48 protein-coding genes (2 of these 48 cut by a window edge) are annotated in these 57,671 nt (G+C 53.1%); 16 read left to right on the top strand and 32 right to left on the bottom strand.

What is annotated here, in order from left to right; translation table 11 throughout:
* The 3 genes from HFD95_RS18240 to HFD95_RS18230 form a co-directional block, all read right to left on the bottom strand.
* A protein-coding gene (locus tag HFD95_RS18240; RefSeq protein WP_167430583.1) for a bifunctional diguanylate cyclase/phosphodiesterase crosses the window boundary here: on the bottom strand, nt 1-716 show its 5' portion. It extends 1,414 nt beyond the left edge of the window; only the first 716 of its 2,130 coding nucleotides appear in the window; it begins with the start codon at nt 714-716; its stop codon lies off the left edge, out of view.
* 405 nt (nt 717-1,121) lie between these two features.
* Entirely contained in the window at nt 1,122-1,361 is a 240-nt protein-coding gene (locus HFD95_RS18235; RefSeq protein ID WP_010256895.1) for a hypothetical protein, read from the bottom strand.
* Nucleotides 1,362-1,722: 361 nt separating this feature from the next.
* On the bottom strand, nt 1,723-3,156 hold the full coding sequence (locus HFD95_RS18230; RefSeq protein WP_158132444.1) for a methyl-accepting chemotaxis protein: 1,434 nt from the start codon (nt 3,154-3,156) through the stop codon (nt 1,723-1,725).
* A gap of 346 nt (nt 3,157-3,502) precedes the next feature.
* Here HFD95_RS18230 and HFD95_RS18225 point away from each other — a divergent pair, with 346 nt between their 5' ends.
* Nucleotides 3,503-5,284 carry a GGDEF and EAL domain-containing protein gene (locus tag HFD95_RS18225; protein WP_029519494.1) on the top strand — a complete coding sequence of 594 codons (1,782 nt, stop codon included), beginning with the start codon at nt 3,503-3,505 and terminating at the stop codon, nt 5,282-5,284.
* A gap of 24 nt (nt 5,285-5,308) precedes the next feature.
* Here HFD95_RS18225 and HFD95_RS18220 read toward each other — a convergent pair whose 3' ends face one another.
* Nucleotides 5,309-6,892 carry a diguanylate cyclase gene (locus tag HFD95_RS18220; RefSeq protein ID WP_010671966.1) on the bottom strand — a complete coding sequence of 528 codons (1,584 nt, stop codon included), beginning with the start codon at nt 6,890-6,892 and terminating at the stop codon, nt 5,309-5,311.
* Nucleotides 6,893-7,290: 398 nt separating this feature from the next.
* Nucleotides 7,291-7,464 (bottom strand): hypothetical protein, encoded by a 174-nt coding sequence (locus tag HFD95_RS18215; RefSeq protein WP_010256913.1) that lies wholly within the window; start codon nt 7,462-7,464, stop codon nt 7,291-7,293.
* Between the two features lie 518 nt (nt 7,465-7,982).
* Between HFD95_RS18215 and HFD95_RS18210 the strand changes: the two genes are divergently transcribed.
* Nucleotides 7,983-8,894 (top strand): GNAT family N-acetyltransferase, encoded by a 912-nt coding sequence (locus tag HFD95_RS18210; protein ID WP_167430582.1) that lies wholly within the window; start codon nt 7,983-7,985, stop codon nt 8,892-8,894.
* Nucleotide 8,895: 1 nt separating this feature from the next.
* On the opposite strand, the gene HFD95_RS18205 is transcribed toward HFD95_RS18210, so the two are convergent.
* Entirely contained in the window at nt 8,896-9,141 is a 246-nt protein-coding gene (locus tag HFD95_RS18205; protein WP_010256916.1) for a hypothetical protein, read from the bottom strand.
* Between the two features lie 382 nt (nt 9,142-9,523).
* Here HFD95_RS18205 and HFD95_RS18200 point away from each other — a divergent pair, with 382 nt between their 5' ends.
* On the top strand, nt 9,524-10,069 hold the full coding sequence (locus HFD95_RS18200; RefSeq protein ID WP_033774049.1) for a chorismate mutase: 546 nt from the start codon (nt 9,524-9,526) through the stop codon (nt 10,067-10,069).
* A gap of 22 nt (nt 10,070-10,091) precedes the next feature.
* Nucleotides 10,092-11,282 carry a cytochrome P450 gene (locus HFD95_RS18195; RefSeq protein WP_167430581.1) on the top strand — a complete coding sequence of 397 codons (1,191 nt, stop codon included), beginning with the start codon at nt 10,092-10,094 and terminating at the stop codon, nt 11,280-11,282.
* Between the two features lie 20 nt (nt 11,283-11,302).
* On the opposite strand, the gene HFD95_RS18190 is transcribed toward HFD95_RS18195, so the two are convergent.
* The 7 genes from HFD95_RS18190 to HFD95_RS18160 form a co-directional block, all read right to left on the bottom strand.
* Entirely contained in the window at nt 11,303-12,307 is a 1,005-nt protein-coding gene (locus tag HFD95_RS18190) for a substrate-binding domain-containing protein (protein WP_010671961.1), read from the bottom strand.
* Between the two features lie 29 nt (nt 12,308-12,336).
* A complete protein-coding gene (locus tag HFD95_RS18185; protein ID WP_167430580.1) occupies nt 12,337-13,752 on the bottom strand; it encodes a sucrose-6-phosphate hydrolase in 1,416 nt (471 codons plus the stop codon).
* Nucleotides 13,752-15,122, bottom strand: coding sequence for a sucrose-specific PTS transporter subunit IIBC (locus tag HFD95_RS18180; RefSeq protein WP_010256928.1), 1,371 nt, complete (start codon nt 15,120-15,122; stop codon nt 13,752-13,754). Before HFD95_RS18180 ends, HFD95_RS18185 begins: the two co-directional genes overlap by 1 nt.
* A gap of 67 nt (nt 15,123-15,189) precedes the next feature.
* The gene (locus HFD95_RS18175) at nt 15,190-16,725 is read right to left on the bottom strand and encodes a carbohydrate porin (protein ID WP_064689869.1); all 1,536 of its coding nucleotides are present in this window, start codon (nt 16,723-16,725) and stop codon (nt 15,190-15,192) included.
* 157 nt (nt 16,726-16,882) lie between these two features.
* Complete coding sequence (locus tag HFD95_RS18170; protein ID WP_167430579.1) at nt 16,883-17,809, bottom strand: aminoimidazole riboside kinase; 927 nt, start codon at nt 17,807-17,809, stop codon at nt 16,883-16,885.
* Nucleotides 17,810-18,028: 219 nt separating this feature from the next.
* Nucleotides 18,029-19,000, bottom strand: coding sequence for a ParB family protein (locus HFD95_RS18165; RefSeq protein WP_010256937.1), 972 nt, complete (start codon nt 18,998-19,000; stop codon nt 18,029-18,031).
* Nucleotides 18,997-20,199 (bottom strand): AAA family ATPase, encoded by a 1,203-nt coding sequence (locus tag HFD95_RS18160; protein WP_010256940.1) that lies wholly within the window; start codon nt 20,197-20,199, stop codon nt 18,997-18,999. The genes HFD95_RS18165 and HFD95_RS18160 overlap by 4 nt, the downstream gene beginning before the upstream one ends.
* A gap of 2,027 nt (nt 20,200-22,226) precedes the next feature.
* Here HFD95_RS18160 and HFD95_RS18155 point away from each other — a divergent pair.
* Nucleotides 22,227-23,300 carry a RepB family plasmid replication initiator protein gene (locus HFD95_RS18155; RefSeq protein ID WP_010256943.1) on the top strand — a complete coding sequence of 358 codons (1,074 nt, stop codon included), beginning with the start codon at nt 22,227-22,229 and terminating at the stop codon, nt 23,298-23,300.
* Between the two features lie 1,367 nt (nt 23,301-24,667).
* Here the strand turns inward: HFD95_RS18155 and HFD95_RS18150 are convergent.
* The 4 genes from HFD95_RS18150 to HFD95_RS18135 all read right to left on the bottom strand — a co-directional run bounded on the left by HFD95_RS18150 (nt 24,668) and on the right by HFD95_RS18135 (nt 29,046).
* Nucleotides 24,668-25,855 carry a diguanylate phosphodiesterase gene (locus HFD95_RS18150; RefSeq protein WP_064689871.1) on the bottom strand — a complete coding sequence of 396 codons (1,188 nt, stop codon included), beginning with the start codon at nt 25,853-25,855 and terminating at the stop codon, nt 24,668-24,670.
* Between the two features lie 251 nt (nt 25,856-26,106).
* Nucleotides 26,107-26,316, bottom strand: coding sequence for a YdgH/BhsA/McbA-like domain containing protein (locus HFD95_RS18145; RefSeq protein ID WP_010256949.1), 210 nt, complete (start codon nt 26,314-26,316; stop codon nt 26,107-26,109).
* A gap of 200 nt (nt 26,317-26,516) precedes the next feature.
* Nucleotides 26,517-28,301: a GGDEF and EAL domain-containing protein gene (locus tag HFD95_RS18140; RefSeq protein ID WP_010256951.1), complete on the bottom strand. Its 1,785-nt coding sequence runs from the start codon at nt 28,299-28,301 to the stop codon at nt 26,517-26,519.
* Between the two features lie 520 nt (nt 28,302-28,821).
* Nucleotides 28,822-29,046: a DUF3606 domain-containing protein gene (locus HFD95_RS18135; protein ID WP_010256955.1), complete on the bottom strand. Its 225-nt coding sequence runs from the start codon at nt 29,044-29,046 to the stop codon at nt 28,822-28,824.
* 368 nt (nt 29,047-29,414) lie between these two features.
* Between HFD95_RS18135 and HFD95_RS18130 the strand changes: the two genes are divergently transcribed.
* Both HFD95_RS18130 and HFD95_RS18125 read left to right on the top strand, forming a co-directional pair.
* Nucleotides 29,415-29,654: a hypothetical protein gene (locus HFD95_RS18130; RefSeq protein ID WP_022624236.1), complete on the top strand. Its 240-nt coding sequence runs from the start codon at nt 29,415-29,417 to the stop codon at nt 29,652-29,654.
* Nucleotides 29,655-29,829: 175 nt separating this feature from the next.
* Nucleotides 29,830-30,318, top strand: a complete 489-nt coding sequence (locus HFD95_RS18125; RefSeq protein ID WP_010671953.1) for an Hsp20 family protein — start codon at nt 29,830-29,832, stop codon at nt 30,316-30,318.
* A 73-nt stretch (nt 30,319-30,391) separates the two neighbouring features.
* On the opposite strand, the gene HFD95_RS18120 is transcribed toward HFD95_RS18125, so the two are convergent.
* The 3 genes from HFD95_RS18120 to HFD95_RS18110 form a co-directional block, all read right to left on the bottom strand.
* On the bottom strand, nt 30,392-31,156 hold the full coding sequence (locus tag HFD95_RS18120) for a MerR family transcriptional regulator (RefSeq protein ID WP_010256962.1): 765 nt from the start codon (nt 31,154-31,156) through the stop codon (nt 30,392-30,394).
* Nucleotides 31,157-31,351: 195 nt separating this feature from the next.
* A complete protein-coding gene (locus HFD95_RS18115; protein WP_010256969.1) occupies nt 31,352-31,561 on the bottom strand; it encodes a CsbD family protein in 210 nt (69 codons plus the stop codon).
* Between the two features lie 171 nt (nt 31,562-31,732).
* Entirely contained in the window at nt 31,733-32,950 is a 1,218-nt protein-coding gene (locus HFD95_RS18110; protein WP_022624239.1) for a diguanylate phosphodiesterase, read from the bottom strand.
* A 959-nt stretch (nt 32,951-33,909) separates the two neighbouring features.
* Between HFD95_RS18110 and HFD95_RS22180 the strand changes: the two genes are divergently transcribed.
* On the top strand, nt 33,910-34,143 hold the full coding sequence (locus HFD95_RS22180; protein WP_022624240.1) for a hypothetical protein: 234 nt from the start codon (nt 33,910-33,912) through the stop codon (nt 34,141-34,143).
* 75 nt (nt 34,144-34,218) lie between these two features.
* Here HFD95_RS22180 and HFD95_RS18105 read toward each other — a convergent pair whose 3' ends face one another.
* Nucleotides 34,219-34,548, bottom strand: coding sequence for a hypothetical protein (locus HFD95_RS18105; protein ID WP_010256979.1), 330 nt, complete (start codon nt 34,546-34,548; stop codon nt 34,219-34,221).
* Nucleotides 34,549-35,198: 650 nt separating this feature from the next.
* Between HFD95_RS18105 and HFD95_RS18100 the strand changes: the two genes are divergently transcribed.
* Nucleotides 35,199-36,857, top strand: coding sequence for a methyl-accepting chemotaxis protein (locus HFD95_RS18100; RefSeq protein ID WP_010256982.1), 1,659 nt, complete (start codon nt 35,199-35,201; stop codon nt 36,855-36,857).
* 602 nt (nt 36,858-37,459) lie between these two features.
* Nucleotides 37,460-39,385 (top strand): methyl-accepting chemotaxis protein, encoded by a 1,926-nt coding sequence (locus tag HFD95_RS18095; RefSeq protein WP_010256986.1) that lies wholly within the window; start codon nt 37,460-37,462, stop codon nt 39,383-39,385.
* Between the two features lie 55 nt (nt 39,386-39,440).
* On the opposite strand, the gene HFD95_RS18090 is transcribed toward HFD95_RS18095, so the two are convergent.
* The 3 genes from HFD95_RS18090 to HFD95_RS18080 form a co-directional block, all read right to left on the bottom strand.
* A complete protein-coding gene (locus HFD95_RS18090; protein WP_010256989.1) occupies nt 39,441-40,241 on the bottom strand; it encodes an MBL fold metallo-hydrolase in 801 nt (266 codons plus the stop codon).
* A gap of 77 nt (nt 40,242-40,318) precedes the next feature.
* The gene (locus HFD95_RS18085; protein WP_124890793.1) at nt 40,319-41,434 is read right to left on the bottom strand and encodes a metallophosphoesterase; all 1,116 of its coding nucleotides are present in this window, start codon (nt 41,432-41,434) and stop codon (nt 40,319-40,321) included.
* Between the two features lie 237 nt (nt 41,435-41,671).
* Nucleotides 41,672-43,999, bottom strand: coding sequence for an FdhF/YdeP family oxidoreductase (locus HFD95_RS18080; protein ID WP_033770142.1), 2,328 nt, complete (start codon nt 43,997-43,999; stop codon nt 41,672-41,674).
* A 267-nt stretch (nt 44,000-44,266) separates the two neighbouring features.
* On the opposite strand from HFD95_RS18080, the gene HFD95_RS18075 reads away from it, so the two are divergent.
* Nucleotides 44,267-44,797, top strand: coding sequence for a cyclophilin-like fold protein (locus HFD95_RS18075; RefSeq protein WP_243208640.1), 531 nt, complete (start codon nt 44,267-44,269; stop codon nt 44,795-44,797).
* 148 nt (nt 44,798-44,945) lie between these two features.
* Here the strand turns inward: HFD95_RS18075 and yajD are convergent, their stop codons facing one another.
* Both yajD and HFD95_RS18065 read right to left on the bottom strand, forming a co-directional pair.
* Nucleotides 44,946-45,293, bottom strand: a complete 348-nt coding sequence (gene yajD, locus HFD95_RS18070; protein ID WP_003850685.1) for an HNH nuclease YajD — start codon at nt 45,291-45,293, stop codon at nt 44,946-44,948.
* 120 nt (nt 45,294-45,413) lie between these two features.
* On the bottom strand, nt 45,414-45,695 hold the full coding sequence (locus tag HFD95_RS18065) for a helix-turn-helix transcriptional regulator (RefSeq protein ID WP_181955275.1): 282 nt from the start codon (nt 45,693-45,695) through the stop codon (nt 45,414-45,416).
* 254 nt (nt 45,696-45,949) lie between these two features.
* Between HFD95_RS18065 and HFD95_RS18060 the strand changes: the two genes are divergently transcribed.
* Nucleotides 45,950-49,054: an efflux RND transporter permease subunit gene (locus tag HFD95_RS18060; protein ID WP_167430578.1), complete on the top strand. Its 3,105-nt coding sequence runs from the start codon at nt 45,950-45,952 to the stop codon at nt 49,052-49,054.
* 59 nt (nt 49,055-49,113) lie between these two features.
* Here the strand turns inward: HFD95_RS18060 and HFD95_RS18055 are convergent, their stop codons facing one another.
* Entirely contained in the window at nt 49,114-50,139 is a 1,026-nt protein-coding gene (locus tag HFD95_RS18055) for an alpha/beta hydrolase (protein ID WP_033759924.1), read from the bottom strand.
* 68 nt (nt 50,140-50,207) lie between these two features.
* A complete protein-coding gene (locus HFD95_RS18050) occupies nt 50,208-51,332 on the bottom strand; it encodes an MFS transporter (RefSeq protein WP_243208642.1) in 1,125 nt (374 codons plus the stop codon).
* 202 nt (nt 51,333-51,534) lie between these two features.
* Between HFD95_RS18050 and HFD95_RS18045 the strand changes: the two genes are divergently transcribed.
* Complete coding sequence (locus HFD95_RS18045) at nt 51,535-52,431, top strand: LysR family transcriptional regulator (protein WP_010257019.1); 897 nt, start codon at nt 51,535-51,537, stop codon at nt 52,429-52,431.
* A 63-nt stretch (nt 52,432-52,494) separates the two neighbouring features.
* Here the strand turns inward: HFD95_RS18045 and HFD95_RS18040 are convergent, their stop codons facing one another.
* Nucleotides 52,495-52,671 (bottom strand): general stress protein, encoded by a 177-nt coding sequence (locus tag HFD95_RS18040; protein WP_010257023.1) that lies wholly within the window; start codon nt 52,669-52,671, stop codon nt 52,495-52,497.
* A gap of 200 nt (nt 52,672-52,871) precedes the next feature.
* On the opposite strand from HFD95_RS18040, the gene HFD95_RS18035 reads away from it, so the two are divergent.
* Entirely contained in the window at nt 52,872-53,168 is a 297-nt protein-coding gene (locus HFD95_RS18035; protein ID WP_167430576.1) for a hypothetical protein, read from the top strand.
* 44 nt (nt 53,169-53,212) lie between these two features.
* On the opposite strand, the gene HFD95_RS18030 is transcribed toward HFD95_RS18035, so the two are convergent.
* Complete coding sequence (locus HFD95_RS18030; RefSeq protein WP_010257030.1) at nt 53,213-53,500, bottom strand: type II toxin-antitoxin system RelE/ParE family toxin; 288 nt, start codon at nt 53,498-53,500, stop codon at nt 53,213-53,215.
* Nucleotides 53,500-53,739 carry a type II toxin-antitoxin system RelB/DinJ family antitoxin gene (locus HFD95_RS18025; RefSeq protein WP_010257033.1) on the bottom strand — a complete coding sequence of 80 codons (240 nt, stop codon included), beginning with the start codon at nt 53,737-53,739 and terminating at the stop codon, nt 53,500-53,502. The genes HFD95_RS18030 and HFD95_RS18025 overlap by 1 nt, the downstream gene beginning before the upstream one ends.
* Before the next feature lie 359 nt (nt 53,740-54,098).
* Between HFD95_RS18025 and HFD95_RS18020 the strand changes: the two genes are divergently transcribed.
* Entirely contained in the window at nt 54,099-56,072 is a 1,974-nt protein-coding gene (locus HFD95_RS18020; protein WP_167430575.1) for a methyl-accepting chemotaxis protein, read from the top strand.
* A gap of 104 nt (nt 56,073-56,176) precedes the next feature.
* Entirely contained in the window at nt 56,177-57,193 is a 1,017-nt protein-coding gene (locus tag HFD95_RS18015; RefSeq protein ID WP_010257039.1) for an NAD(P)-dependent alcohol dehydrogenase, read from the top strand.
* A gap of 49 nt (nt 57,194-57,242) precedes the next feature.
* Here the strand turns inward: HFD95_RS18015 and HFD95_RS18010 are convergent, their stop codons facing one another.
* On the bottom strand, nt 57,243-57,671 hold the 3' portion of the coding sequence (locus tag HFD95_RS18010) for a DUF2268 domain-containing putative Zn-dependent protease (protein ID WP_031292291.1). 240 nt of this gene lie beyond the right edge of the window; the window shows 429 of its 669 coding nt (coding positions 241-669); its start codon lies beyond the right edge, outside the window — the gene reads right to left on this strand; its stop codon occupies nt 57,243-57,245.

Below are 57,671 nucleotides of genomic sequence, written 5' to 3'. Positions count from 1 at the left end.
TCACGACCTTCACGCGTGACACCCCATATCTGCAAAGAGCGAGGGTGCGAGATAGCCGCTTCGTCAGAGGTAATCCGGACCAGTTCATTACGGTAGTCAGCCTGGCAGCGAGCAGGGATCAGCTCGCTGATATACTGGCCGCGCATCTCCTCTGCGCTGTAGCCGAACAGCGCGGTGGCGGCCGGGTTCCAGAAGGTTATGCCACGCCGAAGGTCGGTGCAGACAATGGCGTCAGGCGAAGTGGATGAGATCGCCTCGAGTCGCTGCTGGCTGGTGTAGCGCAATAACTCCAGACGATGCATCTCCATGCGATCCATCACCAGTGCAGCAATATCGTTCAGATGCTTTCGATCCTCTGCAGTTAACGGCTCACGAGGATGGCTGTCGGTCAGGCAGACCGTGCCAATATGATGCCCATCCGGGGTCGAAAGCGGGATCCCCGCGTAAAAGCGGATAAAGGGGTAGCCGTGAACCAGCGGACTGTCGCGGAAGCGCGGATCTTTCAGCGTATCGGGCACGCAGAGGATATCGCCCTGCGCCAGCGTATGGTGGCAGAAGGCGACGTTGCGTGCCGTACCTGAAATATTTAAACCGTACCGGGAGGCGAAGAACTGCCGCTTTTCGTCGATAAGCGAGACAAAAGCGACCGGCACCCGAAACAGCCGCGCGGCAAGCGTAGTGAGGCGATCCAGCGCATCGGTCGGCGGTGAATCCATCAGATGATACTGCTTAAGTGCGTCGAGGCGAGCCGCCTCGGCATCATGATAAACTGGACGTTTCAGCGTAACTCTCCTCTGGTGTTATCTGCTGTGGCTGGCCTGACACAGCATAAAGAGGACACGTTCAATCAGACAGAACGCGCAGAGTTCGCTGCCGATCCGTTGCCGGAAGAAAGGCCCGTCAGTAAACCCGGCAGCAACAGGTTGCCGCACTGAGTCCGATAAAGCTGACACCGCAGACAGCGAGGCATCAGTTAACACGTTATGCCTGCCAGAGAGAGTGCGGCGGACCGCCCAGGATTATCTGGCCAGAGCAGATCAGACAGGCGGTAATGCGCCTCGCTTAGCTCTCTATATCGGCCCGACATGACTTTACTTAAGAGAAAACAGAGGATGAACGCCTTACTTTTTCAGCTTTGGTACCAGTTGATAGTGCGGATGCTCTCCGGCGAGCAGCATCAGCAGTTCATACTCTCCCTGACTGAGCAGCGCAGGATTTTTCGATGCTTCTTTCGTCTGCCAGACACGCTGGCTAAGATCGAAACGCTCGGCTGCAATCTCCTGAGAGAGACCGGCCGCAAGGCGCAGCTCACGCACGTTGTGCTGGACGGCGACAGGCCGCTGTAAAATCTGATTTCCCATATAAACGCTCCGCATACGGTGCCCCGGCGAGATGGCCGGGCGGAAGTACACGCCTGCGGCCAAAACATAAATTTGAGTTAAGTTTTAACAGCCCGGCGTTTTACACTTATCAGGAAAGCGTAACGCACCAGTAAAAACAGAGAAAATAACCTGAATTATATTTAAATCGCTGCCCGGATAATTTTTGCACCGCTGAGAAGAGTAATTGCCATTCTGAATGGTGGCGTTGATCGAATGATGATCAACGTCAATCACAGTCACAAAAAATGACCGTTTCATCCCTCTTTTAAAAAGAGTGAATATTAATCGTTATTCCGTGCCGGACAGACATTATCTACAGTTCAGAAAAAATACGTTCAGGCTATGCCCGCGCAAACGTTGCCCAGCCGCCTTTTTCATCAGGCGTGACGCGTTTAGGCTCTACGGCAAGAGGGTGATGCGGCAGGGTAAAGCGCGTAATCACGCTGCCCAGCGTTTCAGTCTGTCCACTGAGACTGTCTGCTGTCGCCGAAACCTGCTGAACCAGCGTCGCATTCTGCTGCGTTACGCGGTCAAGTTCTGCAACGGCGACCGTGACCTGGGCAATCCCTTTACTCTGTTCATCCGAAGCCAGCGCAATCTGTCCGATCAGTTCATTCACGCCGCCGACGCCGTGCAGCACGGCCTCCATGGTGGTTCCTGCGCTCTCAGCCGCCCGCCGGCCATCGTCAACGCGTGCCACGGTATCGGCAATCAGCTCTTCGATCTCTTTAGAGGCAGCAGCACTTCGCTGTGCCAGTGAACGTACCTCACTGGCGACTACCGCGAAGCCGCGGCCCTGTTCACCCGCACGGGCAGCTTCTACAGCGGCGTTTAACGCCAGAATGTTGGTCTGAAACGCAATACCATTAATAGTGGTGGTGAACTGCCGGATTTTTTCTGATCCCTGAGCGATGCTGGTGATGGCTGCCGATACCAACTGAACCAGTTCCACGCCCTGCTGAGTCGTATCCGTGGTGCTGGCAGCCAGTTCACGTGCCTCGCGGGCATTCTGTGCATTGTGACGCACGGTGACGGTAATCTCCTCCATGCTGGCTGCGGTCTGCTCCAGTGCAGCAGCCTGAGTGGATGTCCGGTCGGAGAGATCGGCGTTACCCGCAGCAATGTCCCCCGCTTCACGATGAAGAATGGCTGCGTTGTCACGGATAGCGCTGACCGTCTGCAACAGACTGTGCTGCATCTCTTTGACCAGCGGCACCAGTTGCCCGACACAGTTGCGCCCCAGATCTTCCGGCTCGCGCGTCAGATCGCCATCGGCAATAATTTTTAAATGACCGCGAATTTTACCCACCGGACGCACCAGATGAACGACCAGATAGCGGTCGCAAAACAGCAGCAACGCCACTGCCGCCAGCAGTGCTGCCAGCAAGACGCCCTCAAGCCGATGCCGGTCAGCCTTCAAGGGTGCCTGATTCCCGGCCAGCTGCTGCGTCACCTTGTCCAGCTGCGCACGGGCAACCTTTGCGTATTCTGAGGGAGTTGTCGTGAGTGCCGCGCGGACGTTATCCCAGTCAGCATCGGCCGGGGTTGAGGCGACAAGCGCGTTTTTATCGGCTGGCGTACCGCTCTGCATGACAATAGCGCTGTGCGCCAGAAAGCTCAGTTGCTGCGTCAGAACGGCTGAACGATCGGTTTGACGAAAGATATCGCGCACGACCTGGCTGCTGTAGCCACCGGCCAGCACGACGATGCCCAGTGAGACGATCATCATCCACAGCACAACGCGGCGGATAGTGAAATGCCTGAGTGAATTCATGAGGTTTCCCCGATGTTGTCATTGGTGTAGTTAAAATTAAACAAAAATAAGTTATGTCATCTACTTTAGTGCGTTATTATATAGTGCACTATGTTTATACTCTGTATACTGGCAGGATATTTAAGAAATTAAAAGTTTTTAACGACAAAATAATAGAATCGTGATTACTAAAATATTTCGTTAAAGAAAAGTGATTTGCTATTCTGACCAGCAATGCCGTGCAGTGGGATAAAAAATAAATGGTCATGACTCTTTCTTTTTGCAGAATTTGCCTGTAGTCATGACATCATACCCTTCAATTTTTCTGTTTAATTTCGCGCCGTAACCAGCCGGTGCGGAGGAATCCATGCTTATGAGTCTCAGCGGCGGCGACGATTGCCGCACGCGAACCCTGCACGCGCTGCGCAGTAACGACGAAAGTCGTGACGATGTGTTGCGACAGTTCGTCCGGCTGGCCAGCCAGGCACTCGGTATACCCGGCAGCTTTATCTCCGTACTGGATGATGAGATGCAGCATGTTAAGGCTGCGCAAAATTTCACACTCACTCAATCCTCCCGGCAGGACTCGCTCTGCCGGCATGCAGTGGACAGTGACAGCACCGTGGTAGTACCCGATACGTTGCTGGATACCCGCTTTGCTGAGCATCCGCTGATTGTTGGCGCGCCTTTTATTCGCTTTTATGCCGGCGTACCGCTTAAAAGCAGCACAGGTCTGATACTGGGTACGCTGTGCGTGACTGACACCGCGCCTCATCCCTTTAATGCGGATCAGGTCGCCATGCTGAAGATGCTGGCGGCACTGGTGATGTCATTTCTTGAGGCCTGGTACTCGGCTGGCTTTGCCGACCCGGTAACCGGTCTGCCCAACCGCCAGCGTCTGATTCGCGACCTGCAGTTTCTTGCCGCCTCCGGTGACACCACGCCACGGCGGCTGGTGCTGATTGACTGTATCGATATGCCGCGCGCCTACGAGCTTGCGCGCTCAATGGGCATGGGACCAGTTGAAAGCCTGTTGAAAGATGTGGCGACACTGCTGCCGCTGCGCCTGAGGCCTGCGCCAGGAGAGATGCTCTACACCGTAGCCACCGGGCGCTTTGCCCTGCTGACACGTCAGGAGAGCAGACTCACTGCCAACTGGGTGGCAAACAAGCTGGCCGGGATCAGCGCGGATCTCGGCGATGGGCTGTCGGTTGCACTGATGACCCACACCGGTGAGGCGAGTTTCAATACCGGGGAGATGCCTGCCCAGGAGATCCTGCGGCGTGCGGTCAGCGCGCTGCACGAGGCCATCACACGCGACGTCGCCTCGATGCCTTTCAGCGAGGCCACTGATACGCGCCATACGCAGGACTTTACCCTGATGCATGACCTGGCCATCGCGATACGCCAGGATAAGGGATTATGGCTGGCGTATCAGCCTAAAATCTGTCTGCACAGCGGCAAGCCAATTGGCCTGGAGGCCCTGATCCGCTGGCAGCATCCGCAGCGCGGCGAACTGTCTCCTGCACAGTTTTTACCCTTTGCCGTGCAAACCGAGCTGCTCAGCGAACTGACCACCTGGGTGACAGAGCACGCCATCGCCCGGCTCTCCCGGCTGCGCAACAGCTATATTCAGTTGCCCATCACCATTAACGTCAGCAGCAGCGATTTTTCACGTGACGGTTTTGCCGACGAGCTGGAAGAGCAGATGATCAGGGCGAAGCTCCCGGTTTCGCTGCTGGGCATTGAGTGTCTGGAGACGGAACGGATTCTGGAGAGCGCGACCGCAATGCGGGGGCTTGAGATGCTGAAACTTCGTGGATTCGGTATTTCACTGGATGACTTTGGTACCGGCTACAGCAACATCAGTTATCTGCGGCGCATTCCGCTGGATGTGATCAAGCTGGACCGTTCACTGATCAGCGAAATTTCATCTGACACCGCATCGCGCGTCATCGCCCGCAGTATTATTGCGATGCTTAAAGATCTCGATTATATGGTGCTGGCTGAGGGCGTGGAGAATGCGGAAACCGTTACGGCGCTGACCGAGTTCGGCTGCGACCAGGCGCAGGGCTTTTTCTACTCCAGGCCGCTGCCGGAAGCGGCACTGGATGAGTGGCTCGGCTGGCGATTACGCAGTAAGTGCTGAGCCTGTCCCACACACCCCGGAATCTTACCCGGCCGAATCAGACGCGCTGAACTCCTCAGCTCCGGCAATGATGACGGTATTACGCCCGGCGGCTTTTGCTTCGTAAAGCGCTTCATCGGCACGCCGCAGCAGAGAGTCGCGATCGCTATCCTGATCGCTCCGTGAAGCCACCCCGGCTGAGATGGTCATCGTTCCGGCAAACGGGAAGGTGGTGGCGCTGACGGTCTCACGGATGCGTTCCGCGGTGCGGACGGCATCAGCCAGCGTGGTATGCGGCAGCAGCAGAATAAACTCCTCGCCGCCAAACCGGCTGACGATATCGCCGGTACGACAAGCCTGACGCAGCAACGCTGCCAGGCTCACTAGAACCGCATCGCCCGCGTCATGCCCGTACCAGTCGTTTATCTTCTTAAAATGGTCAATATCAATGGCGATGGCACACTGTTCATGCTCACTGTCTGACTGCGCCGCCAGCGCCGAAAATCCGCGTCGGTTGCAGAGCCCGGTCAGCGGATCGGTCATCGCTTCATCGTTTAGCGCGGCAAGATGACCCGCAACGGCGTGCCGATGAGCCTGCACGGCTTCTTTGAGCCGATCAGCCTCGTAATACCAGGTTTTAACCGTGGCGAGAGATTCCGCCTGGGCTTCGCTGCCGCCATCACGCACTCTGTCCGCCAGCTTTTCCAGTGGAGAGGCGATTCGACCGGCCATAAAGGCAATAATGGCCGCTGTTACGGCAATAATGCCCAGAACGAACCAGACGGCGCTTTCTGCCGTGCGCATCAGAATATGCCTGACCGTTTCAGAGGTGCCGGTAATAAAAACGTTCCAGCCGGTTTTATGCAGTGTGCCATAGCCGGTCAGATAGTGCTGCCCCTCACTCTCCAGCGTGAAATGCCCGCTTTCCGTCGTGGCGAGCCGTTTCTGCAGTGCCAGACTCAGCAGCATCTTTGTTCCGACGCGCGCCGCGTCATGACTGAAAATAATCAGCCCTTCATTGCTGACCACGCTGACCGTTGAACCATTGGAATAGAAATGCTGGCTCAGGATTTCGCTCAGCATGCTCTGTTTCTTGAGATAAATAGTCCCGCCAATGTAGCCCAGATAGCGGCCATCTTCGCTGAACAGAGGTTGTGATAAAAACACCACATAGTTACCGGCCGCGGAGGTAAAAGGAGCAGAGATAAAAGGCTTTTGAGTCGCTATGGCCTGCAGGCTGGCAACTGAGTGCAGCTTCACGCCAATAAGATTCAGACTATCGGGTGAGGTTGCTGCAATAATGGCATCATGATTTACCACCACCACCGAGTTGAAAAAACCCGACTGCATTCGCAGGCGATCGCTCTCTCCTTCCAGTCGTTTAATATCACTAAGCCCCTTGATCTGCGACGCACTCCAGGCCAGTTCACGTTGTGCTGTCGCCAGGTAACGATCGGTGGTATCAGCCAGCTTGCGGGCATAGGCAATGTTCCCCTCAAGCAGACTGTCTTCGATGTTGGCCTTCTGAAACAGCAGCAGCGCACTCAGCAGCAGACCGGAGGTCAGAATGACGCCCCCGATGGAAAGCAAAGTCAGCAGCGAGCGAAGGCGCATTTTTTCATGGGGCATTGCAGTCGGGATCCGGATTAAGTGTCATCTGAGTGTAACAGTAGACGTTTCACGTCAAGGGCCGAACAGAAGATGATTTACACAGGATCACGGCGCATTGCCGGGCGCAGCACACAACCGTCCAGCCCTGCATAAAGGATTGTTTAGCGTTTCGATAGCCCTGATAAGCAACAGCAGAAAATGATTAAGCGGTAATAATGATACTGAGCAGGCCGGTATCTGTGCAGATGACGCACTATTATTACCGCTGACCGTGATAACAACGCCATATGGTCGCTGAAAATAACGGGGCAGGCTCTGCCCCGTTTATCATTACGTTAAAAATATGCGTAGAACAGTTAAATAAAACCTGCATCAATAATAAGTAATTGTGCATCAGCCTTATCTTTTAAGCGAATTTAACGCCAGAACGATTTAATATAAGAGCGGCTGCTGAGCCTTTTAATAAAATGATGCGGACAGGTATAGCGGCGCCCTTCCCACTCCAGATTAAACCACTGAAATTCATCATTTTTAATTTTTTCCAGCAGGGTCATTGCCTGCATCGGCGTCTGAAAAGCATAAGCTTTCATCACGCCCTCCTGGGTGCATAAATCAATATGAACCATGTAACCCCCGGGTGTTAAAAAGATCGAACATTTTATAATTATTGAAAATCCTCTTTATCATAATCCATTTATCGGCTGCCGATTATCTGATTCCGTATTATTTACGTAAAAATTTCGCATCTATTTCACATTTAAATTTTTGGGCAACCCTGCCTTATTTCATCAATTAATTTGACCATGTATACGAAATCCAGCCAGACCCGAATAGATCGTAACCCATGTTTAATGCAGCTCAGAGGGTGGCGACGATAAGCGATCGCAGAAGATGACGTATACCTGCTCACATTGTCAGCATTGCACCGTCTGGCAGGTCCAGAGCCGTCATGCAGAGGGGATGTAATGGTGCTGGCTGAGAGGTTGAGATGGTCATAAACAGAGCACATCGTTTACACTCTCATCAGCCTCATCTGCAATCCGGTAACGGTACAAATGTATCGCGGAGCGAGGCAGGAGATCACTGACGGCGGGCAATAAGGAATCTTATGCTGGATTATATGGTGTCGCTCTACCGTACTGTTCCTGTCTCATCTGAACGTCTCAGCGACTGGCTTGCCAGCTGGCTGGCGCAGCAGCAGACACGATGCCACGATCACCATTTTTCTTCCGCCTTTCCATGGCGTGAAACCGGTCTGCCCCAGCACGCCTTTTTGCAGCGAGAACTGACGATAAACGGCCAGCGTTATCTCACCGGGCCGCGCTATCTGGGTGGCGATCCTGCACAGCCCTTTATTGAGGTTGTTGCGCGTGACGGCATCATCGATTACAGGGTCGCTAGTGCCATTATGCAGGCATGGCAGCCGCTAAAACCTCTGAAGCTGCGCATCCTGTTGCCTGCGACTTATCCTGACATCGGTATAACAGATCAACTGCTTTTCCTCAGCGACCTGGCTTCACTCTCTGTTCCTGTCGACGAAGATATTTCACTGGTGACAGCCCGCCGGAAGGATTATCTCGCCTGTATCACGGCGATTAACCGCGCCTATCGTGCCAGCTGGCACACGCTGCCGCATCTGCGCGATCAGTTACTGGCAACCAGCAGGCAGGAATTACGGGAGGATATCGCCGCGGGACATGTGTTTCTGATTATCTGGCAGGGCATAGTGGCAGGGCTGATGATTTGTGTCCCCCGGCGACTGACCTTTATTGAGGGGTTTCAGATTATGGATGAGGTGATTATGCCCGCTTATCAGGGCCGTGGACTCGCCGCGCGCGCTCAGCAGCGTTTGCTGCAGCAGCTTCATCATCATTATGGTGAGAAGGCACTGCTGACCGGTACCATTCTGCCCGGTAACACCCCTTCACTGCGCAGCGCGCAAAATGCCGGGCGACGCTGCGTGCTGAAATATCAGTTTTTTACCCCTGCCGATTTACGAGCCGGCCGACAGGCAATTTAAATCACCATAAAGCCAGCTCAATCAACTTATCCTGCACACTGTAAACGCGCTGCTTAAGGCTCAGGCTCTCGTCTGCGCTGATCCATTTTGCAGCAAACGCACCATTAATTTTTTCCAGTGCGATTTTGGTGCTGCTTTTCAGACCTTCGTGCCAGTTCGCGTCTGAACGTTTTGCCGCCTGTTTTTCCAGGCTCTCAACTAACGCCGCGACACTTTTACCACCGGTAGTAGCTTCGGATACAGACATACCTACCTCGTTTTGCTGCTAAAAAACGGCCACACTCGCGGAACATATTATACCTGAACCCTGATCGGCATGGCGCTTTCCTGTGCGCACTACCCGGCATGCCTCGTAAACTCATTCTGGCATCACAGAGATGACGTAAATGGCGCAACGCCACCTGCATCAGGGGGGAATCCATTCAGACGTCATATCCAATCAACCCGCCAGCATTGCAAATTAATGTGAATTTTTAATGACCATAAAGATAAAAAATAACTTTAAAATTAATGACCTGTTCTCATTTCACTGACCCGCCTTGTGATTCACATTTTGAAAACAAAATAATCACACTTAGTTATTTTTTCATGCCTAAATTAGTGCCAGTTTTCATTTATGGGGCAGGCAAATGACTCACTTTATGGCAATTTTTTTCTCTTCAATGTTTATGTGCAGTAACGTTTTCGCAGGTACAGTCTCATCCGTCTCTCTTGGGGCGCTTTCTACCTCGCTCAACGAACGGATGCAGGTGATGAAAGCGGTGGCGGGTTATAAAGCACTGCATCATTTACCTATTGAGGATCTGCCTCGGGAGCAGGTGGTGCTGGATCATATGCTGCAAAACGCACAACAGGCCGGGCTTGAACCCCACTCCGTGGAGCCGTTTGTTCACGCTTTGATGAACGCCAGCAAGGCGATCCAGTATCGCTATCGGGCTGACTGGCTCTCATCACCAGACAGCGCTGTTCCTGTCAGGGATCTGACCGAGACCAGACAGCAGATACAACAGCTGGATACCCAGCTCCTGACGGCGATCAGCCAGCGCCTGATGACTGGCGCCTTCTCGCAGGAGGACAAAGAATTTCTGATGTCACACCTCACGGCACCTCACCTCAGTGAAAGTGATAAAAACAGCCTGTTCGCTTCCCTCTCCCGCATTCAGCGCCAGCACTAATACTCTATCAGCGGAGTACGCTATGCAGCTTCATGAACTCATGGACCCCGACTACTCTGATAATCCGTTTCCCCTATATCGAAAACTGCATCAGCAGGGACCGCTTATCCCTGCCGGAGATAAGATTATCATCAGCGGCAGTCACGCGGTGGTGGACGCCCTGCTGAACGACCGGCGGGTCGGTAAAAATTATATGGAAAGTGTCAGAGTAAGATTTGGTAATGATGCAGCCGGACTGCCGCTGTTTCAGGGTATCAGCAGAATGTTTCTGGTGCTGAACCCACCCGATCATAACCGGTTAAGAGGACTGGTTATGAAGGTGTTCAGCGCCCGGGAGATTAAATCTCTTCGGGAGATGGCGCTGACGATAGCCAATGAACTGGTTGATGAACTGGAAGGGCGTCGTGCCTGCGATCTGGCTCAGGCATTCGCTTTTCCGCTACCGGTGCGCATTATCTGCCGGATGCTGGATGTCTCAGAATCTGATGCACCAGAACTGGGTCGCCTTACCTCTGCGCTGGTCAGGGTTTTCGATCCTCAAATCAGTCAGGCGGATTTGCTGAAAGCCGCTGAAGCTTTTGCCGTACTGGAAAGTTACTTCAGTGCCGTGATCGTATCCCGACGTGACAGCACCGCCAGCGATCTGGTGTCGCTTTTTCTGCGCAGCGGCAGTGACGGCGACCGGCTGGATCACGATGAGATCATCGCCAATGTGATACTGCTGTTTCTTGCCGGTCATGAAACTACGTCAAACATGCTGTGCAACACCATTCTGGCCCTGCATGCTCATCCGCAGGAACTTGCGAGCCTGAAACAGAATCATGCGCTGATACCCGATGCCATAGAGGAATGTCTGCGCTACGACAGTTCGGTCCAGATGCTTTACCGCACGACTCTGGAAGAGATTGAGGTGGCAGGAGAGCTCATCCCGCCCGGAACCCGCTTCTTCCTTAGCCTTGGTGCAGCCAATCACGACCCGCTGGTATTTACCTCTCCGGAACGGCTGAATATCCGGCGGCATGAGGGGCGCTGTCTGGCATTCGGTGGCGGTATACATCACTGTATGGGCTACCGGCTGGCACTGGCAGAAATGGAGGTGGCGCTGGAAGTATTACTGACGCGATTGCCAGAGATGCGGCCCGTGGCCGCTGGTGTTCGCCGCAACCACAGAGCTAATCTGCGCGGCGTCAGCGCCCTGCCGGTCGAATGGTAAAGCACTGCAACGCCCGGCGGTTAACCGCGCAGCCGCAGCGTGGCGGGCAGGATAAGCTGACTGTCAGCGGGATCCTCACCAGCGATCATCGTGGTCAGCATAGAAAAGCAGGCCTGCGCCAGTGCCGGGACATTCTGCTCAACCGTGTCGATCGGAATGGAGAGTGAATCATAGAGATAGTGATCGTCGAAACTGGCAATGCGGATGTCGCTGGTCAGCAGGTTATGCTCGCTCATGTAGCGCAGTACTCCCTCCAGCAGACCGCAGGCGGCGGTGAACATCGCTTTAGGTGGGCGTCCCAGCCGGCGACAGAGCGCGGCAAACATCTCATAGCCACTGCCGGGATGGTAGTTACCCTGAATTATCCACTCCGGCCGCAGCGTCACACCCGCCCGCATCAGTCCCTCTTTGAATCCCGCCAGACGATCCTGGGTCGGGGAGAGGTCAGACTGTCCGCCAAGAAAGTAGATCTCCTCCGGACAGGTGCGCGCCAGCTTTTCGACCAGCTCAGCGGTGGGCGTCACAGAGTCGGTGATGACCCAGGGCAGCCTGGTGTTATTCATGTGGCGGTCAAACAGCAGCACCGGCAGCTGTTCGCTGAGGCTGACATAGTCGCTGTCGCTCAGCATACTGGAGGCGACAATCAACCCGTCGACCTGACGCGCCACCAGGTTATTGACCACGGCCATCTCCTGACCGGCATTTTCATCGGTGCAGGAGATCAACAGTTGCAGACCGGCGGCGCGACAGAGATTTTCCAGCGCATGGGAAAAGGCCGCAAAGCCGTGGTTGGTGATCTCCGGCACCACCAGCCCCAGCGTATGACTGCGGGCGTCATGTAGCATACGGGCGTGTATGCTGGGCTGATAATGGTGTTCCCGGGCCAGTGTCAGAACCCGCTCACGCGTCTCCTTCGCCACCCGTAACTCTTCGCCACGGCCGTTGAGCACCAGGCTGGCAGTGGCTTTAGAAACCCCAGCCAGCCCGGCGATGTCACTGATGGTAACGCGTTTGGTTTTTCTCACGGCAAGGCATCGGTTAGTGAAACAAGGGCTTATTCTACCATGCAGCGACGTAACGACCAGTAGCGGGCCTGCAGTTCTGCGCGACCGCGCAGGGTTAGCATCGCCGGATGGTCCGGAAAATAACGGCTGCTCATCACCCCTTCCCCGTCGTTGATGAAGATCTCAACGCTGGAGTGGTCACACAGGATCTGCAACCGGCGTGCAGCCCCTGTCCAGTAACGATAGGTCCATTGACCCGATACCAGGCTGCGACGGGCAAGCCGCAGTTCATTCTGCTGCCACGTCAGGATCAGCGTATCGGCGAAATTGAGTTCTATATCGCCCAGGCTCTCCAGCTCAAGCTCAAGCTCCAGCCGCTGCGCGGCAATCGGCGGCGCGTCATCGGCGCGGCCCTGATAATGCAGCTCCCTCTCCCGCAGCGCCTGCAGTTCTGCAATCGGCTGCTGACAGAGCCGACCATTGCGGGAGCTCAGCTCGCGCAGACAGGTCATCTGATGGATCCAGTGATGCGCCACGGTTGGCTGGGCCATCTCTTCACCGTCTGGCGTTCCCATCCAGCCCACCAGCAGACGCCGGCCGTCAGCGGTCAGCGTGGTTTGTGGTGCATAGAATTCAAACCCGGCATCCATTTCGTTCAGCGGGCCATGCAGGTAGGCAGGCTGCTGATAATCCAGCGAGCCACTGAGCCAGGCGCAGGCGTGACTGTTCAGGTAGCGTTTCTCTTCAGGCACAACACCCTGCGGACAGCAGATCAGATACGTGCTGTCGCCGAGGGTGAACATATCCGGGCACTCCCACATGTAGCCAGCGGCGTCCAGCCCGCCCAGTTCGCTGCCTGCAATCTCGCCGAGATTCTGCCATTCGCGCAGATTATCAGAACGCAACAGCAGCACCCTGCCCTGCAGCTGGGTATTCTGCGCGGCCAGCACCATGTACCAGTAATCTTCATGACGCCACACTTTGGGATCGCGAACGTGGCCGGTGTAACCCTCCGGTACGGCGATAACCGGACCGAGTTTGTCAAAACCGCCCGCGCTGTTCTGCTGCGCCAGACACTGCCACGCGGTGCGCGAACCATCATCAAACTTCACATTGCCAGTGTAGATCAGCGTCAGTACACCGTTATCGTCTACCGCACTGCCCGAGTAACAACCGCTGCGGTCATACTCCTCGTCCGGCATCAGGGCGATGGGCTGATGCTGCCAGTGCAGCAGATCGGCTGAGCGCCAGTGTCCCCAGCATTTTTGCTGATGCGCGCACTCCAGGGCGTTCCACTGATAGAAGAGATGATATTCACCGTCGAAATGGATAAAGCCATTGGGATCGTTTAGCAGGCCGGTTACCGGTGCCAGATGCCAGCCAGGGTAGTGGCTGTCGCTGAGCGCCTTTGGCATACCCTGCATCACCGCCTGCAGAATGGCGGCAAGACGTGTTGATGAGGCCATTATTCAGAATCCGTTTTGTATTTAAGCAGGTAAGAGATCACAAACGCAGTGGTGAACGCGATTGCGATGCCGATGACATAGTTGAGCAGAGAGCCCGCCTGGACAATCGCCATGCCCGGCAGACCGGTCAGCCCGACCGCAGTCATATAAACATGGACCGACACCACCCAGGCACCACCCAGCGCGCCACCCACCAGACCCGCTATAAAGGGTTTCATAAAGCGCAGGTTAATACCAAAGATAGCCGCCTCGGTAATCCCCAGCAGCGCGGAAAACGCTGAAGGCAGCGAAATCGCTTTGATCTTCGCATCGCGGGTTTTAAACCATACGGCCAGACAGGCACCGCCCTGAGCCACGTTCGCCATCGCCCAGATAGGCAGCAGGAAGTTCACGCCGATGGAAGGATTGCCCAGCAGTCCGGCTTCGATAGCGTGAAAGCTGTGATGGACGCCGGTAATCACAATCACCGAATAGAGTCCACCAAACACCAGTCCTGCCAGCCAGCCGGCGTGCGCAATCAGCGTACTGAGAATAAAGGAGATGCCATCACCCAGCATACGACCCGCCGGACCGATAATCAGCAGCGCAATAAAGCCGGAGATAATCACCGTCAGGAACGGGGTCAGTATCAGATCCAGCGCATCCGGGATAACCCGACGCAGCTGCTTTTCCAGCATGCTCATAAACCAGACCGCTAGCAGCACCGGGAACACCGTGCCCTGATAGCCAATCATCGCCACTTCAATGCCGAAGAAGTTCATGGTGTGGAAACCGGCGGCGACGCCCCAGGCGTTGGTCAGCGCCGGATGAGTGAGAATGCCGCCCAGTGTCGCACCAAGAAACGGGTTACCACCAAACTCGCGGGCAGCCGTAAAGCCAATCAGGATCGGCAGGATAATAAAGGCCGCCGAGCTGCACATATCCAGCATGATATAGAGCGCATTTTCCGGATTGACCCAGCCGTAAGTTTTGACCATCCCCAGCAGGCCCATCAGCAGACCTGATGCCACAATCGCCGGAATGATCGGCACAAAGATGTTCGACAACAGGCGGGCGATGCGCTGGAAAGGGTTAAGCTTACGTGCGGCTATATCAGCGGCCTCAGATTTGCTCGATTCACTGATGCCCGCCTCGGCGATAAAGGCAGCGTAGACCTTGTTCACCACGCCGGTGCCGAAGATAACCTGAAGCTGGCCCGCATTGCGGAAGCAGCCTTTAACGCCCTCAATCCGGCCAATCGCGGTGGTATCCGCTTTTTCATCATCGGCCAGCACCAGCCGCAGCCGGGTGGCACAGTGAGCAGCGCTGGCGATGTTCTCTTTACCACCCAGCAGGGGCAGCAATGCCCGCGATATTTTTACATAGTCCATACACACCTCAATCTTGTTATGTTTTTATCCATCCTGATCTCTGGCCCCGGCATCCGGGGCCGCCCGGTCAGAACCAGGTTTCCATCTGTACGCCGAAGTTCCATTCGCCACCGGCATCGAATCCTTTACTGCCGAAAGCGTCGTCACTGGCATAGTTATCCAGCCGGTGATCCCAGTTCATCCAGGTTGCAAAGAGACGAATTTCCGGACGTTTGAGGAAGTCACCGACATCACCGGCTTTCAGGGTTGGCGCAACGGTGAGTTTGGTAAAGCTGCCGCTGACCGCATTACGGTTGTTGTAGCCTTCGGGACGCAGATCCATGTACTGATAAGAGCCTTCATACTGCATCTCAAAGTTCTGGGTGATTTCCTGAATCAGCCGCAGGTTGACTGTCGCCCAGTCATAGCTGTCACCTTTGACGTAACGATCGTCACTACGCTGAGCCAGTAAAGCAGGTGCAATGTGCCAGCCACCGCCCAGCGGGGTAATACCGTAACTCGCCAGACGCCAGGTGTCCGCTTCCGGCAACAGTGCGCCATCAGAACCAATCGACTTCACCTCTGCGCCCAGTCCATGACCATAAAGCAGTGCAGTTTTCGACGTGCCTTCTCTCAGCCCATAAAAGCTGTCGTTATGCAGGCCAAGCAGCGCATGTACGCCGGTTTCTGCCGCATCGCTTTTGACTCTGAGGCCGTCGATGTCACGGCGATCGTCGTTATCCTTGGCCCGCATACCGCTGACCATCAGCTGTACCGGCCCGACAAAGTTATTCAGCGACAGGATGTAGTTCTGCGCAGTGTTTTCATTGTTTTCAATGTCGCCAAAGGTACGACCATAAAGGGAAATGTTACTGCGCGCCTGATCGCTCCATTTCATGTCGTAAATACCGGCACCGGTACCGGCAAGGAACACCACATCGGAGTCGATCCAGTGAATATCAAAGTTATCGCGATCAAAACGCTTACCGGCCCAGACCGTGGCGTTATCGAATGCGCCGCTGAAGGTGGGAAGCTGCCCGAGCTCGACAAACGCCTGACGCAGGTTGAGATCGCTGCTGGCGGCTGTCCAGTCGTTGTAGGTGCGCTGTCCATCGGCCAGCATCGCTTTGAAACGGGTGGTGGCGCCGTTGTCCAGCGTCTGTTTATGTTCGAGGTTGAGCTCAACGTAGGTATCCGGTTCATTACCAAGGCGACCAACGTGACCGCCGGTTTCCCCGGCAGGGGTAACGGTCGGGCCACCCTGAGTTTTGGCGGCCGAGCTGTTCATCAGCAATCCTGAACGGGCATAACCGTGGAACTCGAAGCCACCTTCATCGGCTGATTTTTGTTCCAGTTTCGCGGTGCGCTGCGCGACCTCAGCGGTGGAGTTTTGGGTCTGTTGTTGCACGGCAGCCAGTTGCTGTGCCTGCTTCTCAGCCATCTGTGCCTGTTTCTCCGCGACCTGTGCGCGGGTTTCCGCTGCATTCGCTCGCTGCTCGGCTGCCTGCAGTCGCTGCTCCATGGCCGCAAGGCGTGCTTCAATGCTGCTCATACTGGAGTCAGCCCAGACTGATGTAGAAAGTAATATCGTTGAGAGGCTCACTGCTAACGTGCTTTTTTTCATTTTTTTATGTCCCTGAAGAGAGGCTATCACCACCGGATTTTTTGCTAAACCGGTTTAGGCGCAAATCATAGCCACGGGTAATTTCCCTGCGCAATGAAAATAGCTAAACCGGTTTAGTGATTGTGAGATAGCTCCCAAAACAGGGGCAATAAGATAATCAGCCTGACAGGTGGTCCAGCTGGTGGAGCCGCGGAAGTGCTGTCATGGCCCCTTTAGCCGTGGTTGCCAGTGCACCGCAGCGTTGTGCACTGGTAAGGCAGATGGCCAGCTGCGATTCATCGGCAGGAAGACCCGACTTAGCCAGCCCCCAGAGTAATCCGGCCACGAAGGCATCACCTGCGCCCGTGGTGTCGATGCTGGCCACGGGCGAAGTAGCATAGTGGTATAGCTGGCCCTGATAGCAGGCGATCACACCTTCCCTGCCCCGCGTGACCAGCAATAATTTTATGCTGAATCGCACTGCCAGCTGCGGCATGGTGATAGCCGGTTCCTGATCCGGACAGAGAAAATTGAGTTCCTCGTCGGACAGTTTAACCACGTCCGCATGGCTCAGCGCCTCGTTCACCACCGCATGCAGCAGTTCCGGATCGGGCCAGAGGTCATGACGCAGATTTAAATCGAAACTGACATGCCCGCCTGCTGCCCGGATCTGCTCCATGGCAGTCAGGGTCGCCGTGCGTGAAGGTTCGGCTGATAAGGCGATGGAACAGCAGTGCAGCCACTCCCCTTGCCGGAATACGGGCAGATCTTGCGCCTCAAGAAACAGGTCAGCACTCGGCCTCACCATAAAGGTAAAGGAACGTTCGCCATGGTCATCCAATCCGACCACCACGGTTGAAGTGCGGTGCTGCGTATCAGCGATCATGTAGCGGGTATCAACCTTCTCTTCAATGAGCGTCTGCCGCATAAACTCACCAAAGGGATCATCTCCTACCCGCCCGATAAAAGCGCTTTTTCCCTGCAGACGGGCAACTCCAACGGCGACATTGGCGGGCGCCCCACCCGGACACTGCATCAGGCGACCCGGCATTTCGGGAAGCAAATCAACCACGGCATCCCCGAGGCACCATACGCGTACAGACATAAAAAACTCCTCTGATTAAACCTGATAGCTAAACCGTTTTAGCTATAGCGATAAACCGTGCTGAGTTCAAGTATTACCCTGCGGAAATGATGCGTAATTAACAGAAGTCGTTATCAGGCGAAGAGATAAGATGCGGATTGCACTGTCGGGAGGCCGGTGGAGGAAAGAATTAAAAAACCGGCACAGAGGCCGGTTCTGGTATCAAAAACGTAAAGAGGATTATTTTAATGTGGAGAGTATCTGTCTGATTGACGCGTCGATCTGTTCAGCAATCTCTTTTGGCAGACGGCTGAATTCATACTGCACAGTGCGCTTCTCATCATTAGTTTTACGACGCGCATAGGTATTAGCTGTGGTAAAAGTAGCCAGCTTTTCCGTCACCGTCTTGCTGACGGGTGCAGGTTTTTTTAACTGACGACGGGCGCTTTTAAAGCCGTTAAGAATCGCGCTCTTCTTCTCATCCGCATTGGCGCTTAGCAGGGAATCATCAGCTTTAAGCGTTTGCTTAATATCGCTGACCAGCGCGGTGACATCAACCGCTTCCGCTTTCGCCTCTTCCCAGACATCGAGCAGTAGCTGGTAATCCTGAAGTGTCAGCTCTGATACGACCGGAAAGAGTTCAATAAATTCAGCGGGTACGGCTGCGGCCTGGAACGCACGTGAGACCTTTGCGTTTGAGATGCCTTCTGCTTTAGCAATCTCTGTTTTGCTCATGCCATTTTCGTTCATCAGCATAAAGCGCAGGCCTAATTCACGCAGGTTATGCTCTTTTGCTGTCTGAATGTCCGCAGCCAGCTGACGCGCATCACTAAGGCTCAGTTCATCAGCGGTGACCAGTACTTCCAGACTGGCACCGGTAAGAATGCATGCGGCGCGGCGGCGCGAACCATCCATGATTTCAATCCGGTCACCGTTGACACGACCAATAGCCGGAAAAAATTGCTGCAGCGTAATAGTACGGGTGATCTCCTGAAGCGATTCCGGCGTCAGCGTGCTCTGGTCACGTCCGTTGATTTTTGGGTCAACGCTGGTTCTGGTTTCAATATCATCATGCAGGATTAGCTGGCGCACAAAGGTGGCCTTCGCGCCCGACTTCAGCGTAAATGTGCGCGACTGGCTGCTGCTGTCGATCATGTTTGCGATAGCAGAATCACCAAACTTGCGCCCGATGCGCTGTATAGGTTTGCTCACAAGGTACTCCTGATATATTCAATGCGGTCAAACACAGCCCTTGAGAACTGCTCGGCTTCATATTTAGCTTTGCGCAGAGCGTCCGCACTGCCCGGATAAGAGGAGGGATTGGCACTGATCACCGTATCAAAGGATTCGCCGCAGCGTTCAAATCCATCCAGTCGCGGCAGGCTGCAGTCCAGCATCGATTTAGTAAACACTTCCCTGGCATAGCTTTGCGAAGTCAGGTGATCGTGTTTAGAAGTCATTTTGGACATAAAGCCGATATTGGCTTTAAGCCGTGGCTCAATGCCTTCGGACTCAATACGCTCCAGCATTTCAGGCAGACGCGTCAGATACTTCATGGTGGAGTGGAAATCGACCTGTGCCGGGGGCGTCGGCGTCAGCAGTACATCACTGGCCGCAATTGCATTCAGCATGAATGAATCAAGGTGAGGTCCGGTATCAAGGAAGATAAAATCGTAGTCACCCGCCAGACGATCAATCACGTTGCGGCGTAGTACTTCCGAAGGCGCAACGCCTGGCAGATGCTCAGCAACCAGCTCTTCCCAGTCGCTTGCAACAAAACCATCGTCGATAGAGGCTGGGATCACATCAACGCCTGGCATGACAGTAGGTTTAATGAATTGCTTACGAAGCTGGTCAGCATCCAGATCGTTCAGCATCGCCTGCGCTGCCGTCTCCAGAACTGAACCGACACTGTTGGTATGGCTCAGGAACATCGTGCTTGATGCCTGTGGATCCAGGTCGATAACCAGAATACGCAGGTCATTATGTAACATAGAAGGATGTGCACGCATACCGTGGGCCAGCGTGACTGTGCTCACTGTTTTTGAGACACCACCTTTAAGGCTGACAACGAATACGACAAAGGGGCCATCGTGCCGATCGCGATATTTCGGTACTTTACGATGCTGATAGATGTCGACCACATTCTGGATAGTCAGGGCATATTGTGAGGTGCTGCCGGTCTGTTTTTTCCCAAACTGATAACCTGCTGCTTCCATATCACCAATTGCGGCGACAACAGCATGCTTACTCAGCAATGGCATGTTGGCGACAGCATTCCGGGAGAAGGTCTGGTAAAAACCGGTCTGGTTAAATTCTTGACGCTGCTGCTCAATATGGTTACTCAGTCCATGTAACATGGAATTGGCACGTGTGGCCATTTCCAGCACTCCACCATAATCACGCTTCATAAGCCCCTCTGCGTTAATGTTTTTTGCATACTACACAAAAAGCACATACCTGCCAATTTTTTAGAAAAATGCCAAAAACCTGGATTTTTTCTCCGCGATGGTGAGATGCAAGCAGTATTACTTTTGTGAATCACTGGAAAGTGAATCGCTTTGCTTTTTTGTCTTACAGGCTGGTTGAGACAGAGAACTTAAAATGGCGACATTAAACGAATATTTTAAGGACTAATGATTCGGAGCGGTGCATTCCGATTCTGATAAATCATCTGCCAGTCTGCAGGTTGCTCGTTAAATTGTTTTCGTGTTTTCAATGGTGTTTTCAGCATGAAAATTCAATAAAAGTTATTATAAATCATTTAATTACGTGTGAAATGCCCTGGTGAAAAATTTCCAGGATTAATGTACTTTCACTCAACATTTATTGCTGACGTAGAGTTTTACTCAGAAGCTATTACAGTGCTTTTGAACCTGAAGGAGTAGGCATAATGGTAAAGTACGCAAGTAATCGTTACCGCTATCATTGCTAAATTAAGATCACTGCTTCCAAATCCATACCTTTTATGCCTTGTCATTATGTAGCGTTCATAATCTGCGTTGCTGCCTGTCAACATAATGTCAGGCGTTTTTCCGCATAGGGTTTTTATTGCAAGGCTTAATCCAGAAAAGATAGGGATTTAATTCCCTTCATCATTATGTGATGTCACGAATCAAAATCATGTAAGAGTTAAGACTGCCGATTTAAGAGCATGAGTAGGAGTAGAGAACAGGCTTAATGCGGCAAGGCTTAGAGCAATATTAATTGGGGCAAGTCACCATAATGTAGCTATGCCGGACAGTCAGAATTAACGCTCTGCTGTGCTTGATTCAGATCCGGATACTATCTTTTCATCTTCATGTCATTCTTACATTCCTGAAATTACTTCATTCACGCTAAGCCTATTTATTAGTTTAAGTTATTATGCCGAACGCATTTTTCTTACTGTCGTTCTTCCTGTTGTTCCTTCACTGGCACCTTATTAATTTCTTCCGGGAAAGTTATTTTAAGTGCCTTTTTAGTATGTCTGACAGATTCTGAGTACTGACAAAACAAAGATATTACGTTAAGTAAGAATCTTATGGTGTTTTCATCATGAAAATAAAAAATAATCCATTATTTATCAAATAGATAGGCGATTAACATCATGGTGAGTTTTCTGTATTTTCACTGACCGATTTTCTGAGGCCTGATTTAAACTTATAACCCTAAAGATTTAATGGTTATAGGTGTATGCAACATTCCAGTCTTACCTATGCTCAGCGTTAGATCGTTTTAGCAGTAAAAGACCTTCACAGATGTGCTTCTGATAAACCGCACATTCAGAACTGAAGGTGAAAATCACTTCTGACCGGGACTCTCAGCTAATTCTTTGTTTTGTGTGTTTTATCCCCGTTATTCACAGGCCAGATCCAATTGGTCGATCCTCAATAGATCAAATTGAGATCCTTAACAGATCCCTGCAGCGTCTGAAGCCTTGTAACACAAGGCCTGGAAGGGGGTCAGTAACCACTGTAGCGAGAAGAATAACCACTATAACGAGTATAACAACCACTATAGCGAGAAAAGCAACCGCGCTGGCGAGTACTCAACAACCACTATAGCGAGTAATTGGCCTGAATCGGTGTGCATAACCCTGATTATGCGTAGATGACGGCTTCTTCCAGGGTGCTTGCGATGAAAGAGGGAGATCCAGTAAAGGGGGAGGGCGGTGGCTCGACTCTTTTTCAGTTAGTTTTCTCAGGTTATCCACTGAATAGATCCAATAACAGATCCATTTAAGATCCTTATTAAGTTCCTTAAAGATCCCAGCACCGCCTCAGGCCACGGTATGACTACGTTAAAGCCGGGTCGCTAACCACTATAACGAGTAAAACAACCACTATATCGAGAGAAATAACCACTATGGTAAGTAGATTAACCGCTGTAGTGAGTGATAGTATCCACTGTATCGAGTAACAGCGGCTCTCGCCTGTTCACATCACGGATCTTCCTAATGCCAAGAAAAGAACCAGATATCCTGAACATAGCTGATGCGTTTAGCGAAACAGATAAACGTACAGGTGAAGTTGTTACTCTTACCCCCAACAGTAACAACACCGTCCAGCCGGTAGCATTGATGCGACTCGGTTTATTTGTTCCGACGTTAAAATCCACAGCGCGCAGTCAGAAAAACCAGATGAACGCCATGGATGTGACCCAGGATCTTAAACAGTTATCCCTGGTCAGGTCAGAAGGCTATGACAACATTAAGATTCTGGGTGCCCGCCTGGATATGGATAATGATTTCAAAACCTGGGTCGGGATCATTCGTGCATTCGCTACGCATGAGTGTCTGGGAGACACGGTAACGCTCTCTTTCGTTGAATTTGCCAAACTATGCGGCATACCCTCAGTGCGTCTCTCCTCGAAGCTCAGGAGCCGTCTGGATGCTTCGCTGACGCGTATTGCCTCTAACACCCTGACTTTTACCAGCAAGGGCGGAGAGAACTACACAACGCACCTGGTGCAGTCTGCGAAATACAGCATCAAGAAGGACACGGTAACGCTGCAGGCCGATCCCAAGATCTTTGAGCTGTATCAGTTCGACAGAAAGGTTCTGCTGCAGCTTAAAGCCATCAATGAGCTGGCACGCAAAGAGTCTGCTCAGGCGCTCTACACCTTCATTGAAAGCCTTCCGCCGAAGCCTGCGCCGATATCTATGGCGCGTCTGCGCGCAAGACTTAACCTGACATCGCGTGTGATTACCCAGAATGCCACCGTCAGAAAGGCCATGGAGCAGTTAAAAGAGATCGGCTATCTCGACTACACCGAAACCCGACGTGGCTCATCAGTCTACTTCTGGGTTCATTATCGTCATCCTAAGCTGCGCCCGGCCGAACTGCCGCTCAGTAAGTCAGGCCTGATCGATGATGAGATGGATGAGTTTGACGATCTTGATATCGATTCCGACGTAATTGACGTCAGCCTGCCTGAACCGGTGATTGAAGAGGATAGCAGTGAGCTGGTGATGGTCTCGCGTGAAGAAAAAGAGCTACTGAACAAAATCAGGAAGCAGAAGAAGCAATGACACGCTTTCTGCTAGCATGCATGCTACTCCGCTTTCAATCTCTTATCGGGAACGCCGGGCTGAAAGACAATAACCACTGTAGCGAGTAACGTTACTCACTATAGTGGTTACCAGCACGACAGCAACATACGTAACGCCTGTCTGAACAGGGCTAATCGCGCTATTCATTACTCTCCATCGGCAGGACCTGAATTGAGTCCGGTGCTGTGTTTACTCTCTATAGTGGTTAGTCTCTCCCGGAAGAGCGGCCTCAAAAGCGTAATAGCCAGAATGAGACCCAATGTTCACTCGCTATAGTGGTTACTTACCTGATCACAGCACAGAAAGTACGGCCGTCATGAAGTATTCACGCAGGCTGGGCAGGGGAATCGGTGTCATTACTCTACTCGCTATAGTGGTTATCTCCTCCGTTACCGCGCTTTTTCATCTCCCTTTTGTCCATCCAGGGTGGGTAAACTACTCGCTACAGTGGTTATCAGGTTGTTTTATCGCTAAAGCGTTCAGTTAATGATCGGATATTGGCGCTGATGAATGCGATATTCTCGCTACAGTGGTTGTTAATTGGGAGCAGAAATGGGGAGCATACTCGCTATAGTGGTTGTTATTGTCACTGGCCTATGCTCGATATAGTGGTTACCTTAAATATAGTAAGCACTCACTATCATTTATTGCACTGTCAGTAAAAGACTTCCTGTTAAATTGCCAAATGCCCACACTTAAAAATGGTTACTCGCCACAGCCGTTAAACGGTGTGCCGTGCTTCAGATTTTTGCAGTTTTAGAGCTTAGCTGCATTCATAAAAGCACCTTTGCGAGGCCCCACACAGGGCGGATTCTGCAATCAAGGGTCAAAATTCATTGTTGAGAGGGAGATCGGTTTTTTACTCGCTATAGTGGTTATGACTGAATGAAACCGTACCTGGAGTACCTGAAACAAAGGGTAATGCGCCTTCGCGCTGCAATTTAGAAGGACGGATGACGATTTACTTGCTCTGCTTACTCGCTACAGTGGTTTCCGAACCCTGAATATCGTTACTTTACTCGCTACAGTGGATAGGCGATGAAGTTTGATCCTAAAGAAGGATCCGCCACTGATTTGCTTACTGGAAGAGTTAAACAGGTAACTTTACTCGCTACAGTGGTTATCAAATAGAGCTGAGCCAGAATGAGTACAGAGATTAAGGTATGGCCGGAACCATCAGGAAGGCGCTGCCGTTATCCCTGTCACAAGAACGGGTCCGATGGGGGCGAGGGGGAGGGGAGGTGTTTAGCGGGGCCGCTGCGGCTATGATACTGCTCTGCAGGACATCGGTGAAGAAAGCGGCCTCGCGCTGACGTACCGCTTTATCACCGTTGGGACAGAGAGTGTTACATCGCCTCACGGTATTCCGGCCAGGCAACGGATTGTGCTTCATAGCGCCCTGCGGCTGCGAACAGCGTGCCCTGGAAGTTGATCACACCTGCAGCCTCCAGCCACATCCACTCTTCTGCCTGTACGATCCCTGCCGCGATGACGGTAATTTCCAGCGCGGAACAGCATTTAATAATCGCCTGAACCACCGCCTGCTTTGGCCCACTGCGATGAACATCGCGGGTGATACCGGCATCAATACGAATGCGGTCGGGCTGAATGTGAGTCAGCAAGGACAATCCCGCGGAGCCGTCACCAAAATTGTCGATCGACAGACTGATTCCGACCGCTTTTAGTGCGCGTACGGCTTCAGAGAACGCTTCCAGCTGCGAGATCACTGCGGTTTCGCTTACGCCAACTACAACCTGCTCAGGAACCAGTCCCGCCTGCTGAATAGCGGCCATAATATGATCGACCGCATTGGGTATCACCACCAGCGTCATAGGCAGCAGGCTGACGTACAGTGTCATACCGTCCGGGCAGACCAGGCCAGCATGGGCAAACGTCTTTTTCACGGTTTCCAGATCGTTAACATAAAGCTGATCGCCTGAGGTGTCGTCGGCGGGAGCAGGTCGCAGAGTGGTCGCCTCAATCGCTGTGACCTGACGAGCGAGGGGATCCACCACCGGGCGAAAGCTGACGCCTTCTGTCTCCGGACGGGAGTCCGGCACATCATTGTGCTCAGAAATAAACTCCCAGTAACCCGGCGGGAGGACCTCGTAATAGTTCTCTTTCTCACGAGACTCTACAAACGTGCGCAGGAATTGCAGTGCCCGATCATCATAGGTCAGACGATATTTTGACGTCCCTTTATCCAGCACGGCCTGCAGGAGCGATGAGCGATCGTGTTCACGCAGGTCAAAGAGTGCCATGCCCGCATTACCAAAGCGGCGGTAAGGCGCATAGTCGCGCATCAGCTCCACCACATTGTGGTGCCGTCGATCTGCACAAATCCTCTGATAGACTGCCTGAATGCCTGCTTCCGGACCCTCAAGCAATTGAAAAAAATGGGTACCGTTAAATAATAAGATGCCGGTCACGTCGTGAGTCGCATTTATTTTGCTGGCGTTGTCGACCATCGCGGGCAGGGTTCTGATGGAGAAGTCATCTGAAATATGGCTGCGGTATATTATGGTAGTCAGCATGTGCAGCTCCGTTTTATAAGATTGTTGCGCACACGCTAGCATTGTTCAAAAAATGTTTCATCTCTCCTTATTCACTGTCGCACAGACTGCACCACGGCAGGTGACAATAAGCGAAACGGCAAATTGTGGGGCACGGTTCCAACAATCGTAATGGGATCAGAGACGCTGAACCTGAGCAGACGAACTCATGCTTCCTGCATAATAAAAAAGGCCGCCGTAGTGGCAGCCTCATCGTATTGAAGGGGTAAATGTTATTTGATCAGTTCAGCAGAGACATAAGCACGATTATCAACGCGTGCGCCGGTAATTTTATAGGATGCGCCTGCATCTTTGGCCTGTGCCGCGACTTTCGCTTCAGCAGCATCCAGGGTAGACGCGGTAGCGGTAATAGTCTGGGCAAAACTACCGAATGAAATCAGAGAGAGTGCAGTAACAGCAACGAAAGTTTTGATGGATTTCATGGTCAATTCCTTAGCGTATTTCAGTCAGGGAGAGGCGTTTTGCCTCGATGGAATGAATGATAGGCGCGATCTCGCCAGACTGATATAGCTAAATTTTGCTGATATTGATCAAATATTTTGAGTTATTACCATGGGGGATATCAGAGATCGTTCAGATCGCTGAAAACGCAATCTGATATCAGATTGCGTCAGCTCCAGTTTTAATGACACTCGCCACGCAGCTTCCAGTGCAGCCAGTGATCCAATGCTTCTTCGTTCAACGGCTTCGAATAGAAATAGCCCTGAGCCTGATCGCAGCCATACTCGGTCAGGGATGTTACTGCATCCGGACACTCAACCCCTTCTGCCACCACGGTATAGTCCAGCTCTTTAAGCATGGCGATGATGCTGCGTGCAATGATGCGTGAAGCCGTGTCAGAGGAAAGCTCACTGATCAGGGAACGATCCAGCTTAATCACATCAAGCGGCATGCGACGCAGATAACTGATATTGCTGTAGCCGGAACCGAAATCATCGAGTGAAATAGTGAATCCTCGTGCTCTGAGCATCTCCAGCCCGCGCAGGGCGGTCGGGCTTTCAAGGATACGTTCGGTTTCCAGACATTCGATTCCCAGCAGAGAGGTCGGGAGCTTAGATTTGACCATCTTACTTTCCAGTGCTGAAGCGAACCCCTCGCGCGCAAAGTCACGTACGCTGACGTTTATCGTTAGCGGCAGCTGGATACAGTTATTCCTCAGCCGGCTAAGGCGCTCAACCGCCCGATCGATAATCCAGGCTGTCAGCACAGAGAGCAGATCGGTCTGCTCAGCCAGCGGGATAAAGGCGGCAGGTGAAAGTTCGCCCCGGCTGGGATGTTGCCAGCGGATAAGCGCTTCCAGACCCACGGGTTTACCACTTTGCAGGCAAATTTTCGGCTGATAGACCATATACAGCCCGGTGTTCTCGCGTAATGCCGTTTTAAGATCGGTCATCAGCAGGAAATCTTCTGAACGCTGCGTTTCAGCCTCAGCGTCAAAGCGCTGAGAGGGCAGGCCGCGGCCGACCGCTTCATGCAGCGCACTGACCGCACGGCCTAATATTTCAGATGCTGGCATGCTGCCAGCGACAAAGTCAGCCTCACCGGTATGGGGAGTCAGCGCGACTGACAGACCTTCATCCATGTCCGCACTGATACCTTCCAGACGACCGGCTACCCACGCGGCACTGAGTCGGCTATCCGCTCGGGTCAGGATAGCAAAGCGGCCGGTGGCCACCGTATAGATCATCTCCCCAACCGCCGGACGCAGGCGTAGCGGCAGCAGAGTGGCCATATCTTTCAGCAGGCTCTCAACCGGGCTCATTCCCATGGTGCGGGCCAGTTCATAAGCGCGCGACATATCGATGCAATCAATCAGAACCAGACGGCGTGGCGTGGTATCGCCGGCAACGGCAAGATATTGCAAATCACGTATCAGGCGCTGACGGTTAGGCAGCCCGGTCACCGGATCGGTAAAACCCGCCGAGTGCCAGGCTTCAAGAAAGGACATTACCAGCGTAGAGAGCAGCGTTAAGGTCGTCACCTGGTCACTGGGAAACGCATGCGGCTCGGTGTCGGTCACACATAGTGTGCCCAGAATAATGCCATCGCGTGTTTTCAGTGGCACACCGACATAAAAGCGGATAAAGGGTGAGCCAGTGATCAGGGGATGCGTGACAAAACGCGCATCGTAATAAGTATCAGGGACGATCACCGCACTGTCGCTATCAACCACGTGACGACAAAGTGAATCCGCACGCGTTGAGCGTTGCAGTTCAAAATTGTGTGATGCCCGAACGGTCTGGAACTCATCATCCAGCACCGATATAAAGCTGCCCGGGATACCCAGGGCCTGACTGGCTAACCGGACAAACTTCCGGAGAACTTCATCGCGGCTTTCATCAGGGTCGCGCAACGCCTGTAAGGCGCGGCTGCGGCGCTCATTGTCGCCGTTTAAATTGTTTAACATGTGTGTAGAACCCCCGCACCGGCTGATTACGGAGCGAAAAAAGAAAACTGTCCGGAGCGAAATGTGATTCGGGCGGCAGGAAATATGGCGTGATTTTTTATTTTCAACTGGATAATAAGGGACTATGCAGCGGGTGTCTCTTAATATTTTCTTTAACGCATTAAAGGGGTTGTTACGATTCGAAAATTTAATCGAAGATGCGCCTGATTATTTACATTTGTACATTTTATATAGCCAGGAGAGGGTTTTTACGGTTGTTAATGTTTATGTTCCATCAGGAGATGAATAAGCATTCAGGGTGGTTAATGTTATTTCTAAGTCAGTTTTACAATTAAACAGGTCTGCAGCCAGAGACGGATCGCTATCCGCTGGTTGATCAGGAAGATAACCTATTAAAAATACAGGTAAAAGCCTGTAAAGATGAAGACCGGCAGATATGACCTGTCAGTGTACTCCTGACTGCTATAGGTCAATCCACCGCAAGACTGCCAGTAACGTGTCGCTTCAGAAAGTAATCAATTTAACCTTTCATGCCGTGTGTGAATTGTGTCGGACGACGTGGCGGCGGGTTTTGCTCCAGCCAGTCACGAACCTGTTCGGTCCGCGGCCCTCGCTCGCGGATCGCGCGTGTCAGCCTTTCCTGTGTTGTCCTCAGTTCCTGGGTCCAGTAGGTGATTTGCCACTGTTCACGAATTTCCACCTGCGACAGATCGTCGGGCGAGCGACGCTGGATAGGATTTTTCATTCATTATCCTCCTCTTTTTCAATGATGCTGCCTGAACATGACCCTCAGGCTATACCTCTATCCTGATGAAGAAAGGGCGCTTGAGGTAGCGGATTAATCCCTGAATGGCCCTTAAGGCAAATAACAGGATAATTCCTGGCAGGAGGAATAAAGCACTCTATGGAAATAGAAAAGTCTCCGTCAGGGCGAAATATGCCGCTTCGCTTATAAAAAAGCATGCATGATTTTTAAACCTGAAATTTGACATTTATTTAAAATAGTCAATTATTCTGTGGTCTTTTCGTTATGGCCGCTCTCAGGTTGCTTCGCTTTTATTGATGGCGAAGCGCTGTGCCTTTGCGGTTTAATCATGTTGAAGGAGTCTTTGTTTGGTGAATCGTCCCCCCAGGCCGCCTGTGGTCGTCCAGAGTAATGTGCGTGAACTTCGTCTTGCCGCCGGGCTCTCACAGCAGAGCGCTGCTGAGCGTTTTGACCTTAGCCTGCGCGTCTGGCAAACCAAAGAAGCCGCAGGTAACCCGACACTATTAAGTCAGGGAGAATATGAGTTGCTGTTATTACTGGCTGGCTGTCATCCCCATTTTGCTCTTGCACCTCAGAGCAAAAAGTAACGGCTGTGTTAATACCCTGAAATTTATTTCTGTTGTAACCGGCTGTCTGATAACGGTAAAAAAATTATATTTACCGACTTGAAAACTGACTACTGATCCCTATTTATAGAGATGATCGGAAATATGAGCCCGATCAGATGAACTTTTGGATGAACCTGTTCAGGAGATTATCACCATGTCAGTACAACAATTTTCAGTGTTCCCTTCGCTGGCTGATTCAGTCTTTTCAGACCGCTTTAACCGCATCGATAAATTGTTCAGTCAGCTTACTGGCGACAGCCCGGTAACGTCGGTTCCCGCTTACGATCTGCAACGGGTAGAGGATAATCGCTATGCGTTGACCGTCAGTGTACCTGGCTGGAAAGAGCATGAACTGGAGATCGAGTTACGAGGCGGACGGCTTTCAGTGGCCGGTCACAGAGAGAAACCGTCACAGGAAGCGTCTGGCGAGGCCCGGGAAGAGAACACCAGCTGGATCCACCGCGGCATTTCCCGACACGATTTCCAGCTGAGCTTTTCCATTCCAGAGCACATGAAGGTCACCGGAGCCAGCCTGGCGGAAGGTCTGCTTAGCATTGATCTGATCCAGGAAATACCGGAGAGCGAGAAACCGCGCCGTATCCCGATTGCGATCGGCGGTCAGCGAACTCTTGAACATCAGTAACATGAACAGGGCGGAAACGGCACAGGCTGTTTCCGCCTTTTTATTCACTGGCAGGTAAGAAAGTCAAAAGAGTTCAGGCGCTGGCTGCCATAAGGCTGATTTGCGACGGTAAGCCGGTATTCGTTCCGGTCAGCATGATCGGTTCACCCGCCTCAAGACTGGAGTGAAATGCAGCCTTCATCGATGCACTGATACCATCACCACACCACATCAGATGATGCTCAAAGCGGCGTTGCGCCACGGCGGGGATACCTGACGCATCTGCTGCAACTTCAACCCGAAAGCCCTGTCCGTTAAGCCGTATCGCTTCCATCCAGATCTCGGTTTCATCTGTGACGCTGACTGCTTCAAGAAACAGCGGTACGGTGCTGCGTCGTTGTGAGGCCAGCGCCAGGCGCTCCCACTGACTGACTACCGCTGAATGAAAGCGCTGCTGGCGCCGCGCCGCACCTTCGCTGAGGTCAGTGCGCAGCCAGAGGTTGAGCGGCCGCAGGTAGCGATTAACATAATCATCACCACAATAGTCGGTATTCATCATCTGTAGTTCGCGATCAACATCTGCGTCCGTATTATGCGCCAGCAGGTGCAACATATCCTCTTCCCGGCAGGCCCAGCCGCCAGGCAGCGCAACGCTGGGCCAGTTAAATGCAGTATGGATATCAAAAAGCGTATGACCCCCTGAGGTCATTTCACGCACACAGAGCGCACGCGTAAGCTGATTATCTGAGTAACCAGCAGGGCCAGGCGGCGTTATCAGCCCGGCACGGCGCCAGCGGCGCAGAGTTTCAGGAAGAACACCGACGAGACCACATACGGTGTCGGTAGAGTGCTGAGGCATAATTGATATCCGGAAGGCATTGAGATCCCATGAACAGGGAAGATGACGCAGTATGCGCGTCAGGAATAAATAAAGAAACAATCATTTCCAAAATCTGCTGGTGTATCGGGTGCAGAGAGGGCAGTGGGTGAGGGGGATTAAACAGGGGTACAGAGCAGATGCCGGACGCAGAGACGCCCGGCGATTAAGCACACGTTACCAGTGGTACTTGTTGGAATCTTCCCACTCTTTCACTTCTTTTTCGGCACGATCTTTCTCGTAGCCGTAGCGTTCCTGAATTTTACCGACCAGCTGATCGCGCTTCCCTTCTACAACGGTCATATCGTCATCCGTAAGATCACCCCATTTTTCCTTAACTTTACCTTTGAACTGCTTCCAGTTACCGCCAATGCGATCTTCGTTCATGGTGACTCTCCCATTTCCGGTTGTTGTCCAGTGACCTGATGAATATCTGTATTGCCTGAAGGCTGTCAGATGAATCAAGCATGGCACAGCTTTTGCTTTTTGCAGCGAAGCGGTGTGAGCCGCATCAAATTATGGGCAAAAGGGAAGGAAAGGGGATTATCACGGCGGGGTCTATTCCGGGCGTCGTGCTGGCCAGCTTACTGCAGGCAGGGCATTGAGGGCTGGACGGGCAAACAGAAAGCCCTGGTAATAGCGTACCCCGGCACCTTCCAGCCAGAGCCACTCTTCAATTTTTTCAACCCCTTCCGCAATAACCGTAATTTCCAGTGCCTGACAGCATTTAATGATGGCCATCACAATCGCCTGACGCGGGCCACTGCGGTGGATATCGGTGATCAGCTTGCGATCGATTTTCACTTTGTCGGGCTGGAAATCTGCTAACAGCGACAGGCCAGCGAAACCGGCGCCAAAATCGTCGAGCGCCAGGCTGATCCCGGCCGCTTTCAGCTGCTGGACAGCAAACTGGAATGCGTCGAAGCGCGAGATGATCTCATCTTCGGTCACCTCAACCACCACCTGCTCTGGTCGCAATCCCTGCTGCCTGATCTGCTGGATAAGATGTTCAACAGCATTATCGATTACCACCAGCGACATGGGCAGCAGGTTGACGGAGAGCGTCTGCTCGCGCAACCCCAGATGTCTGGCCAGCTGGAAAGCGTAGGTTTTAGAGTGCAGATCGCCCTGATAGCGCTCGCTTTCTGGCAACTGCGAAAAGTAATCAGCGGGCGATGTGCCGTGCTGGCCACGTATCAAGGCTTCACAGGAGACAATCCGGCGATTTGCTGTATCCACAATAGGCTGTAGCGCAAATTCACAACGCTGACCCGGTGCCGGTTGCCAGGCTGGCTGAGATTCGGAGGTGACGGGTGTTGTCAGCGTCCACTGACTGGCAGGATCAATTTTGATAAACGTCTCTTTATCCCGCCCCTCGACGAAAGAACGCAGGAACTTCACCACCCGGTCATCTCTGATCCGTTCATCACTCAGGGTGACCCGCTTAAGCAGGGCATCCACTACGGTGTGTTTCTGATAATCACGTAAATCAAATAAGGCCATACCGGCATGACCGAAGCGACGCGCAGGGGCGTAATCCCGCATCAGCTCAATCAGGTTAAAATGCCGCTCATCCTGACTGATACGCTGGAAAACCGTGTGAACGTTGTCGACGCTACCCTCCAGCACCTGAAAAAAGTGCTGTCCGTCATAGAGCAGTATCCCGGTGACTTCAGCCTCAGCATTTTTGATACTGGCGCGCTCCACCAGCGCTTTCAATCTCTCTGGCGAGACAGAACCCGCAAGCTGGCTACGGTAAATAAGGGTGGAGAGCATAATCAGACTCACGTGGCAGAAAGTTACTGATTAAACATATCACAGAAATATTGCTGGTTAAGGGCACAACTACGACCATTATGCCGTTATATTTGCAGCATTAATTTAATCGTAGATTCAGGTAGTACTAAAGGATTCGACAATCAGGACATCAGATCGCAGTGCGGCAATAACCGGGCATAGAAATGAAGGGAAAAGAAAAACCCCCATAAAATCGGGGGCGAACAGCAGATATAGCGCATTATTATAACGTTACAGCATCCCTGGTGAGGCGCTGGTCAATCTGATATTGCCAGATTATTACGCACTTTTTATTCTCCTTACCACGTCATTCTGGCGAGGCTTTTAAGCGGGTAAAAAATCCGTTTATTTGCTATTTCGGAAAATTGTTTTGAGATTCAATCCACTGTTTCAGGCTTCAGGCGATGTCAGCACAACCAATGAATTATCAGGTTACAAATCAACCACTTTTCCAGACACTCCCTTAACGTCATCAGCACAGTAGTCAGCAACGCATGAACGTTGTCGGTCTGCAGAGACAATCAGATGTTGATATCTGCCTTATCTGAAAAAAGTGCCCCCTGTAAAAGGGGGCAAGGGTAGGAGTCAGATCGCTCTGTAAAAGAAGTGGATTTCATTACAGAGCCATTCAAAGATAGGGCAAAAACGATGTTTATGCCGCTACGGTTAACTCTTTTTTTAATTAGATATCAAACAATTAAAAAGCTAACAATATTCAATGGCTATTTAAATCAATACCTTAATCAGATATGAAAACGATTTCTAAGATTAGGATTAAAGTCCTGTTTCGGCTGCTGCTTCTGCTATAAATGGCCACAATTAAGCCATTGCTTAGCGATCTGAGACTGGTAAACAGAGCAGACTTGACCCTTAAAGCGAATAATTGTACTGTTTATATATACAGCATATTATCGATTGAGAGCCGGTGTGGGGTAGAGATGTCACAGGATGATGAGGTCTGGTCAGCATTCAGAGAAGCGATGAGGCGGGATGATACCGGTCAGTGCACAGTGAGTACCCGGGATTTTGTGGCTGAACTGGAACAACGCAAATCACCTCACACGCTTCGGGCCGCGAATACCTGGATCGAGATGCATATCACGACTTTCAGTGATATCTCAATTGAGCCTGGAGAATGTCGACTGTTCCGTGTGCCTGCGGCGCGTGATTAAAACGTGCCGCAGCGCAGACAGGATAAGAAAGGGTTTCAGCCTGACTGCTGTAACAGATACAGGCTGAAGCAGGCATCAGAGCCTGGATGTGTTCCGACGCATGTCAGACCGATCCTGGAATTTAGGATTCGCGGGGAAGCTCTTCTCGCACGCCATGCGCGCCAGATTCAATGCGACTTTGCGTTTTTTAAGCTTTAACTTCGGCAACCACTCTTTGAACTGTGCCGTTAGCGACGCTGCCTGCTGCTCGTTGGTGACACGACAGATAAATAGCTTGCTCTTGGTCTGACGACTGACATCAATGGCATAGATCTCTACACCTGCGCTGCACACTTCATATTCAACATCCGTAAACTGCATGTGTGGCCAAAGACCGGTTCTGGTTTCAAATGTGGCTAAATCCATGACGACTACCTTTTTTTATTTTAAGCGTTATTGCTACCCAACAGACTAAAGCCTGGTCGGGCCAGTGAGCATAGACCAGATTCAGCATTCCGCCAGCGATTTCACTGATTTAATCTGGCCCTGACACAAAAGGCTAAAATCTCCCACCGTCGCCTGTTATCTGACAGGTAGCCAGTCATCCTCTTATCAGAAAATCTGATGACAGACTGTCATGCTGGTTTTTCACCCCTTCAGCTCTTCAGCTCTTCAGCTTTACAAGCCCTGCCTTTGCTGCGTCTGCGACGGTATCCCACGAATTTAAATCGCCTTCTCCTTAACAATTATCATCAGCATCGCTGTTGAATTAGCGGGCTAATTATCAGATCCAAATGAATGGCTGCTTCCGCTTCATTGTGACCATCCGGCAGTGGAAATCTTCTGACAGGAGATGTGGCAAATTTATCTCAGATGATGAGATGTAAAAAGGTGTGTCAAAATAAAAATGAATAAATGGCAGAGTAGTGTTCTGGCTAGTTCACTCTGTACCATTCGCAAGGAAAAATAAAAAAATATATTCGCCATGCTTAATTAAAGCCCTGCAGACAAGAGCCGATAAGAACGATCCAACTTTAAATTATGTCCAGATTATTCTTTTTTTGCCGGGGGCAAGTATGACTATTACACAACGTCTGGTATTGATTTTCTCACTGCTTGCAATGTCACTGATTGCGCTGGTGATTATCTCTTTATCAGTAATTTCGGGCTTTCAATCCCGCTTTGAATATGTACAGATGAACGCAATACCCAGCATTCGCGATCTCAATAAATCGATCAGCGTGACCAATCAGTTGGGTATTGCGCTTTATCGCCACCACAGCACCAGCGATGCGGCAAAATTCCCTGCTGCGGAAGAGCGCATTGAGAATCTGCTTACGCAGATTAAGTCGCTCAATGATTACTACATGGCTAACGACATCTCGAACGATGAAGACAAAGCGATGACGGAACAGGCCTATAAAAATCTGGATGCGGTCCGCAGCGCATTGCCGGCATTTCTTGCCGCGTCACGCGCCCATAATGATGCGGTCACGCTGCCGTTATTGCAGAGTGAGGGCGGTATTGGTGCCGCATCCCGTAAGATGGAAGCGGATTTCACTCGTCAGATTCAGCTGAATATCGATATTGGCGAACAGCTCAGGGCGGAGAACAAGCGCGTTTATAGCCAGACCCTGTGGGCGATGTCTGGCGGATCGCTGCTGCTTATTCTGATACTGGCCGGTTTCTCCACTAAGGTGATTCTCGGCATCAAAAAGAGCCTCTCAGGCATGGTCAATACCATGACGCAGGTGAGTCATACCCTCGACCTGACTCATACCGCGGAGGTCCGCAGTAAGGATGAGATCGGCAAAACGGCGATGGCATTTAATCAGCTGCTGGCGCGCGTTTCCGGCACGCTGCTCTCCGTCAGTCACGCCGCGCAATCGGTGAGTACCGGATCAACGCAGATAGCGGCGGGCAACGAAGATCTCTCTGCACGCACGGAAGAACAGGCGGCTTCACTGGAGCAAACCTCAGCCAGCATGGCGACACTGAGCGAAACGGTGCGACAGAACTCAGAAGGTGCGCAACAGGCCAGCAGCCTGGCAAATAACGCGAATCACATGTCAATCCAGAATGGGACGGCGGTGAAGCAGATGCTCAGCACCATGGATGAAATCCGCGCCAGCTCTGCCAAAATCTCTGAAATTACCGGACTGATTGAAGGCATCGCGTTTCAGACCAATATTCTGGCGCTGAATGCGGCAGTCGAGGCAGCGCGTGCAGGCGAGCATGGTCGCGGCTTCGCCGTTGTTGCCTCTGAAGTGCGCAATCTGGCGCAGCGCTCCTCTTCTGCCGCCCGTGAAATTAAGGATCTTATCTCAACATCGGTTTCACAGGTCGAGCACGGTTTAGAGCAGGCCAGCGGCGTTGGATCTAACAGTGAAAATGTCCGTCAGGCGATTCAGCAGGTGGCCGATCTGGTCAATGAGATTGCGGCGGCTACCTCTGAGCAGAGTAAAGGCATTGAACAGGTTCATCAGGCCATTGGCCAGATGGATGAAGTGACGCAACAGAACGCCTCGCTGGTGGAAGAGGCCTCATCCGCCTCTAAGTCGCTGCAGGAGCAGGCAGAAACGCTGTCGGGGCTGGTGGCGACCTTTAAGCTGGAAAGCGATAACCGTGCAGTACAGTCGCAGCAGACCGCTGCAGTACGGCGTCCGGTATTACACACAAAGCAGCCTGAGCACCAGACCATCGACCTGACTAAGGCGAACTGGGAAAGTTTTTAATGGTTGAGCAGTAACTTAAGGGCCTCCACAATGTGGGGGCTTTTTTTTATCATTAATCAGAATAAATAAACGACTTTTTCTGAAATAAATATAAAATGAAATCGATTTCATTATAAAAGTGCAGGTAACTCTTTAGGGTTATAAGGTTTAAATTGGAATTTGCCGGGCGTAGATATTTGTTTTGATAGTCTGGTGATAATGAGTCAGATACAGGCAGGATGTCAGTTATCGGCTATTCATGATGTAACTTGAATTTATTTATCTTCAAAACAATAACGCTGAAGTCAGGCTCGTTGCTTAATGCTTTTTGCCAGGTGTTTTTATTTCAATTTTATGATTTGTAAGGTATTTTTTTAAGTTTGGCTTAGGCAGATATTGAAGTAAATATTGTCATTTTATTCACTGTAAAATAACGCAGCGCAATCTATACTCCCTTCCGTGTTATATGTACTTCTGATTTTTTTACGAAACTCCTTTCTTCATAGCGACATTGTGCTGCATGAGGCATCTCTGGCTATGTCAAAGAAACGGTAAAAATAATATTACGAAAGCTATTTCGTGCGCTACACACCTGCACGTCTCACACATCAGAGCGGAAAAGAATGAAAAAAATACTCGACCGGATTAATTTGCCAGCGAAATTCCTGTTACTCGGATCCTTTGCGCTGGTGCTGTTTATTTTACCCACCTTTCTGTTTATTCAGACGGGCAACCAGCTTATTGATACAAAGAATGTGGAACTGACCGGTATACCGGTCGAAAGAAAGGTGCTCAAGTTGCTGAACTTGCTGCAGCGGCACCGTGCGGAAAGCGCGATCGCTATCTCGCTGAACAAGCCAGATAACGCGCCACGTATGGCGTTGGTCAGTGAGGTTAATCGCTTATCTCAGACGATTGCTGACGAATTACGTCAGAATAATGAGCAGGCGCAGCCGCTGAAGCGGCTGGAGCGGGTTAATCAGGAGTGGAGCCAGCTGCAGAACGATATTAACGCGGGCAAACTGACCCTGGCAACCAGCCTGACGCGACATGCTCAGCTGATTCAGGTGCTACTCGATACGAACCAGGATGTACTTGATTTTTATCAGCTATCGCTGGATGCCGATCTGAATACCTACCAGCTGATTGTCAGTATCTTTAGTCGCCTGCCGCAACTGACTGAAACGCTGGGACAGATTCGTGCTAGCGGCACGTCGCTGATTGCGGGTGGGAATGTGTCGGATGCCGATCGCAGCCGCATGGCATTTCAGCTTGATTATGGCAAAACGGCGCTGAGACAGTTTAGCGGCAACATGGATAAAGTATTTTCCATTGAGCCAGATCTTAAAACCACCTTTGGCAATCTGGCACAGGATGCGAACCAGCAGGCGCTGAGTGCGCTGAATCTGGCTGATAGTGTCTTTGTCAGCGGTCACGCCAGCGTGACGCCGGTTGACTATGTACGGATCTTTACCCAGGCGATTAACCGTTACGGCGAGCTGGGTGAACAAACCAGCCATCGTCTGGAAGGAATGATGCAGACGCAGATCCAGGAACGCCGCTATGCGCAATATCTGTTACTGGCAGGTCTGTTTGCCGTCGCGCTGCTGGCCATTCTGCTGGCCGTGATGATCACCCGTTCTGTTACCCGGCCGGTTAAAGAAGCGGTCGAAGTTGCCAGCCGCGTCGCGGCGGGCGATCTGACGGCACAGCTGAACGTTTCCGGCAGCAATGAGATGGCTGAGCTGCTGAATGCACTGATGCGGATGCAGCAGCGTCTTGCTCAGCTGGTGTCGGATATCAAAGGTAACGCGGCTACCATCGCCAACTCCTCAGAAGAGATTGCCCGTGGCAATGGCGATCTGTCGTCGCGCACCGAGCAACAGGCGGCTTCACTGGCTGAAACGGCTGCCAGCATGGAGCAGCTGGCGGCAATCATTCAGCAGAACGCGGATAACACGCGCTTTGCCTCTGCCCGTGCAGAATCTGCCACGCAGGCTGCACTCTCCAGTGGTGCAGCAATGGATTCGGTGATGGAGACCATGCACAAAATTCGTGGCAGCTCAGGTAAAATTGAAGAGATTACCTCGGTGATCGACAGTATCGCCTTCCAGACCAACATTCTGGCACTGAATGCGGCCGTTGAAGCGGCACGCGCTGGTGAGCAGGGTAAAGGTTTTGCGGTCGTCGCGTCGGAAGTGCGGGCACTGGCACAACGTTCAGCCAGTGCAGCTAAAGAGATCAAGGGTCTGATTGAGCAGTCAGTCGGCCACGCGCAGGAAGGGATCGCCATGGCGCAGAACGCTGGCGATAAGGTGAAACAGAGCGTCAGCGCCATTGAACAGACCTCTCAGCTGATGCGCGACATCACTTCTTCATCCGAAGAGCAGAGCAGTGGCATCTCGCAGGTCAATATTGCGGTGAACCAGATGGATCAGGTGACGCAGCAGAACGCCGTGCTGGTAGAAGAGTCGGCCTCCTCAGCTGATGAACTCGCCGCGCGCGCAGGGCAGTTACGTACGATGGTTGCGGTGTTCCAGACCGCATAATGGTGTTAAACAGCCGCCTGTGGGCGGCTGTTCTCTTCTCAGCGTTTATTCCGCGCTACGCCTGATGATCCTGCAGACAGGCCAGATACTTCTCGCCCGACCGCATCACCTTCTCTTTTGCCTGCTGATGGATATCCTGCCCTTCAAACGCGCCATACAGTTGCCCGAATGTCACGCCGGAGAGCCTATGCAGTATGTCGCCTACCGTAGCGGCTGACAGCGGCAGCATATTCGGGTAGCTCCACATAAACGACACGCCATGCGCACCCGGCGTGACCTGGATAATATCACCCGCCAGAATCATCCCATCACCTTCGTCCCAGTGCAGCACGCTGCCGCCGGGAAAATGGCCGCCCAGCCGTAACAGCGTCACAGAGGGCATCAGCGTCAGCGACTCGCCCTGCCATAACTGGATATGCGGACTCTTCCGCACAATCCATTGGCGATCCCGGGCGTGCAGATGAATGGGCGCATTAAACGCTTCAGCCCACTCCTGCATGGTGGTGTAGTAGTGCGGATGTGAAATCGCGATAGCATCAATGCCGCCCAGCGCCGCGATCAACGTGTAGGTGGCATCATCAAGGTTGGCAATGCAGTCCCACAGTACGTTGCCATGCGGCGTGCGCAGCAGAAAAGCGCGCTGGTTAATGGCAAACTCAGGCACGGTTTTAAGACTTAACAGCGCATCGCTGTGAGCCGTCCACTTATTGGCGTGGCTGGCGCGCAGTTCATCAAACGCGAGCCAGCGCTGACCGGCGGCTGGAACGTACTGGCGTTCATCATCACAGATTTTACAGTGCTGATGAGTGGAATGAGCGGGATAAGCCGTTCCGCAGGCGGTACATAACATCGTCATGGTGATCTCCTTTGTCTCACTCAATCTTATGCACACCTGCGAAAACCGCACTTTCCTGAGGCCATTTCGTTACGCGATTACGGCTGGCGGCGAAGGGTAATCCGGGTGAGTTCTGAGGGACGACCCAGCCTCACCGCCATGCCTGGCCAGAGTGCCGTGCCGTTATTCACATAGAGCTGCATTCCGCCGACCTGATAAAGCCCGGAAACAAACCCGGCGTTGGGTTTAGCAAACAGCCTGTCCAGCCCGATAATCAGGCCGCCATGTGTATGTCCTGAGAGCTGCACATCCACGCCCTGCGCTGCGTTCTGGCGTGCATTGCGTGGCTGGTGATCCAGCAGGATTACCGGCGCGTTTTCAGGTGCCAGTTCCAGCGCGCGGGCCAGATCCGGGCCGACCGCGTTTCTGCCGGGTGCGGAGGCGTCCGGCAGGCCGGCAATCACCAGCTTTGCGGTTCCGCGCTGGATCACGGTATGGCTGTTGAGCAGAGGTTGCAGACCCAGAGAGGCCAGATGCGCCGTCCAGATTGCCTGATGGAAGAAATATTCGTGGTTGCCGGTGATAGCCCATACGCCGTCAGGCGCTGCCAGCCCGCGCAGCGGCGCAACGTCCTGCCGTCGATGCGCCAGGCTGCCATCGATCACATCGCCCGTGACCACAATCAGATCGGCTTTGAGAGACATTGCCCGTTCAACCATTGCGGCGGTCCAGCCCGCATTAAACAACCGGGTGATATGCAGGTCGGTCAGCTGCAGCAGCTGATAGCCATCGAATTCAGCGGGCAGGTTGGGCAGTGTAAGGGTCACCTCTTTGACCGGCGGCACGCGTATCGCCTGCTGAACGCCAAAGGCAGCCAGCCCCATCGCCAGCACAACGGCCAGATAGCGAACACCGGGAACCAGCTCCAGCGGATGACGCAACAGCAGGGCAATCAGCATGACCGCATCCATCAGCATCTGAAGCAGCGCCAGCAGCAGCACGGTGCTGTACGCCCAGTTAAACAGAATGATGATGATGCGGGGCATTTCAGCGGAGAAGATCCCGCCCGAGGTAAAACGGCTCACCAGAAGATATTGTGACGCCAGCAGCACCAGAGCGGAGAGCAGGATCTTTATAGCCAATGGCAGGGACAAAGGAATAATGACGCGCGCAATTACATACCAGCTGGGTAAGCTGAAAATCAGGTGAAACATGGCAGTTTTCCGGTAGGGCGCTGAACATCTGCGCAGGCAAAAAAGAGTCGATCGTTTATAGAGCCGTTTTCAGGACTGTAGTGTATATGATGTTACCGTCAGGCTTGCTTCACGTCGGGTGCTTTACAGGCGGTAAAGCAGGCAGAGAGGATCGATAAAACTTCAGGGCGCAACAATGAAAACAGCGTGACCGGAGCACCGGCCACGCTGGCAACATTCACGTATTGAGACGCCTGACTAGCGTAAAACGCCTGAGGTCGTCCGGGTCTCGTCAGTTACACGAGTCATGGATATCGGAATGCTTTTATAGGCGGGAATGCCGCTTTTGGTATCGTGGCTGTCAAGCGGAACCATCACATTGGCCTCCGGGTAGTAAGCGCCGACCGAACCTGGGGCCATATCAATAATCACGATGGTCAGGTTTTTCATCTGGCGCGAAGTGGGATTGCCATCCGGGTCCAGCGCCATCAGATCGACACGGTCACCGACCCGTAACTGTCGCTTCTCCGCCTCTTCTGCATTGATAAACAGCACATCGCGGCGGCCTGTCACGCCACGATAGCGGTCATTCAGCCCGTAAAGCGTGGTGTTGTACTGATCGTGACTGCGCAGGGTAGTGAGCACCAGATCATGGCACTTCAGTGACCGGGGATCTTCATTGATGCCCTGCATCACTTTAAACTGCGCACGGCCAGATGGCGTCAGCCATACGCGCTCTGAGGCGGCGTTATAGAGCCGGAATCCACCCGGATGCTTAATCCTCTCATTGAAGTTTTCAAACGCCGGGAACACCGCTTCAATGGCATCGCGGATGCGGCTGTAATCGGCTGCCATGGCCGACCAGTCAACCACGCTGTCCGGCAGCGTTGCCTTCGCCAGTGAGGCGACCAGCGCCGGTTCAGACTTCAGATGGGGTGAGGCGGGATCCAGCGAACCGCGTGAGGCATGCACCATCGACATCGAATCTTCCACGGTGACGCTCTGCGCGCCGGTTGCCTGAACATCGGTCTCTGTTCGGCCCAGCACCGGCAGCAGATAATTATGTTTACCCAGTAACAGGTGCGAGCGGTTCAGTTTGGTCGCCATATGTACCACCAGATCAAGATTGCGCATCGCCGGGAACGTGACCTGTGGATCGGAAATCGCTTCCGCCAGGTTGCCGCCCAGACACAGCAACGCTTTGGCTTTGCCGTCGCGCATCGCCTTTATTGCCTCAATGGCGCCGTGACCATGCTTCTGCGGCGGGCGGAAACCAAACACCCTCTCTATGCCATCCAGCAGCGACTGCGGCGGGATCTCTGTGATGCCCACTGTGCGATCGCCCTGCACATTGGAGTGACCGCGTAACGGACAGATACCTGCACCCGGCTTGCCGATATTGCCGCGCATCAGCAGCAGGTTAGCGATTTGCTGCACGTTCTGAGTGCCGTACTGGTGCTGAGTAATTCCCATGCCATAACAGATGATGGTACGTTCAGCGCTGGCGTAGAGCCGGGCGATATGCTGGATCTCCTCACGCGCCATGCCCGAGACTTTCAGGATATGCTCCCAGTCCGTGCTTTCCAGGTCGGCTTTCAGGGCGTCAAAGCCTTCAGTGTGCTCAGTAATAAACGCTTCATCAATGACGCCGGGTTCGCCTTTGCTCAGCGCCTCCTCGTGCATAGTGAGCAGGATCTTCATCACCCCTTTCAACATCGCTGCGTCACCGCCAACCCTGACCTTGTAGTAGGTCGATGCCAGCTCAGTGGAGCTCATTGACAGCATTTCAATCGGGCTCTGCGGCGAAGTAAAGCGCTCCAGGCCACGTTCACGCAGCGGGTTGATCGCCACAATAGTGGCACCGCGTTTCGACACTTCCCGTAGCGTGCCCAGCATGCGCGGATGGTTGGTACCTGGATTGTGACCGATACAAAGCACCAGGTCGCAGTGATCAAAATCTTCCAGCTCTACCGTCCCTTTGCCGACGCCAATTGACTCCGGCAGCCCGACACTGGTCGGTTCATGGCACATGTTTGAGCAGTCGGGGAAGTTATTGGTGCCATATTCGCGGGCGAAGAGTTGCCACAGAAACGCCGCTTCATTGGAGGCGCGTCCCGAGGTATAAAACTCTACGCTGTCCGGATCGTCGTAGCTGCGCAGATGTTCTCCAATCTCCCGGAATGCCGTCTCCCATTCGATGGGCTGATAGGTATCTGTAGCGGCATCGTACTTCATCGGATGGGTCAGGCGGCCTTCGCCCTCCAGATGCAGTGCGCTGCGCTCCCACAGTTCAGTCACGGTATGGGCGGCAAAAAATTCCGGTGTGGTGCGCTTGCTGGTCGCTTCCCAGGAGACGGCTTTTGCGCCGTTTTCGCAGAACTCAAAAGATGAGGCATGTTGCGGGTCGGGCCAGGCGCAGCCCGGACAGTCAAAGCCCTGCGGCTGGTTGACTTTAAACAGGGCGATCACATCCTGTTTCACAGACATCTGGCCGCGGATAGCATCGGCAACCGCCTTCAATGCGCCCCAGCCTCCGGCGGCACCCCCATAAGGAGCGATGCCATTTGTGCGATTTTGCTCTTTCATAATGCTCCACATTGTCTCTGTTGTTATTTATTAAGCCTGGTACAGAAATAGTTGCAACAACGTGGAAACCGGCTGTTATTCAGGGAAATTATTTCTCAAAATGTTTCGACAGTCCGAAACGTAAGCCGCAAATCAGTTCAGCACATCAGATGAAGCGCAGCGCATCCAGGCTGTTGCAGAATAAGCGGTGCGCGAGTTCCGCCGACAGGAGGATGATGCAGGGAAAGGGTGAAGGATAAATCTTTACCATCAGATAACGGCGGGTAAGTGAGCCAGTTTATTCAGGGCTGGACGGCGATCGCAGTAACGCACTCCATGTCTGAACAGATGCACCATAATCCGAAGAGCAACCTTATGAAAAGAGCCTTACTTTTTCTGGTCTTACTTTCCACCTATAGTCTGATACCCGCTAAAGCCAGTGGCCCGGTTCGGGCAGGAGAGCTGCGTCCCATGAAGATTATTATGACGATCAACCATCAGTCGTATGAGATTGCGCTGGCGGATAACGCCACCGCGAAAGCATTTGTACAGCAACTCCCGCTGACCATGACGATGGAGGAGCTGAACGGCAATGAGAAGTTTGCAGACCTGCCTGCTGCTCTTAATAACGATCCGCACAAACCCGGCACGATCCTGCAGGGCGATGTGATGCTGTATGGCAATAAGACGCTGGTTCTTTTTTACGAGACATTCCAGACCTCCTATAGCTACACGCCAATAGGAAAGGTGCTGTCGACAGATAGCCTCAAAAAGCGTGTCGGTGAGGGGGGGATTGACGTACGGTTCACCCGGCCATAACTGATATCAAAATCTGAAATAACCGGCTGGTAAAGGATTCATATCGCGCTGAGTCTGGCCAGGGTGACCTCTGGCATGACGGACTACGTTATGTTCTGGCCGCGGCCCGACATTGTGATTCTCTTCGGCCAGCCTGACAGTTCAGTCATTACTTCTTCTTATTCAGCATCGACTTCAGGTCAGCAAAGGGATTGTAGGTTGCCTCGCCGACATCTTTTTGTGCGTCCTCGCCAGCCACTACACGGGTGCCATACTGGTCAGCCTCGGTGTACTTTGAGTGCTCGTGGTCATGACAATAGAGACACAACAACTCCCAGTTACTGCCATCTTCCGGGTTGTTGGTATGATCGTGATCGATATGGTGAACCGTCAGTTCGCGCAGGTTTGAATAAACAAACTCGCGTGAGCAGCGTCCACACACCCACGGATAGATTTTAAGTGCTTTCTCACGGTAGCCGCTTTCCAGCCGCGTATAGTTTTTAGGGATCAAAGCCATTGCCGGGATAACCTGTTATGCAGAGAAAATTTCACGATAGTGATGCCAATATATCCCATAACGGAACAGAAGAAGAAATCATCGTGTTCCGCGGGACGGGAGGCTTTAAAATCCAGAGGATTAGCTGAAAAACAGCGTAGCCTCTTTTACGCCACATGCTCTCGCGTATTTAGAAAGATTCTCCACGCTGGCTGACATAATGTTTTTTTCCATGCGTGAGAGTGTCGAGGGGGCGATACCCATTCTGGCTGCGACATCAGCACTATTTAATCCTGCATCTCTGCGCCACTCGGCTAACAAGGCCTGTAGTCGCTCCTTGCGCGCTTCAGCTTCATAGGCTGCCTGAAAATCATCTCTTTGCATCAGTCTGGCTTTCATCTCAGCCAGGGGTTTATGCGCCATCGAGCATCTCCTGAAGTCTGCGACAAGAACGGCGATTTTACAGTGCTTACTGGAGCAGTCCAGAGACTCAAACTCGCGCCAGCACCAAACAGATTAATCGACAGGAGAGCGCCAGAATATCGCCGCACTCAGCCAGCCTTAAGAAAAGATAACGTCAGGATGTTCAGCCTGAGGTTACATCCTATAATCAACGCTGTTTGTTAGCCTGCAGGAATGCAGGTTTTGCACCCGCCCAAAAGGAAGAGATCCCGCTGATGTTTTCTCGTTTTTTTATTTATCGTCCCGTTTTCGCATGGGTTGTTGCCATTTTAATCATGCTGCTTGGCGCGCTCTCCATTACCCTGTTGCCGGTTGAACAATATCCCGATGTTGCGCCACCTTCGGTGAATATCAGCGCAACGTATACCGGTGCTTCTGCGGAGACGCTGGAGAACAGCGTCACGCAGGTGATCGAGCAGCAGCTTACCGGGCTGGATAATCTGCTCTATTTTACCTCCAGCAGCAGTTCACAGGGGAATGTGTCGGTTACCGTCACCTTCAGTCAGGGCACCGATCCGGACACGGCTCAGGTGCAGGTGCAGAACAAGGTGCAGCAGGCGCTTTCCCGTCTGCCCAGCGAAGTGCAGCAGCTTGGTGTTACCGTCACCAAATCGCAGTCAAACTTCCTGCTGGTGATGGGGTTGTATGACACCACGGGCAAAAGCAACAGCACGGATATCGGTGACTGGCTGGTCAGTAATATGCAGGAGCCGCTGGCCAGGACCGAAGGGGTCGGTGACATCCAGGTGTTCGGCGGTCAGTACGCGATGCGCATCTGGCTCGATCCCTTCAAACTAAACTCCTTTGCGTTGCAGCCCTCCGATGTGTCGGCGGCGATACGCTCGCAGAACATTCAGGTTTCAGCCGGTAAAATCGGCGGCCTGCCATCGCCTGATAATCAGCAGCTCACCGCCACGGTCAGAGCGCAGTCGCGACTGCAGACGCCAGAGCAGTTCCGAAACATCATCGTCAAAAGCGACAAAAGCGGTGCCATCGTGCGCGTGGGTGATGTGGCGCGGGTGGAGCTGGGCGGCGAATCCTATGACATGACCACCCGACTCAACGGGCATCCTGCGGCAGGGGTCGGAGTGATGCTGGCACCGGGCGCGAATGCGCTGGCCACCGCGACGCTGGTGAAAAACAAAGTTGAAGAGTATCGCCACTCAATGCCGGAAGGTTATGAGGTGGCCTATGCGCTCGACAGCACTGACTTCATCAAAATCTCCGTTGAGGATGTGGTGATCACCCTGATCGAAGCGATCGCGCTGGTAGTGGTGGTGATGTACCTGTTCCTGCAGAACATCCGTGCGACGCTGATCCCGGCGCTGGCGGTGCCGGTGGTACTGCTCGGCACCTTTGGCGTACTGGCGCTTTGCGGCTACACCATCAATACCCTGACGCTGTTTGCTATGGTGCTGGCCATCGGGCTGCTGGTGGATGATGCCATCGTGGTCGTCGAAAACGTCGAACGCATTATGCATGACGAAGGTCTGCCGGCGCGTGAGGCAACGGAAAAGTCGATGAAAGAGATCTCCGGCGCGCTGGTGGCTATCGCGCTGGTGCTATCCGCGGTATTTCTGCCCATGGCCTTTTTCGCCGGGTCGACCGGTGTGATTTACCGGCAGTTCTCCATCACCATCATCGCCGCCATGACCTTCTCCGTGGTGGTGGCACTGACCCTGACGCCTGCACTGTGTGGCATGTTGCTGCGGCCGACCTCACCCCATCGTAAAGGCTTCTTTGGCGGTTTTAACGGCTTTTATGCCGCCACCGAGCGCCAGTATCGTCACAAAGTGGTGAGCACTCTGCGCCGTCCGCTGATCATGGTATCGCTTTATGCGGCAATGGGCGTTGTGCTGTTTGTGATGTTTACCCGCTTACCGGGTAGCTTCCTGCCGACTGAAGATCAGGGCAGCATCATGCTTCAGGCGACATTGCCAGCGGGTGCCACGGCCAGTCGCACTGAGGCAGTCAATCAGCAGATTGTTGACTGGTTCCTGACTGAAGAGAAACAGAATATTGATGTGGTCTTCACCATCAACGGTTTTAACTTCAGCGGTGCTGCGCAGAATGCCGGTATGGCGTTTATTAAGCTTAAGAACTGGGATCAGCGACCGGGTAGTGAAAACTCTGCCGAAGCGATTGCCGGGCGCGCCACCTACGCGCTGGCGTCGATTCGGGATGCGCAGATCTTTGCGCTGACGCCGCCGTCGGTGCCGGGTCTGGGACAGAACAACGGTTTTACTTATGAGCTGCTGGCCAGCGGTGGCACCACGCGTGAGCAACTGGGCAACCTGCGCGATCAGCTCTTACAACGCGCAGCGCAAAGCCCGGAACTGCTCGGCGTGCGGGCCAATATCCTGCCGCAAACGCCGCAGTTGCAGGTCGATATTGATACCAGCAAAGCGGTGGCACTGGGACTGCAGCTGGATGACGTGACCGATACGCTGACCAGCGCCTGGGGCGGTGCCTATATCAATGACTTCATCGACCGGGGTCGGGTAAAGCGGGTCTATGTTCAGGGCGACGGTCAGTATCGTTCATCACCTTCGGATCTGGATAAATGGTACATCCGTAACAGTGAGGGCACCATGACGCCTTTCTCGGCGTTTGCCTCGACCCGATGGACCATGGGACCCGAAAGCCTTAACCGCTACAACGGCTCTGCCTCCTACGAAATACAGGGGCAGAACGCCGAAGGGTTCAGCTCCGGCGATGCCATGAACACCATTGAGCGACTGGCCAATGAACTCCCGGCAGGGACCACAGGAGCATGGAGCGGTCTTTCGCTGCAGGAGAAGCAGGCGGGCGGGCAGTCAACCACGCTGTATGCGATCTCGATTCTGGTGGTGTTCCTCTGTCTTGCTGCGCTGTATGAGAGCTGGTCGGTGCCTTTCTCCGTGCTGTTAGCGGTGCCGCTCGGCGTACTGGGTACCGTGCTGGCGGTGGCACTGCGCGGGTTAAGCAACGATATCTACTTCCAGGTGGCGTTGCTGACCACGGTCGGACTCACCTCCAAAAACGCGATACTGATCATCGAATTTGCGGAGGATGCGGTTCGTCGGGGAAGTTCGCTGAGCGCGGCTGCGTTGCAGGCAGCGCGAACCCGTCTGCGGCCGATTATGATGACGTCGCTGGCCTTTATCGCCGGTGTGATCCCGCTGGCGGTGGCGACGGGCGCCGGTGCTAACAGCCGCATCGCCATCGGTACCGGTATCATCGGCGGTACGCTGGCAGGCACGGTACTGGCGCTGTTCTTTGTTCCGCTCTTCTTTGTGCTGGTGAAGCACTACCTGACCCGCCATCGCAAAGGCCAATAACGCAGAAAGCCCGTCTGCAGGCGGCTGCAGACGGGCTGGGATCAATGATCAGCGGAAGATTACAAATGCTGTTTAAAGAAGGCGGTCAGCTTCGCAAACGGGATCAGGTCAGTGCGGTCATAAAGGTCCACATGGCCTGCATCAGGCACGATATAGAGCTCTTTGGGCTGTGCCGCACGCTGGAACGCATCTTCGCTGAACTCGCGTGAATGCGCTTTATCACCCGTGATGAAGAGCATCGGGCGCGGTGAGATGGTCTCAATGTCATTAAACGGATAGAAGTTCATGAATTTCACGTTGCTGGTGAGCGTCGGGTGCGTGGTGAGCGCAGCTGAACTGTTTTTCGGTGTGAACTCACCGCGAGGCGTCCGGTAAAAATCATAGAACTCTTTGGCTATCGGAGGCGAATCAGCATCGATTTTATGTGGTGTACCACTGGTGTACTCAGTTTTACCCCCGGTGAACTCTACATAGCGTTGCTGTGCCGCCGCTTCAATGATTTGCTTACGCTGCGCCAGTGTCTGGCTTTTATTCAGCGCATTACGGTTGGCTGACCCCATGTCATACATGCTGACGGTAGCAATGGCTTTCATGCGGGGATCAATCTTCGCTGCGCTGATGACAAAACTGCCACTGCCACAGATGCCCAGCACACCAATCCTGTCGCGATCGACAAATTCGCGGGTACCCAGGTAATCCACGGCGGCGCTGAAGTCTTCGGCATAGATATCCGGAGAGACAGCGTTGCGCGGCTGGCCTTCACTTTCGCCCCAGAAAGAAAGATCAATTGCCAGGGTAACAAATCCCTGCTCAGCCATTTTCTGCGCATAGAGGCTGGCGCTCTGCTCTTTGACTGCGCCCATCGGATGACCTACCACAATCGCCGGAAGGCGCGCCGTTTTACCGGCCTCTTTTGGTCTGTACAGCGTGCCAGTCACACCCATCTGATACTGGTTTTTAAAGGTGACTTTCTCGCGGGTGACTTTATCGCTTTGATAAAAGTTATCGGCGCCGCGTGACATATCGGCAGCGCTGGCCGCAAATGAACTGATCAACAGTCCAAACATCAGGGTTAATGCTCTCATAAGAAGATCCTTATCGGGGTTGACGACGTGAGGGCAACGGGTTGCCCGGTTAAACAACACATCTGCTATCAGGCAGCGCTTTCCTTACGGGCGGTGATCATCGCCAGTCCGGCGGCAGTGACCAGTAATGTGGCGCTGATGCCAAAGGTGGTCTGCCAGCCTGCATGGTCAAAGGCCAGGCCACCCAGCGTCGACCCCAAAGCAATCGACAGCTGTACGATGGCCACCATTAATCCGCCGCCGGTCTCGGCATTTTCCGGAAAGGTTCTGGCGATCCAGGCCCACCATCCGGTTGGTGCCGCTGTTGCCACCAGTCCCCAGATGCCAAGCAGTGGCGCCACCAGCCACAGGTGATGACCGAACACCATGAGCAGCATCGCAACCAGCGCCATAATCAACGGGATAATCATCAGGGTCAGATAGAATCCGCGCTGCAAAACAGCACCGATAATCAGCGTGCCGATAAAGCCGGCGACACCAATGGTCAGCAGCACCAGCGACAGCGCAGAAACGTCAACCTGCGTCACGGTTTCCAGAAACGGACGGAGATAGGTAAACAGGGTGAACTGACCCATAAAGAGCAGGCCGCAGGCGGTCATACCCACCGTAACCAGCGGCGAACGCAGCAACTGCAGAATTTTTCCGCTGCGCTGCCGGGCCGAGTTGACCGGCATCGATGGCAGCGTGAACGCCTGCCAGATCAGGGCGATCAAGGCTACTGGCACCAGGCTGAAAAAAGCCCCGCGCCAGCCAATGACAGAACCGAGATAGCTGCCCAGCGGTGCAGCGATAACCGTCGCCAGCGCATTGCCGCCGTTGAAAATGGCCAGCGCGCGCGGCACCTGCCCGGTAGGGACCAGCCGGATAGCGACCGCCGCTGACATCGACCAGAAACCGCCAATCACCACGCCAATCAATGCCCGGCCAGTCATGTAAGTCAGATAGTTGGGTGCCATCGCCACCATCAATCCGGATAGTGCCATTACCAGCGTGAGCGCCAGCAACAGAATTTTGCGGTCGAGGTTCCCTGCGATGCGGGTTATTGAGAGGCTGGTGATCACTGCCAGTGCGCCGGAGATAGCGATGCCCTGTCCGACCAGACCTTCGCTGACCGCCAGATCTTGTGATAACGGCGATAACAGGCTGACCGGCATGAATTCAGAGGCGATGAGCGCGAATACACACAGCGTCATTGCCCATACACCACCCCAGTGCGCTTCTTTATGCCGGGGGGAACAGTCAGTTGTTTCCGTGGAAGTCATGTTGTGTCCTGTTTCATTGTTTGCGGTGCTGATGAACTCAGGAAATTTTACTGTTTCGCTTTATATTGACTAGCTAATGAATCCTTAATGGGGTTATAACCAGAACTTATAAATCTATCGGCGGGAGTGCAGTATGAAGCGCAACATGAATGACCTGCAGGCTTTTATTACCGTGGCGCGTGAGGGCAGCTTTACCCGCGCGGCAGCGCTGCTGGGCGTGACGCAGCCCGCGTTAAGTCAGACCATTACCGCGCTGGAAAACCGGATGGAGATTCGGCTGCTTACCCGCACGACCCGTAACGTCTCACCGACCGCGGCGGGTGAACGGTTAATCCAGGCGATTGGCAATCGGTTCGATGAAATTGAGGCGGAACTGGATATGCTGACCGCGATGCGGGACAAGCCAGCCGGCACGGTACGGATCACCTGCGGGCCGCATATTCTGAGCTCACTCCTGATGCCAAAGCTGACGCCATTGCTGGCGGCTTATCCTGATATCCGGCTTGAGTTCGATGCTAATCATGGCTTACGCAATATCGTGGCCGATCGATTTGATGCAGGGGTCAGGATGGGAGACACCATTGATAAAGACATGGTGGCGATGCCGATAAGCCCGCCATTACGGATGGCTGCGGTGGCCACGCCCGACTACTTTCGTCGTCATGCTGCGCCGCAGGTTCCGCAGGATCTGCTGCATCACAACTGCATTAATATGCGGCAGGCCACAGCGGGTGGGTTGTACGTCTGGGAGTTTGACGGTGAAGAGGGGCCGTTAAATGTGCGGGTAGATGGACAACTGACGTTCAACACTTCGGCACACATTGCAGAAGCGGCTCTCGCCGGGCTGGGGATCGCTTTCCTGCCTGAGCAGGAAGTCGCAGAAGGGCTGGAGCAGGGCACCTTAATCCGCGTGCTGGAGCGCTGGTGCGAGCCGTTTCCCGGCTATTACCTCTACTATCCCAGCCGCAAGCAACATTCACCCGCATTTACCCTGGTCAGAGAGGCATTAAGGCTAAAAGAGGGGGCATGATGAAACTTATTGGAATAGATGCCATTCCATGGCGTAATACGTCCTAAAGCGCTTTATTCAGAATTACTTAGAAGGACGGCGACTAATTTTGCCTCCTTTCCGACCGGCTTCCCTGGCTTTTTCAGGATCGTTTTTGAAATTGCCCCCACTGGCCTTGCCTCCTGCACTGCCAGCTTCACTCGCCCGTTCTGGATCGTTGGCAAAATTGCCGGCACCACCTCTGTATTTCTGTTGTGTCATAGGAAGACCTCATATCAATGTTCCATTAGATAAAAAGGACTAGCTAGTCACATCTGCAAGCATAGTCGCCCGCTTCGTTTATGCAAATGCACAGACTTAAATTATTGATATATAAGATTTTAATTTTTAGCAGGGGATAGTGTCGGCAGGGCCCTAGGTGATGAACTACGCTTACAGACCTGACGAACAAGGAGAGTGCTATGAGTAATGCGACCTTAATCGACACGCTTGAGCTGGGCTCTGACGAGCAGAAGCAGAAATATGAAATTTACGGCGATGATGCACAGACGCCCACTTTTGCTGTGATCTACCGGCAGCAGGGCGATAGCTGGCAGCAGCTGGATGAGAAAATCACGTTCGCCGCGCAGGATGAACAGCAGGAAGCGTGGGGATCAATGGGCTACGGTTCCGGCGACACGCTGCCAGATTTACGCGACCTGCCTGCCGAAGCTCGGGAGCGCTGCGAACAGCACTGGAACCAGCAGAGTGACAGGTAAACAGGAATAGCGCCGCTTTGTTTGTTAGCGGTGAAGTCGCCTGTTTAAGAGAGACGCCTGGAAGCGGCAGAATAAACCTCTGAGCGCTCTCTTTTCCCGACAGCCACCACAAAAACCACCACCCGGTCATCAATAACCTGGTATACAAGTCGATAACCGGATGACTTTAGCTTGATCTTATAGCAGTCAGGTATCCCGCTGAGTTTGTTCGCCTCAATTCTGGGTGACTCAAGACACTCAGCCAGCTTCTTTTTAAGCTGTTCACGTACTGTCGGGCCCAGCTTGCGCCACTCTTTCAGTGCCCTCTGATCGAACTCCAGTTGCCAGGTCATTAAAGGTCATCCAGTGTGACCCGGACAGGCTCAGGGTTTCGCAGGCGTTCTTTAACTATGTCTACTAACGCCGCATCTTCGTCACTGAGTAACGTTTGCTTAAAGGGAAGACGTTCATTATCTGCAATATATTCAAGCATCAGGCGCAGCGCATCAGAAGGAGTCACACCCATTTTTTCGAGCGCAGCATAGGATCGTGTCTTCAGGTCATCATCGATTCGAATGTTAATTGTGCCCATAGCGAGTTCCTTTGTATTTACACTTGACATTACAATTGTCGCACTGATGAGTCTGTATCGCAAACAGTAAACATCAGTCACCCGCACAGCCTTATATCTTCCCGGTAAAATCACGCTAAAGCTTATTTTATGCTACGAAAATATAACATCTTCATCCATTAAACCAACTGCAGCAATCGTTAAAGGTTTTCCCGCTACTGGCGATAACCAACAGGCGTTGAGTGCGCCGATCATTGATGAACCCGGCACTCCGCGACGAGTTCTGAACGCGAACGGACCTGCTTTTAGCCCTCCTTTTATACACACCAGAAAGCGCTAATTTAAGCGCAAATTACTCAAATAAAAGCGAAAATAATAATATGTCGATCATTAAGACGATCAAAAGACACCTGCCTGTTGCCCGTCTTAGGCGTAGCAGTCAGCCTGCCAATGGCACCTACGATTGTCGTGCGTTGCCAGATTCACTGGCCTCCGTGGGTTTAAGCTCGCGGGCGGGCGGCATCCTGATGACCTTCGTTCCGCCTGAAGCCGATTTTCAGCGGGTCAGTCAGGCCTGGCAGCGATTCAATTCCGCCGACCTGACGGTATTGACGCTCTCTTCCAACGGCGCGCTGAGCAGCAGCAGATCGCAAAGCACCTACTGTGATGGCAATGGCCCGGAGGGAAGCTACCTCTGGCTGCCGGACACACTGATCGCACGCCATGAGACGCATATTGTTGATCTGCATGTCGCCGACACGCAGACGGCCAGCCAGCGCATCACCGCCATCCAGCAGGAGCTGGCGCGCTTGCAAGTGCGGATGCCGCTCTCGGCCGATCGTACTTTCGCCATGATTTACTGCGACGGATTATCGGCATCCGAAGGCTTTCTGATGCAGGCCTGGTATAACAGCGGGCGCTTTCCCTGCCTGGCGATTGGCGGTTCTGCCGGGGGTAAAATCACCTTTGATGGCACCTGGATTGGTACAGGTGGCAGGGTGTTGCAGGGCAAGGCTGTGATTGTGTTCTGCCAGATGGCGTCAGGAAAATCATTTGCTCCTTTTAAAAGCCAGAACTTTACGCCACGCGATCAGAGCTGGCTGATTGCTGAAGCCGATCCGGTTGCGCGTACTGTAACGTCAGTATTTAACCGCCAGGGGCAGCAGCAATCGTTTGTTGCGGCGCTGTGTGAACATCTCAACTGCAACGAAGCGCAACTGAGCGAACGGCTAAAGGGACTCACTTTTGGCGTTAAAGTTGGCGGCGAGTACTTTATTCGCTCGATCGCCAAAATTGAATCGGGCGGCGTACACTTTTTCTGCGATCTTGAGTTTGGCGATCGACTGTTCCTGATGGAAGAGAAAGACTTTAAACAGACGACGCAGCAGGAGTGGCAGGCTTTTACCGCTCAGCATGGCAAACCCGCGGCGATCCTGATGAACGACTGTATCCTGCGCCGTGTCGGTAATGCCGATAAGCTGCATAATGCCCATTTCTTCAAAGGCATTGCCGCCGCCGGTTTTTCCAGCTTCGGCGAAATCCTGGGTGTGCCCATCAATCAGACGCTCTCCGCGCTGGTGTTCTTTAATCATGACGTCAAAGCGATGAGCCAGTTCCCGGTAGAGTACGCCGGCTACGCGGCACACTACGCGCAGCGAGCGTTGCGCCGCTGGGAAGCGCTGAACAGCATCCAGACGCGGGTGCTGGATCGGGTTATCACTTATCAGCAGGCGCTGACGCCGCTGATGGAGGCGCTGCCGGTGCTGGAAACAGCCACTCAGAGCCAGGGAGAAACCCTGAGCCTGGCAGAGAGCAGTATCCGTAACATCAGTAACATCGCCACCGAGAGTCAGCAGGCGCAGGGCCGGCTGGATGATGGTCTGGACGATCTGGAGAAAATTTCCAACGGCATCAATGAGATTACGCATGGCATCAGCAATATTGCTTTCCAGACCAATATCCTGGCGCTGAATGCCGCAGTAGAAGCGGCTCGTGCAGGCGAGGCTGGGCGGGGATTTGCTGTGGTCGCGGGCGAAGTTCGTCGTCTGGCGCACTCCTCAAAAGAGCAGGCTGAAGCTACGGCCAGTAACATCGGTGAGGCAGTCAGCACCATCTCACGTATCCGGCTGGTGGCCAGTGATTCGGCGCAGACCGCCGCCCAGATGGCAGAGCGCAGTATCAGTGCAGCCGATACGCTGGCGGCCATGAATCAACAGACGCGACATGAGCGCGCTGACATTGCGAAGCATCTCGGCAGCCTGCGTGAACTGACGCAGGGGATGGATGCGATGCAGGAAGCCGTCACGCAGCTCAAGGTGTTACAAACTCTTTCCGGTGCGCAGGTTAAGGGCTGATTTATCAGCATAAAAGACAAAAAAGTGCGGTGTAAGCGTAACGACCAGGCAGGGCGGGCTTTCAGTTGTTACACTTGTCGGTGATTAACCACGCAGAGGTATGAATGAAAATTAAAAGTTATGCAGCCATGCAGGCTGGCCAGGCCCTTGAACTCTATGAGTACGATGCCGCCGAACTGGCAGCCGAAGAAGTCGAAGTCCAGGTCGAATATTGTGGCGTCTGCCACTCAGATCTGTCGATGATCGACAACGAGTGGGGCATCTCTCAGTTCCCGGTGATTGCAGGACATGAAGTGATTGGCCGGGTTTCAGCCCTGGGCGAAGCGGCTAAGAACAAAGGTCTTTCAGTCGGCCAGCGTGTAGGAATCGGCTGGACAGCAAAAAGCTGTCAGCACTGCGATGCCTGTATTAACGGCGAGCAGGTTAACTGTCAGCAGGGCAGCATCCCGACCATCATGAACAAAGGTGGTTTTGCCGAGAAGCTGCGTGCTGACTGGCAATGGGTTATTCCGCTGCCAGAAAAACTGGATGTGGCGAGCGCCGGTCCGCTGCTGTGTGGCGGTATCACCGTGTTTAAACCGCTGCTGATGAGCAACATCACGGCAACCAGCCGTGTGGGTGTGATTGGTATCGGCGGACTTGGCCATATCGCAATCAAGATCCTGCACGCGATGGGTGCCGAAGTGGTGGCATTCAGCTCAACGCCAGATAAGAAGCAGTCGATCCTGGATATGGGCGCGGATGAAGTGGTTAACAGCCGTGATCCAGAAGCTCTGAAAAAGCAGGCAGGCCGTTTTGACCTGATCCTGAGTACTGTGGCGGTCGACCTGGACTGGAAACCTTATTTCGCTGCGCTGGCACCTCAGGGTAAATTCCACACCGTGGGTGCCGTGATGAAGCCGATTGAAGTGAGTGCTTTTGATCTGATCCTGGGCGACAAAGCGGTGACCGGTTCATCAACCGGCTCACCAGGCCAGCTGCGTTCGCTGCTGCGACTCGCCTCGCGTGCGGATATTGCGCCACAGGTTGAGTTCTTCCCGATGTCTGACATCAATAAAGCGCTGGATCACGTTCGCGCCGGTAAAGCCAATTACCGTGTGGTTCTGAAAGCCGATTTCTGATGCGAATCTGAAATGACATGCCGCAGCCTGCTGCGGCATTTTTTTATCCTCAATTTGTCAGCAATCCCTTAGCCAGCCCCGCGGCAATCACCTCATCGGCTGTCACGCTGAACCATTTCTCTGTAGCGCATTCCGCGTTATCACGTCGCCATGCGGCAACCATCTGGTAGCCCAACGTATAGCCATACCATCGGCGAAAGTCACCCGTGCCGAAGAACCAGGCAGAATGATCATAATGAGGACTTTGCAGCGTGGTCAGCGGCACTGGATTAGCCTGCAACTCGCTTAGCTCTATGGCTTGCTCCCAGGGCTCTGCTGCCGTTTTAAGCAGCCAGCAGACGAACTGACCCGCCAGACCTTCGCTGACCAGCGCTTCACCCAGCGTCCAGCCATATCCCGGCCCGCGCATTCGCAAACAGTGATGGACTTCATGCACGATATGCCGCACCAGCGTGCCATTTTCCAGCATCCCGGGCAG

Origin of the sequence: Pantoea sp. EKM10T (genome assembly GCF_011800685.1) — a bacterium.
GTDB lineage: Bacteria > Pseudomonadota > Gammaproteobacteria > Enterobacterales > Enterobacteriaceae > Pantoea > Pantoea agglomerans.
This window is presented reverse-complemented; position numbering and strand designations above follow the sequence as displayed.

Coding starts and splice junctions, on each gene's coding strand:
- HFD95_RS18235 (WP_010256895.1), bottom strand. CDS start 1,361: ATGGGAAATCAGATTTTACAGCGGCCTGTCGCCGTCCAGCACAACGTG.
- HFD95_RS18230 (WP_158132444.1), bottom strand. CDS start 3,156: ATGAATTCACTCAGGCATTTCACTATCCGCCGCGTTGTGCTGTGGATG.
- HFD95_RS18225 (WP_029519494.1), top strand. CDS start 3,503: ATGCTTATGAGTCTCAGCGGCGGCGACGATTGCCGCACGCGAACCCTG.
- HFD95_RS18220 (WP_010671966.1), bottom strand. CDS start 6,892: ATGCCCCATGAAAAAATGCGCCTTCGCTCGCTGCTGACTTTGCTTTCC.
- HFD95_RS18215 (WP_010256913.1), bottom strand. CDS start 7,464: ATGAAAGCTTATGCTTTTCAGACGCCGATGCAGGCAATGACCCTGCTG.
- HFD95_RS18210 (WP_167430582.1), top strand. CDS start 7,983: ATGCTGGATTATATGGTGTCGCTCTACCGTACTGTTCCTGTCTCATCT.
- HFD95_RS18205 (WP_010256916.1), bottom strand. CDS start 9,141: ATGTCTGTATCCGAAGCTACTACCGGTGGTAAAAGTGTCGCGGCGTTA.
- HFD95_RS18200 (WP_033774049.1), top strand. CDS start 9,524: ATGACTCACTTTATGGCAATTTTTTTCTCTTCAATGTTTATGTGCAGT.
- HFD95_RS18195 (WP_167430581.1), top strand. CDS start 10,092: ATGCAGCTTCATGAACTCATGGACCCCGACTACTCTGATAATCCGTTT.
- HFD95_RS18185 (WP_167430580.1), bottom strand. CDS start 13,752: ATGGCCTCATCAACACGTCTTGCCGCCATTCTGCAGGCGGTGATGCAG.
- HFD95_RS18180 (WP_010256928.1), bottom strand. CDS start 15,122: ATGGACTATGTAAAAATATCGCGGGCATTGCTGCCCCTGCTGGGTGGT.
- HFD95_RS18175 (WP_064689869.1), bottom strand. CDS start 16,725: ATGAAAAAAAGCACGTTAGCAGTGAGCCTCTCAACGATATTACTTTCT.
- HFD95_RS18170 (WP_167430579.1), bottom strand. CDS start 17,809: ATGTCTGTACGCGTATGGTGCCTCGGGGATGCCGTGGTTGATTTGCTT.
- HFD95_RS18160 (WP_010256940.1), bottom strand. CDS start 20,199: ATGAAGCGTGATTATGGTGGAGTGCTGGAAATGGCCACACGTGCCAAT.
- HFD95_RS18155 (WP_010256943.1), top strand. CDS start 22,227: ATGCCAAGAAAAGAACCAGATATCCTGAACATAGCTGATGCGTTTAGC.
- HFD95_RS18150 (WP_064689871.1), bottom strand. CDS start 25,855: ATGCTGACTACCATAATATACCGCAGCCATATTTCAGATGACTTCTCC.
- HFD95_RS18145 (WP_010256949.1), bottom strand. CDS start 26,316: ATGAAATCCATCAAAACTTTCGTTGCTGTTACTGCACTCTCTCTGATT.
- HFD95_RS18140 (WP_010256951.1), bottom strand. CDS start 28,301: ATGTTAAACAATTTAAACGGCGACAATGAGCGCCGCAGCCGCGCCTTA.
- HFD95_RS18135 (WP_010256955.1), bottom strand. CDS start 29,046: ATGAAAAATCCTATCCAGCGTCGCTCGCCCGACGATCTGTCGCAGGTG.
- HFD95_RS18125 (WP_010671953.1), top strand. CDS start 29,830: ATGTCAGTACAACAATTTTCAGTGTTCCCTTCGCTGGCTGATTCAGTC.
- HFD95_RS18120 (WP_010256962.1), bottom strand. CDS start 31,156: ATGCCTCAGCACTCTACCGACACCGTATGTGGTCTCGTCGGTGTTCTT.
- HFD95_RS18115 (WP_010256969.1), bottom strand. CDS start 31,561: ATGAACGAAGATCGCATTGGCGGTAACTGGAAGCAGTTCAAAGGTAAA.
- HFD95_RS18110 (WP_022624239.1), bottom strand. CDS start 32,950: ATGCTCTCCACCCTTATTTACCGTAGCCAGCTTGCGGGTTCTGTCTCG.
- HFD95_RS22180 (WP_022624240.1), top strand. CDS start 33,910: ATGTCACAGGATGATGAGGTCTGGTCAGCATTCAGAGAAGCGATGAGG.
- HFD95_RS18105 (WP_010256979.1), bottom strand. CDS start 34,548: ATGGATTTAGCCACATTTGAAACCAGAACCGGTCTTTGGCCACACATG.
- HFD95_RS18100 (WP_010256982.1), top strand. CDS start 35,199: ATGACTATTACACAACGTCTGGTATTGATTTTCTCACTGCTTGCAATG.
- HFD95_RS18095 (WP_010256986.1), top strand. CDS start 37,460: ATGAAAAAAATACTCGACCGGATTAATTTGCCAGCGAAATTCCTGTTA.
- HFD95_RS18090 (WP_010256989.1), bottom strand. CDS start 40,241: ATGACGATGTTATGTACCGCCTGCGGAACGGCTTATCCCGCTCATTCC.
- HFD95_RS18085 (WP_124890793.1), bottom strand. CDS start 41,434: ATGTTTCACCTGATTTTCAGCTTACCCAGCTGGTATGTAATTGCGCGC.
- HFD95_RS18080 (WP_033770142.1), bottom strand. CDS start 43,999: ATGAAAGAGCAAAATCGCACAAATGGCATCGCTCCTTATGGGGGTGCC.
- yajD (WP_003850685.1), bottom strand. CDS start 45,293: ATGGCTTTGATCCCTAAAAACTATACGCGGCTGGAAAGCGGCTACCGT.
- HFD95_RS18065 (WP_181955275.1), bottom strand. CDS start 45,695: ATGGCGCATAAACCCCTGGCTGAGATGAAAGCCAGACTGATGCAAAGA.
- HFD95_RS18060 (WP_167430578.1), top strand. CDS start 45,950: ATGTTTTCTCGTTTTTTTATTTATCGTCCCGTTTTCGCATGGGTTGTT.
- HFD95_RS18055 (WP_033759924.1), bottom strand. CDS start 50,139: ATGAGAGCATTAACCCTGATGTTTGGACTGTTGATCAGTTCATTTGCG.
- HFD95_RS18050 (WP_243208642.1), bottom strand. CDS start 51,332: ATGACGCTGTGTGTATTCGCGCTCATCGCCTCTGAATTCATGCCGGTC.
- HFD95_RS18045 (WP_010257019.1), top strand. CDS start 51,535: ATGAAGCGCAACATGAATGACCTGCAGGCTTTTATTACCGTGGCGCGT.
- HFD95_RS18040 (WP_010257023.1), bottom strand. CDS start 52,671: ATGACACAACAGAAATACAGAGGTGGTGCCGGCAATTTTGCCAACGAT.
- HFD95_RS18035 (WP_167430576.1), top strand. CDS start 52,872: ATGAGTAATGCGACCTTAATCGACACGCTTGAGCTGGGCTCTGACGAG.
- HFD95_RS18030 (WP_010257030.1), bottom strand. CDS start 53,500: ATGACCTGGCAACTGGAGTTCGATCAGAGGGCACTGAAAGAGTGGCGC.
- HFD95_RS18025 (WP_010257033.1), bottom strand. CDS start 53,739: ATGGGCACAATTAACATTCGAATCGATGATGACCTGAAGACACGATCC.
- HFD95_RS18020 (WP_167430575.1), top strand. CDS start 54,099: ATGTCGATCATTAAGACGATCAAAAGACACCTGCCTGTTGCCCGTCTT.
- HFD95_RS18015 (WP_010257039.1), top strand. CDS start 56,177: ATGAAAATTAAAAGTTATGCAGCCATGCAGGCTGGCCAGGCCCTTGAA.